42 protein-coding genes (1 of these 42 cut by a window edge) are annotated in these 49,712 nt (G+C 45.9%); 21 read left to right on the top strand and 21 right to left on the bottom strand.

Going from position 1 to position 49,712, the window contains the following annotated elements:
* Positions 1-753: 753 nt before the first annotated feature.
* Positions 754-1,197, bottom strand: coding sequence for a hypothetical protein (locus QUA88_RS05045; protein WP_333058561.1), 444 nt, complete (start codon positions 1,195-1,197; stop codon positions 754-756).
* Positions 1,198-1,263: 66 nt separating this feature from the next.
* Complete coding sequence (locus QUA88_RS05040; protein WP_190741019.1) at positions 1,264-1,668, bottom strand: NIL domain-containing protein; 405 nt, start codon at positions 1,666-1,668, stop codon at positions 1,264-1,266.
* 178 nt (positions 1,669-1,846) lie between these two features.
* Here QUA88_RS05040 and QUA88_RS05035 point away from each other — a divergent pair, with 178 nt between their 5' ends.
* The 5 genes from QUA88_RS05035 (at position 1,847) to QUA88_RS05015 (ending at position 11,037) form a co-directional block, all read left to right on the top strand.
* Entirely contained in the window at positions 1,847-2,449 is a 603-nt protein-coding gene (locus tag QUA88_RS05035) for a thioredoxin family protein (RefSeq protein WP_333058562.1), read from the top strand.
* 434 nt (positions 2,450-2,883) lie between these two features.
* Positions 2,884-6,108 carry an efflux RND transporter permease subunit gene (locus QUA88_RS05030; RefSeq protein ID WP_333208285.1) on the top strand — a complete coding sequence of 1,075 codons (3,225 nt, stop codon included), beginning with the start codon at positions 2,884-2,886 and terminating at the stop codon, positions 6,106-6,108.
* A 462-nt stretch (positions 6,109-6,570) separates the two neighbouring features.
* A complete protein-coding gene (locus QUA88_RS05025; RefSeq protein ID WP_333270558.1) occupies positions 6,571-7,701 on the top strand; it encodes a hypothetical protein in 1,131 nt (376 codons plus the stop codon).
* Positions 7,702-8,082: 381 nt separating this feature from the next.
* On the top strand, positions 8,083-9,204 hold the full coding sequence (locus tag QUA88_RS05020) for a hypothetical protein (protein ID WP_333270555.1): 1,122 nt from the start codon (positions 8,083-8,085) through the stop codon (positions 9,202-9,204).
* Positions 9,205-9,855: 651 nt separating this feature from the next.
* The gene (locus tag QUA88_RS05015; RefSeq protein ID WP_333262233.1) at positions 9,856-11,037 is read left to right on the top strand and encodes an RtcB family protein; all 1,182 of its coding nucleotides are present in this window, start codon (positions 9,856-9,858) and stop codon (positions 11,035-11,037) included.
* A gap of 227 nt (positions 11,038-11,264) precedes the next feature.
* Here QUA88_RS05015 and QUA88_RS05010 read toward each other — a convergent pair whose 3' ends face one another.
* From QUA88_RS05010 to purC, 10 genes are all read right to left on the bottom strand, one after another.
* Positions 11,265-11,636, bottom strand: coding sequence for a DUF4278 domain-containing protein (locus QUA88_RS05010; RefSeq protein ID WP_333208289.1), 372 nt, complete (start codon positions 11,634-11,636; stop codon positions 11,265-11,267).
* Between the two features lie 344 nt (positions 11,637-11,980).
* Positions 11,981-12,325 (bottom strand): BON domain-containing protein, encoded by a 345-nt coding sequence (locus tag QUA88_RS05005; RefSeq protein ID WP_333053154.1) that lies wholly within the window; start codon positions 12,323-12,325, stop codon positions 11,981-11,983.
* A 379-nt stretch (positions 12,326-12,704) separates the two neighbouring features.
* Positions 12,705-13,967, bottom strand: a complete 1,263-nt coding sequence (locus QUA88_RS05000; RefSeq protein ID WP_333053155.1) for a DNA cytosine methyltransferase — start codon at positions 13,965-13,967, stop codon at positions 12,705-12,707.
* Positions 13,968-14,103: 136 nt separating this feature from the next.
* On the bottom strand, positions 14,104-15,276 hold the full coding sequence (lpxB, locus tag QUA88_RS04995; protein WP_333270550.1) for a lipid-A-disaccharide synthase: 1,173 nt from the start codon (positions 15,274-15,276) through the stop codon (positions 14,104-14,106).
* A gap of 9 nt (positions 15,277-15,285) precedes the next feature.
* Positions 15,286-15,888 carry a Uma2 family endonuclease gene (locus QUA88_RS04990; RefSeq protein WP_333053159.1) on the bottom strand — a complete coding sequence of 201 codons (603 nt, stop codon included), beginning with the start codon at positions 15,886-15,888 and terminating at the stop codon, positions 15,286-15,288.
* A 41-nt stretch (positions 15,889-15,929) separates the two neighbouring features.
* Positions 15,930-16,724, bottom strand: coding sequence for an acyl-ACP--UDP-N-acetylglucosamine O-acyltransferase (gene lpxA, locus QUA88_RS04985; RefSeq protein WP_333053160.1), 795 nt, complete (start codon positions 16,722-16,724; stop codon positions 15,930-15,932).
* Positions 16,725-16,991: 267 nt separating this feature from the next.
* Complete coding sequence (gene fabZ, locus QUA88_RS04980; protein WP_333053161.1) at positions 16,992-17,513, bottom strand: 3-hydroxyacyl-ACP dehydratase FabZ; 522 nt, start codon at positions 17,511-17,513, stop codon at positions 16,992-16,994.
* A gap of 85 nt (positions 17,514-17,598) precedes the next feature.
* Positions 17,599-18,456 (bottom strand): UDP-3-O-acyl-N-acetylglucosamine deacetylase, encoded by an 858-nt coding sequence (gene lpxC / locus QUA88_RS04975; RefSeq protein WP_333053162.1) that lies wholly within the window; start codon positions 18,454-18,456, stop codon positions 17,599-17,601.
* 120 nt (positions 18,457-18,576) lie between these two features.
* Positions 18,577-20,958, bottom strand: a complete 2,382-nt coding sequence (locus QUA88_RS04970) for a BamA/TamA family outer membrane protein (RefSeq protein WP_333053164.1) — start codon at positions 20,956-20,958, stop codon at positions 18,577-18,579.
* Positions 20,959-21,140: 182 nt separating this feature from the next.
* Positions 21,141-21,869, bottom strand: coding sequence for a phosphoribosylaminoimidazolesuccinocarboxamide synthase (gene purC, locus QUA88_RS04965; RefSeq protein ID WP_333232148.1), 729 nt, complete (start codon positions 21,867-21,869; stop codon positions 21,141-21,143).
* A gap of 402 nt (positions 21,870-22,271) precedes the next feature.
* On the opposite strand from purC, the gene QUA88_RS04960 reads away from it, so the two are divergent.
* The 10 genes from QUA88_RS04960 to QUA88_RS04920 all read left to right on the top strand — a co-directional run bounded on the left by QUA88_RS04960 (position 22,272) and on the right by QUA88_RS04920 (position 31,164).
* The gene (locus QUA88_RS04960) at positions 22,272-22,703 is read left to right on the top strand and encodes a response regulator (RefSeq protein WP_333053165.1); all 432 of its coding nucleotides are present in this window, start codon (positions 22,272-22,274) and stop codon (positions 22,701-22,703) included.
* Between the two features lie 120 nt (positions 22,704-22,823).
* Positions 22,824-26,243, top strand: coding sequence for a response regulator (locus QUA88_RS04955; protein ID WP_333270543.1), 3,420 nt, complete (start codon positions 22,824-22,826; stop codon positions 26,241-26,243).
* Positions 26,244-26,428: 185 nt separating this feature from the next.
* A complete protein-coding gene (locus QUA88_RS04950) occupies positions 26,429-28,732 on the top strand; it encodes a DNA phosphorothioation-associated putative methyltransferase (protein WP_333053169.1) in 2,304 nt (767 codons plus the stop codon).
* A gap of 161 nt (positions 28,733-28,893) precedes the next feature.
* A complete protein-coding gene (locus QUA88_RS04945) occupies positions 28,894-29,121 on the top strand; it encodes a hypothetical protein (protein ID WP_333053171.1) in 228 nt (75 codons plus the stop codon).
* 7 nt (positions 29,122-29,128) lie between these two features.
* A complete protein-coding gene (locus tag QUA88_RS04940) occupies positions 29,129-29,518 on the top strand; it encodes a type II toxin-antitoxin system VapC family toxin (RefSeq protein ID WP_333053173.1) in 390 nt (129 codons plus the stop codon).
* A gap of 136 nt (positions 29,519-29,654) precedes the next feature.
* On the top strand, positions 29,655-29,882 hold the full coding sequence (locus tag QUA88_RS04935; RefSeq protein WP_333053175.1) for a hypothetical protein: 228 nt from the start codon (positions 29,655-29,657) through the stop codon (positions 29,880-29,882).
* A 170-nt stretch (positions 29,883-30,052) separates the two neighbouring features.
* Positions 30,053-30,418 carry a DUF433 domain-containing protein gene (locus QUA88_RS04930; protein WP_333053176.1) on the top strand — a complete coding sequence of 122 codons (366 nt, stop codon included), beginning with the start codon at positions 30,053-30,055 and terminating at the stop codon, positions 30,416-30,418.
* Positions 30,419-30,452: 34 nt separating this feature from the next.
* Positions 30,453-30,641 carry a DUF5615 family PIN-like protein gene (locus QUA88_RS04925; protein WP_333270538.1) on the top strand — a complete coding sequence of 63 codons (189 nt, stop codon included), beginning with the start codon at positions 30,453-30,455 and terminating at the stop codon, positions 30,639-30,641.
* Between the two features lie 114 nt (positions 30,642-30,755).
* A complete protein-coding gene (locus QUA88_RS29455; RefSeq protein WP_445243088.1) occupies positions 30,756-30,881 on the top strand; it encodes a BrnT family toxin in 126 nt (41 codons plus the stop codon).
* The gene (locus QUA88_RS04920; protein ID WP_333053179.1) at positions 30,871-31,164 is read left to right on the top strand and encodes a hypothetical protein; all 294 of its coding nucleotides are present in this window, start codon (positions 30,871-30,873) and stop codon (positions 31,162-31,164) included. The genes QUA88_RS29455 and QUA88_RS04920 overlap by 11 nt, the downstream gene beginning before the upstream one ends.
* A gap of 340 nt (positions 31,165-31,504) precedes the next feature.
* Here QUA88_RS04920 and QUA88_RS04915 read toward each other — a convergent pair whose 3' ends face one another.
* Both QUA88_RS04915 and QUA88_RS04910 read right to left on the bottom strand, forming a co-directional pair.
* A complete protein-coding gene (locus QUA88_RS04915; RefSeq protein WP_333262239.1) occupies positions 31,505-32,677 on the bottom strand; it encodes a TRC40/GET3/ArsA family transport-energizing ATPase in 1,173 nt (390 codons plus the stop codon).
* A 298-nt stretch (positions 32,678-32,975) separates the two neighbouring features.
* Positions 32,976-33,368 (bottom strand): DUF2358 domain-containing protein, encoded by a 393-nt coding sequence (locus QUA88_RS04910; protein ID WP_333270535.1) that lies wholly within the window; start codon positions 33,366-33,368, stop codon positions 32,976-32,978.
* A gap of 69 nt (positions 33,369-33,437) precedes the next feature.
* Here QUA88_RS04910 and QUA88_RS04905 point away from each other — a divergent pair, with 69 nt between their 5' ends.
* Positions 33,438-34,046 carry a glutathione S-transferase N-terminal domain-containing protein gene (locus QUA88_RS04905; RefSeq protein ID WP_333053183.1) on the top strand — a complete coding sequence of 203 codons (609 nt, stop codon included), beginning with the start codon at positions 33,438-33,440 and terminating at the stop codon, positions 34,044-34,046.
* Positions 34,047-34,367: 321 nt separating this feature from the next.
* Here QUA88_RS04905 and QUA88_RS04900 read toward each other — a convergent pair whose 3' ends face one another.
* From QUA88_RS04900 to ahcY, 3 genes are all read right to left on the bottom strand, one after another.
* Positions 34,368-35,792: an NADP-dependent isocitrate dehydrogenase gene (locus tag QUA88_RS04900; protein WP_333208295.1), complete on the bottom strand. Its 1,425-nt coding sequence runs from the start codon at positions 35,790-35,792 to the stop codon at positions 34,368-34,370.
* A gap of 449 nt (positions 35,793-36,241) precedes the next feature.
* The gene (locus QUA88_RS04895; RefSeq protein ID WP_333053186.1) at positions 36,242-36,856 is read right to left on the bottom strand and encodes a DedA family protein; all 615 of its coding nucleotides are present in this window, start codon (positions 36,854-36,856) and stop codon (positions 36,242-36,244) included.
* 161 nt (positions 36,857-37,017) lie between these two features.
* Positions 37,018-38,295, bottom strand: coding sequence for an adenosylhomocysteinase (ahcY, locus tag QUA88_RS04890; RefSeq protein WP_333232159.1), 1,278 nt, complete (start codon positions 38,293-38,295; stop codon positions 37,018-37,020).
* Between the two features lie 353 nt (positions 38,296-38,648).
* Here ahcY and QUA88_RS04885 point away from each other — a divergent pair, with 353 nt between their 5' ends.
* Positions 38,649-38,942, top strand: coding sequence for a mechanosensitive ion channel domain-containing protein (locus tag QUA88_RS04885; RefSeq protein ID WP_333053187.1), 294 nt, complete (start codon positions 38,649-38,651; stop codon positions 38,940-38,942).
* A gap of 663 nt (positions 38,943-39,605) precedes the next feature.
* Here QUA88_RS04885 and QUA88_RS04880 read toward each other — a convergent pair.
* Positions 39,606-40,298 (bottom strand): PEP-CTERM sorting domain-containing protein, encoded by a 693-nt coding sequence (locus tag QUA88_RS04880; RefSeq protein WP_333232161.1) that lies wholly within the window; start codon positions 40,296-40,298, stop codon positions 39,606-39,608.
* A gap of 627 nt (positions 40,299-40,925) precedes the next feature.
* Complete coding sequence (locus QUA88_RS04875; RefSeq protein WP_333053320.1) at positions 40,926-41,525, bottom strand: sulfite oxidase-like oxidoreductase; 600 nt, start codon at positions 41,523-41,525, stop codon at positions 40,926-40,928.
* Positions 41,526-41,835: 310 nt separating this feature from the next.
* On the opposite strand from QUA88_RS04875, the gene QUA88_RS04870 reads away from it, so the two are divergent.
* Positions 41,836-42,069 carry a hypothetical protein gene (locus QUA88_RS04870; protein ID WP_333053190.1) on the top strand — a complete coding sequence of 78 codons (234 nt, stop codon included), beginning with the start codon at positions 41,836-41,838 and terminating at the stop codon, positions 42,067-42,069.
* A gap of 340 nt (positions 42,070-42,409) precedes the next feature.
* On the opposite strand, the gene QUA88_RS04865 is transcribed toward QUA88_RS04870, so the two are convergent.
* Both QUA88_RS04865 and QUA88_RS04860 read right to left on the bottom strand, forming a co-directional pair.
* Positions 42,410-43,105 carry a TrkA family potassium uptake protein gene (locus QUA88_RS04865; protein WP_333053191.1) on the bottom strand — a complete coding sequence of 232 codons (696 nt, stop codon included), beginning with the start codon at positions 43,103-43,105 and terminating at the stop codon, positions 42,410-42,412.
* 139 nt (positions 43,106-43,244) lie between these two features.
* On the bottom strand, positions 43,245-44,579 hold the full coding sequence (locus QUA88_RS04860; protein WP_333053193.1) for a TrkH family potassium uptake protein: 1,335 nt from the start codon (positions 44,577-44,579) through the stop codon (positions 43,245-43,247).
* 219 nt (positions 44,580-44,798) lie between these two features.
* Here QUA88_RS04860 and QUA88_RS04855 point away from each other — a divergent pair, with 219 nt between their 5' ends.
* From QUA88_RS04855 to QUA88_RS04845, 3 genes are all read left to right on the top strand, one after another.
* On the top strand, positions 44,799-45,773 hold the full coding sequence (locus QUA88_RS04855) for a methyltransferase domain-containing protein (protein WP_333208298.1): 975 nt from the start codon (positions 44,799-44,801) through the stop codon (positions 45,771-45,773).
* Between the two features lie 36 nt (positions 45,774-45,809).
* Positions 45,810-46,868: a homogentisate phytyltransferase gene (locus QUA88_RS04850; protein ID WP_333208299.1), complete on the top strand. Its 1,059-nt coding sequence runs from the start codon at positions 45,810-45,812 to the stop codon at positions 46,866-46,868.
* A gap of 64 nt (positions 46,869-46,932) precedes the next feature.
* A protein-coding gene (locus QUA88_RS04845) for a tetratricopeptide repeat protein (RefSeq protein WP_333270527.1) crosses the window boundary here: on the top strand, positions 46,933-49,712 show its beginning. 7,282 nt of this gene lie beyond the right edge of the window; 2,780 of the gene's 10,062 nt are visible here — the first part of the coding sequence; the start codon lies at positions 46,933-46,935; its stop codon lies off the right edge, out of view.

The raw sequence follows: 49,712 nt of genomic DNA, 5'->3' as shown, positions 1-49,712 counted from the left end.
GCTCAAAGTAAAAGTGAAAGGGGAGGGACTTGAAGCCTCCCATGTCTATAAATGACTATACTTTTACCAGCTATGAGGATGTGGCGATGCGGAGATTTTATACAAGAACTAATGGCAGACTCATCTGATGCGTTAAAGTCGGCTATTGAGTTCTCCCTAAAAATAAAATGGCCCCACCGCTGAAGGGCTGTAGGGCGCAAGGACAGTTAAACGCTAACTTGATTGTCGGGAAATTTAGCATCAATGATACTCTGCTATGTGACGATTTTACGATCGTCCATTCACTAATCAACTCTCCCGTATCAAAAAATGTAACCCAGCACCGATCGAATTCAACCTGTCCTATTCTAAAAACAATACCTCATGCATTCTGACTAGCAGCTCCCTAAAGCTGCTTTTTTATTGCGATGAGTTTTTGGCTGCGGGACTTGCGGGTTCTTGGCAATAACATTTTGAGCAACAGTCGCTACACTTCAATACTGCCCTAGGGGTTTTCAGTTCCACTCCAGGTTTGTCGGTAATGGGTAATTAGTAATTGGGAATTAGTAACGCGCAACCGGGAATCGGCAATTGAGAAGCTTTACCTCACGAGGCTGGAAAACTGCTATGATTACGGCGCGGAACGGGGAATTAATCCGGGGGTGGGGGATTGAAAAAAAATAAGCTGTATTTATTGATGGGCGATCTGATAGTTTTCGGCTAAATATCCATTGCGAGTTATAGAATTTGGTTGGATGAATTTCCCGTTCCGAATTAAGAGAATACGAGCCTGCCTGTTTTTGCCCAAAACTCGATCGCTCCGCCCAACCCCACACCTGTTAAAGAAATGGTAGCTAATACCGCAAAAGCCCGCCAATTTTTCCAACCAGATATTTGAATATCGAGTCTTGCCAAAGCTCCGGCTGAAATCAAGAGTAAACAAGTAGCAAAAAGGTGCATCCAAGCAATAATTACTACTGCTACAAAAGCTCCTAAAATTATAGAAATAAAAGCACCCATATCACTCGAAAACCACCGCAAAATTAATGCTTTTATGTCTTTCAACGGGAACGAGAAGGCGGCAGTCAACACTAGAATTGAAGCTATGGCTAGAAACCAAGTCAGGTGCGGGGGAACATCAAACTCAGATAATTTCCAGCCAAAAGTGAAATAAGTAACAAAAAGTAGAGTTAGGGAAACCCAAGAGTTTTTTTTCATCCAATGGCACAATTAGGAGAACCAGGCAAAAAAAAAGATGATGCTCCCGATGAGTTTGTACAGGGCTTAGAGGTTAGTAGAAATAGCTTGCACCGGACAAGTAGGGATGCACTGCTCGCAAACGATACAGCGCGATCGAGCAAAACTTAGTTTAAAGCTTTCTGGGTCAAGGGTCAAGGCTTCTGTCGGGCAAACCCCCGTACATAAACCGCAGTCAACGCAGATATCTTCGTCTATAAGTATTTCCCGACTGGCTAGGGAAACGCCGATATTTTGCGATCGCATCCAGTCGATCGCGGCTTCTAGTTGGTCGATGTCCCCTGATAACTCTAGCACCAGTTTGCCCACCTGATTCGGAGCCACCTGAGCGCGGATAATGTTGGCTGCAACATTAAAATCCTTTGCCAGTCGATAGGTGACAGGCATTTGGATCGATCGTTGGGGAAACGTCAGTGTTACCCGTTTTTTCACCCTGCAAGTCCTCGGTAATTTACAAACAATCTTTGTTATCTTCTGTTTTAGCGCACTTAATCTAATTACTGCCTTTAGCACAAATTTTTATGAAATGGGTCTGATTATCTCAAAATGTGGTATAATCTGAATCTATTATTTAAAATAAAAACATAGAAATCAAAGCGCAATTTATTTTATGACCCAGAATTCGCCCAAGTCAACGGTCGCCCCCGTCGCCAAAAATCCCGAAACAAAAGTCGCCACGCGCCTCAGAAACTTATTGATCGTGTTAACAGCGATCGCCCTTTCAATATCCATCTTCTTCGGGCTGCAAACCCAAACGCCGTCAAGCAGTCTCACCGACATGGCAAAAGCTTCAACGCCATTAGAAACAGCTTTGGTAAATGGCAAACCGACACTGATGGAATTTTATGCTAATTGGTGCGGTAGCTGTCAGGCAATGGCTAAGGATCTGAGCGAAATCAAACAGAAATACGCCGAACCGATGAATTTTGTGATGCTGAATGTAGATAATGACAAATGGCTGCCCGAAATCACAAAATATCGAGTAGATGGCATTCCGCACTTTGTCTATTTGAACGATAAAGGCAGCGCCGTTGCTGAAACGATGGGCGAAATGCCGCGCAGTATTATGGAAGCTAACTTAGAAGCTTTAATTGCAGGAAAACCTCTGCCACACGCCCAAGCAGGCGGTCAAGTTTCTAATTTTACTCCCCCCACAGGGCCTGTGAAAACAAGTAGCTCCGACCCCCGCGCCCACGGCTCTCAAGTACAGTAAATGAAGGAAGTTCGGCAACGGATTCTGTAACGGATGTAACGGATGTCAGCAAGAGGGAAGAAGGAAGAAGGAATAAAGAAGAGGGAAAAGGGAAGAAGACTTTAGGAACAGGCAAGATTCCTGTTCCACAAGAAAGTTTATTTGTTGTGGAACAGGCATCTTGCCTGTTCCTGATGGCGATAACTTAGAGAGATTCAAAAGCCCCTTGCAATTTCTGCCAATCTGCGTTGTGGGCGATCGACTACCTCTAAAGAAATATTCACAAAAACTTTTGGGAATATTTATTAAGATTTATTATACTCCTCGTAAGGTGCGTCAGTAGATATTCTCTCACCGCCTAGAAAAATTCAAGACTGACGCACCCTACTAGAATTAGTCTGAATGACGGGGCCGACTCTTCAATCTAAAATCTAAAATCTAAAATCTAAAATCGAATGACTCCTGACAAAACCGGATTCAGTATTAGCGCGACCGCGATTCGTCGCCACATCGGCACCCTCATGCTGACACTTGCTATCATAATCGTGGGCCTTTTCTACATCACCCAACTGCCCGTTGACTTGCTACCCTCCATCACCTATCCCCGCATCGGCGTGCGCTTGAACGCCCCAGGCGTATCCCCAGAAGTAGCAATAGACGAAGTTACTCGCCCCCTCGAACAAGGGCTGTCCGCCACTGAAGGCGTCATGCAAGTTTTCTCCCGCACTCGCGAAGGACAAGTCAGCGTCGATTTATTCTTCAGACCGGGGGGAAACATCGACCAGGCCCTCAACGACGCCACCGCCGCTGTCAACCGCATCCGCAACCGACTTCCCGATACAGTTGAATCGCCCACTCTATTCAAAGTGGACCCTTCCCAGCAGCCGATTTACGAATTTGCCCTCACTTCCGACTCCCTGCAAGGAGTAGATTTGCGCGTATTTGCTGACGAAGAATTATCCAGAGAACTAAACGTAATTCCTGGAATCGCAGCAATTGACGTGGCCGGCGGCGTGCAAGAAGAAATTCAAGTAAATATTGACTTAAATCGCTTGCAATCTTTAGGTGTCAGTATTTCTGACGTTTTATCAGCGCTCGAATCCCGGAACCTGGACACTTCCGGCGGGCGGCTGCGGCAAGAAGCAGCAGAACCTTTAACCCGCACCGTCGGGCGATTTCAGAACGCGAAAGAAATTCAGGCAATTTCTTTTCAAGCATCGGGTTCCAATCCGCCAAAACGAGTTTTTCTGCGCGATTTTGCTCAGGTAATTGACGGTACAGAAGAAGAGCGAGTTAAAGTATTTCTCAATCAGAAATCAGCCGTAAAAATTAGCATTCAAAAGCAGCCAGACGCGAATACAATTTCAGTTGTAGATGGCATCAAAAAGCGGCTAGAAGAATTAAAAACATCCGGGGCAATTCCCGAAGGTACGACTATCGTTACTACTTTTGATGAGTCTAAATTTATCCGCGATTCTATTAGTAACGTCGTATTTTCTGGTTTAACCGGGGCTGTTTTAGCGGGGGCATCTGTATTGCTTTTCCTCGCTTCACTTCGCCAAACTTTGATTATTGTCCTGGCAATTCCCCTCGCAACTTTAATGGCGATTATCCTGATGGGAGTTTTTGGCCTATCTCTGAACGTTTTCAGTTTGGGTGGTTTGGCGCTGGGTGTGGGAATTGTGGTCGATAACTCGATCGTCATGCTGGAGAATATTGTCGAAGGAACCAGCAATGCAAACAGTGCCAACGGCAAGCAGCGTTTAAGTAACAAGCAGTTGATTCAGCAAGCAGAAAAAAGCAGCCAAGAATTAGAATCAGCTTTATTTGCTTCCACCATCACTAACTTAGTTGCCGTACTGCCATTTTTGCTCATCGGCGGCTTAGTTTCCTTACTTTTCAACGAATTAATTCTCACCATCACCTTTTCTGTCGCCGCCTCTCTGATTGTCGGATTGACAGTTGTACCGATGATGGCTTCTCGACTGCTAGCGCTGCGGGTATCCAGCGGTTTGAGCAACTTTTGGCCGCTGCGCGCATTCGATCGAGCTTTTACCAATGCTACCGCCGGCTACGGGAAATTTTTATCGGGAGTAGTGCGGTGGCGGTTGATTATCATTGCAGTAGCGATTATTGGATTGGGTGGCGGCAGTTGGCTGATGGCTGGTCAAATTCCCCAGGAAATATTGCCCAGAATTAATACCGGTCAAGCGAGATTGTTTGCTTTGTTTCCTGCAGGCACAAATTTGGCAACCAACCAAAAAATCATGGCAGAAGCTGATAAAATTATCCTCAGCCAACCAGAAACTCAATACACTTTGACGACGGTGGGCGGGCTGTTATTCGGCAACAATACGGTTGAGAATTTGCTGCGCGGCGGCTGCAACATTACGCTGAAACCGGGCACCAATACATTGGATTTTGTGCAGCGAGTTACGCAAGAATTGAATAAAATTGATTTGCCAAAAAACACTCGTTTGCGCCTGATTCCAGAAAATGTGCGGGGTTTGGTTTTAACTAATTCGCCAGTGCGGGGCGCTGAAGTAGATGTCCTGCTTCAGGGCGAAAATGAACAAATATTGCAGCAAACTGGCCGCGAGATATTGGCAACTTTGGATCAAAAGGTAAAATTAGCTCGTTTTCGCCCGGATGGAGACCCGCAGCAAACGGAAGTGCAGATTCGCCCCAACTGGGAACAAGCGGAAGTCTACGGGTTGAATGCGAGGCAAATTGGAGAGGCGATTCAGACAGCAATTCAAGGTTCTGTTCCCACGCAATTGCAGCGGGGAAACCGTTTGGTTGATGTGCGGGTACAGTTCGATCGCGATTCTGTCCAATCGGTTTCGGAACTAAAATTTATTCCTTTAACTGCTAGGGATAACAGCATTATCCGCTTGAGCGATGTGGCGAATATTGAACTGGGAAAAGCGCCGGGGGAAATTCAAAGGCTTAACCAGCGCCAAGTTTTCTTGATTGCGGGGAATATTAATAAGGGCGCGAGTTTGGGCGATGCTTTGAAACAAGTGGATGCAGTTTTGTCAGAAATAAAATTGCCGCAAGGAGTGCGAGTCATACCGAGTTCGGCGGCGGAAACCAACCGGGAATTGCAAAGTTCGCTGATTGTTTTGGGTTCTTTGGCGGCGTTTTTGGTATTTGTGGTAATGGCGGTGCAGTACAATTCGCTTGTCGATCCGCTGGTGATTATGTTAACGGTGCCCCTGGCTTTGGCTGGGGGGATTTTCGGGTTGTATGCGACTAAAACTCCGATCGGCGCAACGGTGATTGTGGGGGCGATTTTGCTGGTGGGAATTGTGGTAAATAATGCGATTATTATGGTGGAGTTGGCGAACCAAATTGGGGAAGATGAAAAGGTCGATCGCGCCACAGCAATTCTCAGGGCCGCACCTCAGCGCTTGCGTCCGATTTTGATGACAACTATTACTACAGTTTTGGGTTTATTCCCCCTAGCTTTGGGCATTGGCGACGGTTCGGAATTCTTGCAACCGCTGGGTGTGGTGGTGTTTTCCGGTTTGTCGCTGGCGACGCTGCTGACGCTGTTTATTATTCCGTGTTTTTACATTTTGCTGCACGATTTATTTGGTATGTTTGCAGGGAATAAGAAACCGCAGGCGGTTGCTATTCCTGTGCAGAAGGTGGGGAGAAAGACTCCGAATTTGTAATAATTTAGTGCCAGCAAATACGCGCTTTTCCCACAATCCGACAGGGAATGAATTCCCTGCCTCATAGCGAAAGTCGGTTAAAACCGACTGTAGATTTTGACGGGAAGTGCGATCGATTTTAGTCCTCTTTCAGAGGACTTTTGCTATGAGACAGGGAATTCATTCCCTGTCGGACTGTCGGTTAAAACCGACTGTAGATTTTGAGGAAAAATACGATCTATTTCAGTCCTCTTTCAGAGGACTTTCGCTATGAGACAGGGAATTCATTCCCTGTCGGACTGTCGGACTTACCAACAATACTGGTACGGCATTTGATGTTAAGTTGACGCGCCGATAATTAGTCGGTAAGGTGCGTCAGTAAACAGTCTCTGACTCCCCAAAGAAATTCCCGACTGACGCACCCTACGATAAATGCTGCAAGATTTCAGTTAAAATAGAGCTTATTTACGCTGAAATATCTTTATGCTGATTTTACCAAAACATGAAAAACAAATTGACTGGGGTATCTTAGCCATAAATCAACGCACTGATTCCGATTGGACTATTGCGACAAGTTGCGATCACAAAAAAGTCACTTTAGTCGATCGTAACTTGTCGCCAAAATACGAATACCACCTTCCCGACGAAATTAGCTGTTTAGCCATCAGCCCCAAAGGCGATTTGCTGGCAGCAATTATGGCAAATGGCAATCATTTAGCAATTGTGGCAGCAGAAAACCAGCTAGTTTTTGAAGAACAGCTACCTAACCCTCCTGTTAAGTTTTCACATTTGCATAACAAGAATGGATTTCAGGACTGCTGGTTTGATGCAGACGGCGTGCGTTTTTGGTGCATGAAATTAATTGAAATGAAGCAAGTCGAGATTCAAATTCGCGATACCAGTTCGTGGCAAATCCAGCGACAACTTTTGCTCAAAGACCCTCTTGGCGCCGGCAGTTCTTTCTCGTTTCACCCACACCCAGAAAATCACATTTTAGCTCTTTATGCTGCTGCCGGTCAGCACGGACAGCAAATCTACTGGCTTTATGATGATGGTACGAGAATTCATGCCGTGGAGGTTCCCTGTCTCTATGACACAGCGCCTCCAGAATTTCATCCTGCTGGTGGCGAATTTGTGGTTATAAATAATTACGATCGACAAATCAGCCGATTCAGTTTTCCTGACTGCAATCTACTTGGAATATGCGAATGCCCTTGTCCTGATTCGGATGACTGGTTTAGGTACTCTATGTGCTACCTATCAGACGATCGCCTTCTAATTGACACCGTTGAAGGGAGAATGTATTTAATCGATATTGACAAAATGGAAATGTTAGATGAACTGATTTTAAGCGGTCATGAACCGCGTCCTTCTCAAGAACTTTATCCTAATCTTAATGAGGAAGAAGGGCTTTGCAGCGACTTGGACTGCTTTTATAGATTTGATTCAGATAGGATTCTTTCGGTTCACTCACAACTGCCGAGTCAAAAGCCTGAGTCTAAACAGAAGACATTAGTTATCTTCGGCGGAAAAGAGCTGTTTGGTTCGCTGGCGGAGGTACAACAATCCGCACCATACAGTAAATTATTCATTCAATCTTTAGGCATTTCTTAATGATTTTCAATACAAAACGCTTCTTGTGCCGTGTTAGCTTTTCACTCGCTTTCCCACAATCCGACAGGGGTTGAAACCCCTGCCTCATAGCGAAAGTCGGTTAAAACCGACTGTAGATTTTGACGGGAAGTGCGAGGGATTTTAGTCCTCTTTCAGAGGACTTGAGCTATGAGACAGGGAATTCATTCCCTGTCGGAGTGTCGGATTTACCAACAATACCGCTACTGCATTTGATGTTAAGTTGACGCGCCGATAATTAGTCGGTAAGGTGCGTCAGTAAACAGTCTCTGACTCCCCAAAGAAATTCCAGACTGACGCACCCTACGATAAATGCTGCAAAATTTCAGTTAAAATAGAGCTTATTTACGCTGAAATATCTTTATGCTAATTTTACCAAAAAATGAAATACAAATTGACTGGTCGTTCTCACACATAAATCAACCCATTAATTCCGAGTGGGCGACCATTGTCAGTGGCGATCGCAAAAAAGTCACTTTAGTCGATCGCAACTTGTCGCCAAAATACGAATACCAGCTTCCCGACGAAATTAGCCATTCAGCCATTAGTCCCAAAGGCGATTTGCTGGCAGCAATTATGGCAAATGGCAATCATTTAGCAATTATGACAGCAGAAAACCAGCTAGTTTTTGAAGAACAGCTACCTAACCCTCCTGTTAAGTTTTCGTATAACAAAAATGGATTTCAGGACTGCTGGTTTGATGCAGACGGCGTGCGTTTTTGGTGCATGAAATTAATTGAAGGCGGGGAAGTCGAGATTCAAATTCGCGATACCAATTCGTGGCAAATTCAACGACAACTTTTGCTCGAAGACCCTTTTTGCTGGAGTTCCTTCTCGTTTCACCCGCACCCCGAAAATCAAATTTTAGCTCTTTGGGCTGCCGCAGGTCAGGACGGACAGCAAATCTACTGGCTTTATGACGATGGTACGGAAATTCACGCCGTGGAGGTTCCATGTCCCGATGACACAGGGCCTCCAGAATTTCATCCTGCTGGTGGCGAATTTGTGGTTGTACACGATTGCGATCGACAAATCAGCAGATTCAGTTTTCCTGAGTGCAATCTACTTGGAATATGCGAATGCCCTTGTCCTGATTCGGATGACAGGTTTAGCTACTCTACCTACCTATCAGACGATCGCCTTCTAATTAACACTGGTAATGGGAGAATGTATCTAATCGATATTGAAAAAATGGAAATGTTAGATGAACTGATTTTAAGCGGTCATGAACCGCGTCCTTCTCAAGAACTTTATCCTAATCTCAAGGATGTTGAAGAAGGACTTTGCAGCGACTTGGACCGCTTTTATCGATTTGATTCAGATAGTATTCTTTCCGTTCACTCACAACTGCCGAGTCAAGAAGCTGACTCTACACAGAAGACATTAGTTATCTTTGGGGGAAAAGAGCTGTTTGGTTCCCTGGCGAAGGTACAAAAATCCGCGCCTTACAGTAAATTATTCATTCAATCTTTGGGAATCTCTTAAGGATTTTCAATACAAAACGCTTCTTGTGCCGTGTTAGCTTTTCACTCGCTTTCCCACAATCCGACAGGGTTGAAACCCCTGCCTCATAGCGAAAGTCGGTTAAAACCGACTGTAGATTTTGACGGGAAGTGCGAGGGATTTTAGTCCTCTTGAGCGAGGACTTTAGCTATGAGACAGGGAATGAATTCCCTGTCGGACTGTCGCTTAAAACTGAGATATTGCACCATTCTCAATTAGACGTAGGGGCGGGTTCGCCAACAGCCTTAAAGCTTGCAAATAGGTTCTATAAACCCGCCCGACCCCACGAAAAATCCTCTTATTGATATTGCTGCAAGATGTCGGTTAAAACCGACTGTAGAGTTTGACGGAAAGTGCGATCGATTTCAGTCCTCTTTGAGAGGACTTTTGCTATGAGACAGGGAATTCATTCCCTGTCGGAATGTCGGATTTACCAACAATACCGCTACTGCATTTGATGTGAAGTTGACGCGGCAACAATTAGTGGGTAAGGTGCGTCAGTAAAAATTCTATGACTCCCAAAAGAAATTCCCGACTGACGCACCCTACGAGAATTAGTGTGTTTGACATCTGAAGTCTTTATGCTACAATGATACTACACAATCCAACCAGGCAAAACAAACTTAAACAAAAATGCCCTACGAAAAATTAGACATATCAGCCCCAAAACCAGTATTATCTTGGGCAAATCACGCCCTGGGCGAAAAAGAAACCAAGATGACCGCAAACGTAGCATCTTTGCCCTTTGTATTCAAACACGTCGCACTAATGCCCGACGTACATTTAGGAAAAGGTGCTTTAGTCGGTTCAGTAATTGCCACAAAAGAAGCGATTATTCCGGCGGCTGTGGGCGTCGATGTGGGTTGCGGTATGTCTGCGATAAAAATGCCATTCAAAGCCAACAAACTAGAAGGCAAACTCAAACAAATTCGCCTCGATATCGAAGCAGCAATTCCAGTCGGATTTTCGGAAAACAAAGAAGTAGAAACAACTGTCACCAACTGGCAAGGATGGGGCGAGTTTAAGGAACTTCATCAAGGTGTGCAGCACCAAAACAATAAAGCCTTAAAACAAATGGGTTCCCTCGGCGGCGGTAATCATTTTATTGAGGTTTGCGTTGATACTGAAAACTTTGTGTGGCTAATGCTGCACTCCGGTTCTCGCGGGATTGGAAATTTGCTCGCACAGCAGCACATCGAGACTGCTAAAGATTTAGCTAAACTGGCAGAAATTAATCTGGCTGACAAAGATTTGGCTTACTTTGTGGCGGGTACGCGCGAGTTTGCGGCTTACTGGCACGATTTGCAGTGGGCGCAAGATTATGCTCGTTTTAATCGCGATGTAATGATGAATCGGTTTAAGCGAATTGTGGAAAAGCACGTCGCGGGTGGCAAATCTGTTAAGCCGTTATTAGAGGTGAATTGCCACCACAATTATGCGGAAAAAGAAGTGCATTTTGGCGAAGATGTGTATGTTACTCGCAAGGGTGCCGTACGCGCGGATGTAGAGGATTACGGGATTATTCCGGGTTCGATGGGGGCGAAATCTTTTATTGTTAAAGGGAAGGGAAATGCTGAAAGTTACTGTAGTTGCAGTCACGGTGCGGGGCGGTTGATGTCTCGCACTCAAGCTAAAAATGTATTCACTCTCGATGATTTGGTGCGGCAGACTGAGGGGGTTGAGTGCCGGAAAGATGAGCAATTTTTAGATGAAATTCCGGGGGCTTATAAGCCGATTGATGAGGTGATGAGTCAGCAGTCGGATTTGGTGGAAGTTGTGGCGACTTTGAAGCAGGTGGTTTGTGTCAAGGGGTGACAGAAACTGGTTTATTTGTACTTCATATCGTTTCCGGTTGTATCGGAATGATTTAACCGCAGAGGGCGCAGAGAACGCAGAGGGAGAGAATACAGAGAGGAATAATTCCGATGCTACCGGATTTGATATCACTTACCTGGAAAGTGCTTTATGGGAAGAGGGGGGAAATCAAGCCGCTGCTGATTTCCCCCCTCTTTACAAACGCTTTGTTTTCTGAAGCTTTTTCTCTAACACACCATTTGTCTTGACTCAATTTCTAGCAAGCGCAGCAGTGTTTCATCGCCCTTGGCTTTGGCTGCTTGCTTTCTACGATCGAGAATATTGCAAAGATTCGCTTGGTGCACTTGCGCCACTTCCACAACTGTTGGGTAATAATCCACCCTCGCTGAGGCGCTAGCTGCTGCGACATCACGATCGCCAGCTTGAGCATCTCGCTTTTTGGTATGGTTTGGGCCGCCGTATTTTCTGGGGTTGGGAATGTGTCTCGGATACCGATAGTTCCAGTTTTGACCCCGGTATTTGCCCGCGACTTCCCCTTCGATCATATCGACTGTCGGAATGTCGTACTCGTAGTTTGAACCGCGATAAGTGAGTTTCATATTTTTTGATCCTTATATTTATCGAGATAAAAAGGGCAATCAGGTCAGCGTTGGTTTTCTTCGCTAAAACATTTTTAGTTTCTGTATTCAATTATACTGTTTTTTTAGATAAATCGCTTTTTTTTACAAAAATTAATATTTTGAGGGGGAGACGGCAAGAAAAAACCCGCCGCAGCGGGTTTAATCCAGTTTCATAAAGTAGCGCTAGATATTACCCCCCCAACCCCCCCTTATTAAGGGGGGGCTAAGACTTCATCCATAGCACATCTTTAGAAAAATGGTATTAATCCAGTTTTTGACTGCTTCGAGCAGCCCCGGAGCGAAACTACTTCGGTTCCGAATAACTAGCCGACTGTCACCTGATCGGTTTGCACGTTTGTGGCACCTTCTTCAGCAGAGGCGATCGCCACCAACTTGTCGAGAATTTCCTGACTGGGAACTTGACCTTTGAGAACAACCGTGCTGCTGAGCTGAGCAACCCAAACAGTCTCGATATCAGCAACTTCTGCATCGCTGTCAAAAGCTAAAGCAACCCGCTTCGCGAGGCCACTTTCGTCAAAATTTCCGTCTGGGCCGACTTTAGCAGGAGCGATGGATTGCGCTTGTGCTGCTTGCTGTACTACTTGTGCCATCGGTTCAGCCTGGGGTGCAGGCTTTTCGAGTCCGAACAGTCTTTTAAACCAACCCATAGTATTTGAGTCTCCTGAAAATACACTTTTTACACAATAGCTCTAGAAGTCCAAAAGACTCGTAATTGTTGCAAAACTCAGCGAAATTTATCAAAATGTTTTCCGGTAGACTTTCACAATCTCAAATCTCCCATGATATGCAGATGTTAATTTTGCTATTTTATGTCTAGGATGCTACGCCTTGGATTGCAGACCAGTAGTCGAAATAGTTCCCACTTTTACCTTGAACAAACTGCACAGCGCGCCGGAATACATTCCCGGTTTGTTTAACTACTGGGGACATCTTGTGCTGGTCATCGAACTGTGTCCACGGATACAAGGGACGCTAAACCCGCGCTTAATTGGGGGTAGCCCTGCATATACGCTGTCAATCTAATTCTTAACTTTTTAGATAATATTCTTCTGCTTCTGACCAATTGAGTTTAAGCAAGGAATCATCTCCCCATGTCAGCTTGAGACTCGGCTTAATGGCTTCCACGCCCAAAGCGCTAATAATTTGCGCTGCGACAGCTTTCGCCAATAGCGGCGGTACAGAATTTCCGACTTGGCGAAAACCGTGCCATTTTGTGACATGAAATCTAAACCAGTCAGGATAGGAATGCAGTCGCGCAGCTTCTCTGACTGTAATGCACCGAGGGGCGATCGGGTGAATCGGTCTCGGCGAAGTATAAGCCCCCCTAGCCCTGTCGGTTCCGGCCCTGAGAGTGTTGCAAACTCCGTCGGGGTGAAGCTTGTAAAAACGGCTGATCGGCTCTTTTTCGCCGCGTTTTGCCGCCTGAAACCTTTCTATACATTCCTGAGAATGTTTAGTTCGCAAACTACAAGAGAGGATTTGTCGATCGTACTCGCGATCGTAGGAATAATCATCATCCAAACCATCAATTCCGCGCATTATACTCGCATAAGTGCTGCACTTTCCGTACTCTGCCATTACCCAATCTCGGTGCAGCAACTCGCTGTAGTTTTCCACTTCCGGCAAATCTCCAATCGCATCCCAAACAGTCGGAACAGCAGGTAAATTAATTTTTTTATAGCGTTTAGGAATTTTAATTTTGGGCAATATAGTAGTTTGCTGAGGGTATTTGGGTAGCTCATAACCTGCTTTGCACCCAATCAAAAACAATCGTTTGCGAGCTTGCGGCACTCCATAGTTAACAGCGTTGAGAACTTGATAATTTTCTTCTACTTTATAGCCACGTTTCAGAAAAGAGCTAATTAAAACATTCAGGAGTTCTTTGTGTTCTCCTGATGCAATTCCCGGTACATTTTCCATTACAAAAAACTTGGGTTTTAGCTCCAAAACTAAGCGCTGAAAGTGAAAAATTAGAGAATTTCGTGGATCGTCCACATCGCGCTTGCCCATCATCGAGAATCCTTGACAGGGCGAACCGCTGATTACTACGTCTATCTCGCGCCCCCCGATCGCCGATTTTTTCCGAATTTCCGAGCCCGTAAGCTGTGTGACATCTTTACACAGAATAGAACACAGCGGGAAATTAAACTCGTGTGTGGCGCAGTGAATAGGGTCAATTTCGACTGAGGCAAGTACGTCAAAACCTGCTTGTTCAAAGCCCAGAGTCATGCCGCCCGCACCTGCAAATAAATCAACAGCGATCGGTCGCTTTTTCCGATTGCTTGGCATAACATTTCAATAAAAAAGTTGCTTTAATAGAAATTAAGGAAATCAACAGCGTTTCTGGTAATAAATCGTGAATTTGTCCACGAGCCAGCCACAAAGGAACCGGGTTTATACATAACTTTTAAATACAAAAAATGCTTTAAGAAGCTGTATTTAATTTGACATTTTTCATTATTTCCGCAGCCGCCCGATCGCACACGCCCACATCTCCGAGACTTTCCCGCATTTCCCGATAACCCGCCAAAGTTTGCTGGCGCCGATCGGCATTTTGCAGCAATTCCAATGCGTGATGCACTATATTTTCCGCAGTCGCCTCGTCTTGCAGCAACTCCGGGACGATCGGCTTCATTTGCACCAAATTGGGCGGAGACATAAAAGGAATCGAAAATTTCAGCACGTGGCGAAAAATCCAAGCCGTAATTGGACTGACGCGATAGAGGACAACTTGCGGAACATCCAGCAAAGCCAGCTCCAGATTAACAGTACCAGATTTAGTAATCGCCAGATCGGCAGCAGCCAAGATTTCCAGAGTTTGATTTTCTAACAGAGTAGCCCGCAAACCGTAATTCTCGATCGCCTGTTCAATTTTGTGGCGAAAAGCGTTATTAGCAAGCGGAATCCAAAAATGAACTTCCGGCAATTTAGCTTGAATAATTTGAGCTGCCTCAAATATAACCGGCATCAGGTACTTGAGTTCTTGGTGTCTAGAAGCGGGAATTAGGGCGATCGACACCTGTTCCGGTCCAATTCCCAAAGTTTTGCGGGCAACTTCCCGGCTGGGCGCAGATTGCATTCTATCCACCAAAGGATGACCAACCCAACTCACTTCGGCTCCTTTTTCTCGATAATAACAAGCTTCCTCTGGGAAAATTGCCAAAAGTTGGTCGCAAATATTGACAATCAGATCAGTATTGCGAGGAGAAATCGACCAAACCCATTCTTGAGGTGCGATGTACCAAACCACGGGCAAATCAGGCAAACAGCGGCGGATATAGCTGCCAATACCGAGATTTGGAGTCAAATAATCAATCAATACAACAGCATCGGGGCGGAAGTTTTTGAGATATTGTTTAGCTTTTTGCTGAACTTGGATCGTTGGCCAAATATACGGCACTGATTCTATAAGGCCCATAGAACCAATGCCCAAAGTATCGCCTAAAATAGTAGCCCCAGCTTCCGCCATACGAGGGCCGCCCAATCCTGTTATTTCTAACTCCAAACCAGCCGCGACAGCGTGACGTTTTAAGGCTGCAACTAACAAAGAGCCTTGCAAATCGCCCGAAACCTCACCAGTGCTGATAAAAATTTTCATATTCTGACTTTATACAGGTGAGATGTTGGCTAATAACTCGGTAACAGCATCATATTGATCGGGCATATTAGCACAGCGTAGCAGTAATTCTAAGTCCAGAGCGGGAAGGAATGTACTCCGGGAAATCTGCTCATAATTTTCACCTGTTAAGTAATAGAGAGATAACTGACTATTTTGCCAAAACCAGACTTCCCGAACTCCCAATCTTTTGTAGAATTCTAGAGTATTTATCCCGCCACTGGTAATTACCACTTCAATAGCAATATCTGGGACTATTTTTTGGGTTCCTATATCATAGGAATCATCCGGCTCTTTTCTACCGCCTAATTCTCTGTTACCCAGAGTCGGGCCGCCCTTGCCGTAAAATCTAATCCCATTTGCTCTCATATATGCCTCTAGCAGCATACAGAGAGTTTTCTTGATTATTTCGTGTTCGGGCGAGACAGTCATAATTTGCAGTATTTTATCGAGATAGAAAAATTTCACACCTCTGACATCTTTAAAAGCTGCTTCTATCGCTTCAAATTGCTCCCAACTAACATCTGAGAACCTGATGCAGCCATCTGGTTCTGTTTCAGGGGATGTAGATTTGACAGAAGTATATACATTCATAGGGCAACAGTCGCTTAGTTCATAGGTTTATTCTACCTCATTCACTTTTTGCCAGGAATCAAACCGCGTCGCCCTTTGGTTATAGACTGCTGCATAAATCTCCGCAGGTGCTGCAAGTGGGCGTTTTCTGGCAACAAATCCAACTGTTCCAAAGCTCGATCGAGAGTGTAGCCAGAATGGTATAGAATACGAAAAGTTTTCTTCAAAAGTAGCAAATCTTCTTGGGTAAAACCGGCGCGTTCGAGGCCTATTTTGTTGATTGCTCGCACTCTCGAAGGATTTCCCTCGACTAGCATATAAGGAGGCACATCTCGATCGATCCTGCTCAAGCCGCCCACCATAGACAAACGGCCGATTTGGACAAACTGATGAACCCCCAAAACACCGCTCAAGCGGGCTTGAGACTCGATTTTAACGTGTCCGGCTAAGGCTACAGCATTAGCGATAATTACTCGATCGGCGATCGCGCAATTGTGTCCCACATGAACATAAGCCATCAATAGATTATGATTGCCAATAGTCGTGCTTTCCCCCGCTCCAGTAGCGCGGTTAATTGTCACGTATTCCCGAATGAGATTGTTGTCGCCAATTTTCACCCTAGTTAGAGAACCCTCATATTTCAAATCTTGAGGTTCCAAACCAATCGCCGCACCGGGGAAAATTTGATTGCGAGCGCCTATTTCTGTTAGCCCGTCGATAATTGCATGAGCGCCAATCTTAGTCTCCGGCCCTATTTTCACTCTTTCCCCAATTACAGCATAAGCTCCCACTTCTACAGTCGGGTGAAGTTCAGCGCGGGGATGAATCACAGCAGTTGGGTGAATCAAAGTAAGCATTTTTTATTAGTCAGTTTTCAGTTTTCAGTTTTCAGTTTTCATACAAAATCAAGCTTAAATACCCCGTTTATTTCTTAGTCCGCGGCGGACTTCGTTTGTGTAGTAGCGATTGCAATCGCCGAATCATCAAGGAGTAACAAACCAGGATTTAGTATCAGTAGTCAATTGTCAATTGTCAATTGTCAGTGGTTATCAGGAATATAGAGAAATCCCCAAATAACACATAACCAATCACCAATCACCAATCACCAATCACCAATCACCAACTTAATCTACCATCGAAAACGTCAATTCTCCTTCACAAACTTTTTGTCCGTCTACTTCAGCCAGAGCCTGCATTTTTGCGAAGCGGCGGCGTTTTACCCACAGCAATTCTACAGTCATCAGCAACTGATCGCCCGGTACAACCTGACGACGGAACTTGACTCGATCAATTCCGGTAAACATCCACAATCCTTGCTTGATATCGGGCAACTGAGCCAGAACAATACCGCCAACTTGAGCCATCGCTTCGACAATTAATACTCCAGGCATAATCGGCCGTCCGGGGAAATGCCCTTGAAAATGCGGTTCGTTAAAAGTCACATTTTTAATTCCTACAGCCTTCTCGGACGGCACGTAATCAACAATCTTGTCAACCAGTGCAAAAGGATAGCGATGAGGCAATAATTTCTGAACTTCTTCGAGAGTAAAAGTAGATTTAACCGCTGGAGAATCTTCACCGTTTTTGGTGGGGACGGATTCAGAATTAGCAGTATTGAGGGTGTTAACTTCAGTCAGCGTAGACATTTCTTGAAGAATTTTGAGTGTGGTATGGCAGAAGGCAGAAGGCAGAAGGAAGATGTAATCTTAACAGAAGATCGCCTGTTTTTTCCTAACTTTTATCTAGCGTAGCTAGAGCTTGGGAGTTCAGGGCTTGGGCGAGTTGGACGTGCAGGTTGTGACTGGCTTTGTAAGCCAAGTAGTGAGCTTTTGGCCAAGTTCCGAGCAGACTGAGGTCGCCTACTAAGTCTAGGATTTTATGGCGCACTGGTTCGTTGGCAAATCTCAAAGGCGGGTTGAGCCAGCCGGATCGATCGCAAACTAGGGCGTTTTCTAGGGTACCACCTTTGATCAAACCAGCTTGTCGCAATTGGTCAACTTGGCGAGCAAGTCCAAAAGTGCGGGCTGGGGCGATCGCCGTCGCAAAACTTTCTGCCTCTGGCGACCAACTGTACCATTGATTGCCGATCGCCTGTTCCTCAAAATCAATTCCGTAACTAAATCGAGTTTCGGCTGAGGGTAAAGCTGCTGCAAAAGCATCCCCGTGACGCACCCAAATTGGCTCACTAACGACAAAGGAGGAAGTGGGGTATTGCTTAGATTCTTGAGGAACTAAGCCGGTATGGGCGATCGCCTCTACCCAAACCAGAGCCGAACCGTCCAGCAGCGGCACTTCCGGCCCATCAACCTCAATTCGAGCATTATCCGCTCCCATCCCCGCCAAAGCGGCTAATAGATGCTCTACAGTGCGAATTTGAGCATCGATACCTGCCAGTTCCGTTGAAAGTGCAGTCTGGCAAACCGCCTCAATTTTTGCAGGAATTCTCGGAGCACCAGGCAAGTCAATTCTGACAAAATAGCGACCTTCCCCAACCTCTGCAGGCAAAACTCGGACGCGAGTTTGTTCGCCGCTGTGCAAACCGATTCCCGACAGTTCAAATTCAGATTTTAAGGTACGTTCAATAGTCATTAGTTAGTAGTCAGTAGTCATTAGTTAGTAGTCAGTAGTTAGTAGTCAACTGTCAACAGTCAACTGCCAACTGTCAACAGTCAACTGCCAACTGCCAACTGCCAACTGCCAACTGTCAACTTAGAATCGCTCACCAATTCCAAAGTGAATTTGATTGTCGCCAGTGTCGTTGATACCGTAATCGATCCGGATCGGCCCTAAAGGAGATTGAACCCGCACGCCGATGCCGTAACCGTAACCGCTACCGGGCTTTTCGCGGATACCTGCCGGGTCGCCTGGGACATCTTTGCCCGTGCCCAAGTCAGTGCCAGCATCCAAAAATAGCGCTCCGCCGATAAACGAAATAATCGGGAAACGGTACTCAACGCTGGCCTCTAGGAAGCTGCGGCCGGCTCCCATGTCGCCTTCGTCGTATCCGCGCACCGAGTTGGCGCCGCCCAAGGCAAAGGCTTCGTAGGGAGGCAAATCTCCGAATACGGTGCCGCCCCTAAAACTGAATGCCAGGGTTTGAGGGCCGGCGGTAAAGTTAGTGTACTTGACTGGTAGGTACAAGCTGTAGCTGGCCCGCAGGCGGTTTAACAGGATGCTGCCGGAACCTACAGGAATCGATTGTTCCATCCCAAATCTGAGCAGGGAACCGCTAGTGGGGCGGAGGGGGTCGTTGCGCCGATCGCGTACAACACCTGCTTGCAAAGTTGTCAAGTCATCCGAACCCGAATCGCTAAAACTCAACAGGTTGCCGAGTTCGTCCTCGGATTCGCGCCGGCCTTTGCGATCGGTAATTGAGACTCGCTGGTACTGCAAGCCTACTGAAGCTGTCCACTCAGAATCGGCAAAAGGATTCCGATCCAGGGGACGGGTGAAATTGATACCGGCACCAGTACGATTGATGCGGGGTCGATCGTCGTTGGGCAATCTGACTTCCCGTTCGCCGCCGTCAAAAATCACGCTGATCGATCGTCTTCTAAACGCATTAATCGTATAAGAAGTCCGGTAAGGATCGCCCGCAATCCAGGGATCTGTAAAACTCAAGTCAAACAGATTTTGGCGTTCCCCGATTTGTACTTCAGCCCCCAATTTCTGGTTCCTACCTCTCAAGTTTTGCTGCTGGTAACTCAGCGTACCGAACAAACCCGTCGCGGAACTCAAACCTGCACCAGCCGCCAGAGAACCGGTATTTTTCTCAATGACGTTGACAATTACTCTTGCCTTGCGGGGGTCAGTCGTTCCCGGTTCCAAGGCAAGTCGCACGTCTTCAAAAATTCCCAAACCAAACACCCGTCTCAAATCTCTTTCCGCCTTGGTGCGGTTAAAGATGTCTCCGGGCTTGAGTTCTACTTCGCGGGTGATGACAAACTGACGGGTGTTGCCTCCGATCGGCTGACCCGTCGCATCTGTTGCCTCTCCCTCCTTGTTCAGGAAGCGGACATCAACGGATTCGATCTGGCCTTCTGCCACTACCAGGGTGACAGTGCCGTCGTCTGCTACTTGCGGGGCATCAGTGATTTGGCCCAAAACATAGCCGTTCTCTTGATACCACGCATTAATTTTTTTCACTCCCTCTTCAAAGCGGCGGAGGTTGAGAATTTTGCCGTATTGATCGCGGAAGCTTTCGTCAATTACGCTTTGGGGCAGCACTTGCTGACCGGTGATTGTCACTCCCTGCAGCACCGGATTTGGCTGCACAATAAAAGTCACCCGGACGCCCAACGGGGTGTCTTCCGGTACTGCCCGCACGTTTCTAAAAAAGCCCGTGGCAAAAATGGCGTTGATGTCTTGTTGCAGTTGGCTGCGGTTGGTTGTGCGTCCCGGTTGGGTGCTGATGACTCGGTAAATTTCGGTTTCCAAGTCTTCCGTCGCGCCGGTGACTGTAACTTCTGCTACTAGCACTTGCGGTTCTGCCGCCCCGGCGGGTGCAGGGGCTTGTCTCGGCTGCGGTGCCCGGCCAGGGGGCAATGGAGGAACGGTGTTAGTCGGCGGTCCCGTCGGGGCCGGTATTGTCGGAACTTGGGCGTTTTGAGCGATCGCCTCGGATTCATCTGGTTTCCCTAGCTCTGCTGCGATCCAGGCGGGCGTTACCGCCGCTTCCGATGGGGGGAGCGAGCTTTCCTGTTGCGCCTCTGGCAGGGCGTTTTGGCTGCTAGAGGCGGGGGAAGGGTTGGATGCTAGCTCGGGTTTGAGTTCAAGGATCGGAGGTGAAACCGGGGATGGCGGGTCTGTGACTTGGTTTGGGGGTTCGCGGTCGTTCCCTCCTCTGGCAGGGGCCTCCGCTATTTTTAGGGCTTCCCCTTTGCTGGTTTTAGCGGCTTTAGGGTTTTGAGGAGGGTTTGGGGTTAATTCTGGAAGGGGGCGATCGGGTAATTCGATCGACGGGGCGGGCCCGGCGGCAGTCAAAGCTTCCTCTGCTGATTCAGAGTAGGATGTTTGGCCGGAAGCAGAATTTGATAACCCGAATGTTGCTGAGGCAGTAAAAACTGCCACCAATACAGCAGATAAACGCATTTTTGTTCACTTTTTTGGAATCCACACACCACATTAGTCATTAGTCATTAGTCATTAGTCATTAGTTATTAAGTCGGTTGAATTTCGCGCTGATCGCTAATTGATGACTGTTGACCGCTGATTGCTGACATCGAAAGCAGAAGGGTAACAAACTGTGCAATTCTAGCGCATTACCAAGGCCTCTAGACTTTCTGAGCGAGAACGCGTTGGAGAACTTGCTGGTAAGCGGTTTCTACCGATCCTAAGTCGCGGCGGAATCGGTCTTTGTCCATAACACGGGCGTCGGGGTCGGCTTCTGCATTGTCCCAGAGGCGGCAGGTGTCGGGACTGATTTCGTCGGCGAGGATCAGATTTTGATGTTGGTCGATACCGAATTCTAGTTTGAAGTCTACCAGGGTGATGCCGCACTGGCTGAAAAATTCTTTGAGTATTTCGTTAATTTCGCGGGCGGCGATTTCTAGTTGGTCTACTTGTTCCGGGGTGGCTAGCTGCATTAGCAGCAGCCTGTCGCGGGTCAGCAGCGGGTCTCCCAAATCGTCGTTTTTGTAATAAAACTCGACCAGCGGCGGATTGACAATTGTGCCGAGGGCGAGTCCGGTTTGCTTGCAAAGACTGCCGGCGGCAATGTTTCTGACTACGACTTCCAAGGGCAAAATTTGGACGCGACAGACTCGCATTTCGTTGGGGGCCGGCGTGTCGATGAAGTGGGTGGGAATGCCTTTGGCTTCTAGCATCCGAAACAGGTGGGCGGATACGGCGCAGTTGATTTCGCCTTTGCCGGCGATGCTGCCGCGTTTCTGGGCGTTAAAGGCTGTGGCGTCGTCTTTGAAGTGGGTCAGCAAAATTTCGCTGTCTTCGGTGGAGTAGAGGATTTTGGCTTTGCCTTCGTAGAGTTTGCGATCGGCTGACATGGCGATTAATAATAATGTAGATGAGTTTTAGATTTTACCGTAGCTCGATCGGGTGTTATTGGCGAGTTTTTGGATCTCCGCTGCACCGCTCATCCTCTGACAAGCGAATTTCTTCATGTGGTACCCGCCACGTGATTTATCCGTGGAATCCATCCCAAATCTCAAATCTAAAATCCTCAAGCCCCCGCATTTATCCGTCGGGTCAATCCAAAATCTCAAATCTCAAATCCAAAATCGAATGACGGGCAAGTACGCCTGCAGGTAGATACTGTCATCGACCCCGGCATAAATGATTCTTGACAAAGGACAATAGATATTAAACCTGCTGGGTTCGCGATCCGTGCTGACAAAACCTCGCCAACGAGACGGGCGCTTAAAAAACATCTAGAAAATGGCTGATTTATGCAAGACAAAAAAATTCATATTCTTTTGGTAGAAGATGATGAGGTTGATGTGATGAACGTCCGGCGAGCTTTCAAAAAAAATAACATCGTCAACCCCCTCTACATTGCTGCCAATGGATTAGAAGCTCTAGCTATATTGCGTGGACAAGGAAAAATAGATCCTCCCATGCCTCAAGCGCGCCGGTTGATTTTGCTGGACTTGAATATGCCGAGAATGAGCGGGATCGAGTTTTTGCAAGAATTGCGACTGGATGAATGTTTGAGGTCGATTCCGGTAATCGTCCTCACAACTTCTAATGAAGATAGAGATAAAGTAAAAGCTTATAATTTGAATGTAGCGGGCTATATTCTTAAACCTGTTACTTTTTCTAACTTTGTGGAAGTGATGGCTACCCTAAACAAATACTGGATGCTGAGTGAAATTCCCTAAAATAGGGAAATTTGAATAGAAAAATTTTCAAGGGGGCTTTATGATTTTTCAGCGATGCAGTTGTTTTAAGTCCTTTTTCTTGACAGCAGCTTTTTCGGACTAATCCACAATTCGGTTTTTATGGACAAAATTCTCACAATTCTGATAGTTGATGACGATGCAGTCGATCGAATGGCAATCAAACGATCGCTCAAGTCTGCTGGTGTTTCTGCAGAAGTTACTGAAGCAGAAGACTGCGCGGATGCGCTGGCACAACTCTCGGTTAGCAAAAATTCTATGCAGGCTACCGCAAAACTCTCCCAACAAAATAAATCTCAACCTTTAAGCGAGGTTGAGGAGACAGAAAAGGGGCTGCTATTAAATCAAATATTTGAGTGCAAATTTGACTGCGTATTCCTCGACTACGGATTGCCGGACGGAGACGGACTGAGTTTGGTAAAACATCTACGAGAAGCTGGACTGAAAGTTCCCTTAATTGTACTCACAGGTCAAGGCGACGAACAAATTGCTGTGGAATTGATGAAGGCAGGAGCTTCTGATTATATTGCTAAAAATAAGCTTTCTCCCGATAGTTTGTCCCGCAGTTTGTCCAATGCGATGCGCGTTTACCGCGCCGAATTTCAGGCGTTTCATACCAGTCAAAAGCTTAAGGAAAGTGAGGAACGGTACAGGTTAGTTTTAGAGGGAGTGAACGACGGAATTTGGGATTGGGATTTAAGTAAAAATGAGGTTTATTGGAACGATCGCCTTTTGGAAATTATCGGTTTGTCGCGAAAGCAATTTGGCAGGACTATGGAAGCTCTATACAACCGCCTGCACCCCGATGACAAGGAGGGAATTGTCGCGGCGATCGCCGCTCACTTGGAACAAGAAATAGATTATAATGTAGAATTCCGGCTGCTACACTCGAACGGTGTTTACCGCTACTGCACTTCTCAGGGAAAAGCTCAGCGAAATTCCAAAGGAAAAGCGCTGCGAATGGCCGGCATGATTAGCGACATTACTGAGCGGAAACAGGCGGAATATGCTCTGGAAAGGGAACGGCAGCAACTGAAACAAATTATTACTTGCGTGCCGGTAGCAATGGCGATGTTCGATACGGAAATGCGCTATTTAGCTAACTCGCACAAATGGCTGACTCAATTTAATTTTGAGTGGCAGTCGCTGACTAATCTCAGTCATTACGAATTGTTTCCAGATACCCCGAATCGCTGGAAAGTAATGTATCAAGAAGTGCTCAGAGGTGAGGTCGTTTCTGTGAGCGAAGATGCTTGGGAACGAGCAGACGGCTCTGTTATCTACCTGCGCTGGGCCGCTCACCCTTGGTACAATCCAGACGGTAAAGTAGGGGGAATTGTGATGGTGGCCGACAAGATTAATGAGTTGGTGGAAGCGCGGGAAACTGCCTTAGAAGCTAGCCGGGTGAAGTCGCAATTCTTGGCGAACATGAGTCACGAAATTCGCACTCCGATGAATGGGGTTTTGGCAATGGCTCAATTGCTGCTGCGCGCTCCTCTGGAACAGAAACAGCGGGACTGTGCTCAGACGATTTACCGCAGTGCTGAACATTTGCTAAATGTTATTAATGATATTCTCGATTTTTCTAAGATTGAAGCGGGAGAAATGCGGCTGGAAAAGGCTAATTTTGATTTAGATAGTTGCGTTGAGTCGGTGATAGAAATTATAGCGCATTTGGCAGAAGAAAAAGGTATTGAATTGAATATTTTAGTTGACAGCTCAGTGCCGAGAAAGTTGGTGGGCGACTCGGGCAGATTGAAGCAAGTTTTGCTGAATTTGACGGGGAATGCCATAAAATTTACCGATCGCGGTCAAGTTCTAGTTCACGTAACTGTGAAACAGGGCAACAGACTGGCAGAGGGTAGACAAGAAGCAAGGTTGCTATTTTCGGTGCGGGATACTGGCATTGGAATTTCGGCCCAAGGACAAACAAAGCTGTTCCAATCTTTTTCTCAGGTAGATGATTCTCCTACTAGGCCTTACGGCGGGACGGGTTTAGGTTTGGCTATTTGTAAGCAGTTAGTGGAGATGATGGGAGGGGACATTGGAGTTCGCAGTTTGCTAGGCAGCGGTGCTACTTTTTGGTTTACTGTACCTTTGGAAAAACAGTTGCCAGTTGAGCCTCACGATCCCGAACTTGCGGGCAAGAAGTTGTTAGTAATCTCTGGAAGTGCTTTGAGGAGGGCAGCAGTGCGATCGCTCGCTCAAAGTTGGGGTGCGCGCTGCGACGAGGCAGAAAGTGCTGCTGAGGCTTGGAGTTGGTTGAAAAATACCCAGGGCGGGATTTCTCAGAATTCGGGAGAGGGGGGAAAAAGCTGGGATGTGGTGCTGGTGGACTTGCAAATGCCGGAGTTGGATGCGGAGGAATTTGCTAGGAAAGTGCGATCGACCTCGACAGTTTGCTCGTTAATCGCCATGACTGCTTTGCGAGAACAGCCGAAGGCTGAATCGCTTTGCAGTCGAGGTTTTAACGGATATTTGATCGAGCCGGTGCGGCCAAGCCACCTGCTTGAGGCAATGCTTGCGCCGGTGAAGGGAAGGGGAGATTTTGGGAGAGAGGAGGCTGTTAATACTGGCAAGTTGCCACCAGTTAATACTCATCAATATGTTACTCCCAATTCGCTGTCATCGCTGAGAATTTTGGTTGCGGAAGACCACCCGATCAATCAACAAGTTCTTGTCGAACAGTTGGCAGTTTTAGGCTATCAGGCTGACTGCGTGGTCAACGGTCAAGAAGCGCTGGATTTGCTGGCTAAAAAAAGCTATGATTTAGTGCTGATGGACTGTCAAATGCCGATACTGGATGGTTACAAAGCAGCGCAAAAGTTGAGGGAAATCGAAGGAAGCGATCGGCATACTTTTGTGATGGCTTTAACTGCTCATGCTATGCCGGGGGAACGAGAAAAGTGTCTAGCGGCGGGGATGGACGATTATCTCAGCAAACCTGTAGATTTAGATGCTTTGGCGGCGGCCCTGAAAAAGTATGAAGCCCTAAATGTTCAGGGTGACAATAAGTATGGAGTTAAAAGTATAAATTCGGAAAATAAATCTCAATTAGCAACAAATTATACAGAAGTTGTGGAAAAAGCGCAGGTTGTGGCCGGGCCGACACCAAGGGCGATCGCACTTCCAACTTGGGAACATAGAGACTACGACGGACTGTTCGACAAGAGCAGATTGGAGCAACTCGGACGAGTTAATATTAAATTGCCAGAGCGACTCTTGCAAGCTTTTGTGGCAGGAGCCCAAGCTGATGTAGCTGCTGCCAAAAGAGCCGTAGAAGCTAAAGATTGGCAAGCTGTGGAATATCAAGCCCACCGTCTCAAGGGAACTTCGGCTAATGTGGGAGTTGCTCAGATGTCGGATTTGGCCGCACAATTGGAGCATCAAGCGCGAAGCTTTCAATCTGAACCAAAAGGGGTGGAATTGTCAAATAGTGAGAGGATTGAGAACCTATTAGTAAGTTTGTCCAGTCATTTAGCCCGGGTGCAAGAATTTGTGGAAAATCGAATGTTTAGTTAGTCGGTTAGTCGCTATTAATCGATATTAGTCGGCGCTTGAAATCGCGCCTAAACAAACGAAGTCCGCCTACGCGGACTAAGAAATAAATTCTTTGTTTCTTTGTTTGTTTATTTCTTTGTTTCTTTCTTCACTCTGTGTTCTCTGCGTTCTCTGCGGTTAATTTAAAAAAAATAATTAATTTAGCTATGAATTACGATACCATTACAAACACTATTTCAAATAGCAATTCCTTAGAAAACGAGGAAAAACTGCTAACGCCTTTGATGGTTTTTGCTCGCGAAATTTTATTGTATGAAAAAGAGGGTATTTCTGAGCAATATTCTGTAAATGCTGTGCCTTACCCGCTCGATGAAATCAATAATTTTTCTGTGGACAATCTAGTAGCAAAAGTGGCTCGCTGCTGTCGGGAAAGCAAGGTGGGAAAAAAATTACCTACGGCTTTTTACGTTCACGTTTCAGCTTTGCAGAGACTCAACCCTGTCCTCGGAATCTACGAAAATTGTGCCAGACGCACTCTCGAAAATATTGATGAAGCAACTTTAGTTAAATTTTTGCTTCATCAACCTAAAATATCTTATCTTTTTTACCCTGATTTCGATACAAATGCTCATCCTGATTTGCAAACCAGCATCCAGATTAATCTAGCAACAGGGGAAGTTAAATATTTTGATTACAGTAACTGCGAAAATCCCCCGGTTTTGCACCGCAAGGAAACTTTTGTAGCTGCGGATTATCCCCATTACGAAAAGTTTGCGAGGCTGACTCGCTGCGAGGAAAAGTGGGGACTGCTTGACAATACTAGCGTTATCGGAACTCGCGAAGGTTGGCTCAAATATTTGGGATATTGCGGTGTAGAAATTCAAGATCATACTGTTGTCGAGCGTTTGAAAGAGGAGAATAGTGAGCTATCAATTCCTAAAATCGAGCGACATAAAGCTGCAATGGTACGCAATTCGCTTTCTAAACCCCTGCGTCTGGTTTTAGAAGCTGATTTAGTGAGGGACGGGGCGACTTTTTTTGATTACGGTTGCGGTTACGGCGGGGATGTTAAATATATTGCACAAGAGGGTTATGCTATTTCTGGTTGGGACCCATACTATCAGCCGGATACTCCGCGAATGTGTGCGGATATTGTGAATATTGGTTATGTGATTAATGTAATTGAATCTTTGGCGGAACGCCGAGAAGCTTTGCTAAGTGCTTGGGAATTAACTAAGAGTTTATTAGTTGTAGCGGCTCAAGTTTTGATTGATGATAGCGATCGAGGCCAAATTGCTTATGGGGATGGGGTGATTACTTCTCGGAATACTTTTCAGAAGTATTACGAACAGGAAGAGTTGAAGGTTTATATTGACCAAGTTTTGAATGTTGATGCAATTCCTGTGGCTTTGGGAATCTATTTTGTGTTTCGGGATGCAGCGGAGGGTGAAAGTTTTCGTGCTTCTCGGTTTCGATCGCACTTATCGACTCCCAGGGTGCGATCGCAAGTTAAGCGGTTTGAGGATTATGCGGAAATGTTGGCTCCTTTGATGGCTTTTGTGAGCGATCGGGGCCGGCTTCCTGTTAAAGGCGAACTAGCGGAAGAATCGGCGATTAAGGAGGAATTTCACAGTTTTAATCGCGCTTGGAGGGTGATTTTGCAAGCAACGGATGCGGATGATTGGGAGAAAATCGCCGACAAGCGCCGCCAAGATTTGCTGGTATATCTCGCTCTCAACGGTTTGGGCGATCGACCTTCGATGCGCCGACTCCCAGCTCAAATCCGCAACGACATCAAAGGTTTGTTTGACAATTATCAAAAAGCTTGCACTTTGGCAGATTTAATGCTATACAGTCTGAGCAAACCTGATATTGTGGCGGATTGCTGCGAAGATAGTGCGATCGGCTACAAACAGCATGGTTCCCTTTCTGTTCACGTCTCTGCATTAGAAGAACTAGATCCTTTGCTCAGGCTCTACGAAGGCTGCGCCAACCGCACAATTGGCAGACTTGACGGCGCGACAATTATCAAATTTTACGCTCGCAGACCTCAGATTTCCTATCTATTTTATCCCGATTTTGACACTAACCCGCATCCAGCCCTTCACACTTCTATGCACATAGATTTGCGCGACCTTTCTGTGAGCTATCAAGACTATTCTGATGTGTACAATCCGCCAATTTTAGTGAGAAAAGAAGCTTTTGTTACTGAGAGTTATCCGCATTATGACAAGTTTGCGAAACTCACCCGCCAAGAAGAAAAGTTAGGTATTCTCGATCGTGGCGTAGTTAAGAAACATCGGGAATGGATGAAGTGTTTGGAGGAAAATTGCGTGAAAATTAAGGATCATAAGTTGTTTTGGCGATCGAATGCTGACCCAGAAAAGTTGAAAATGCTGCAAAAAGCTGCGTCGGAACGTCAGGCGCGAAAGATTGAGGTTAATGCAGGAAAGAGTGAAGGAACCGCAGAGGGCACAGAGAGCACAGAGGAAGGGAAAGAAGAGGAATAGTCATGGAAACAGAGAAAGTTTCTGCCTAACTACCCAAAATTGGGATTTCACACAGAAAATTTCTGCTTTTGACCCCATGACGGGAAGGGAGTAGTTCCCAAAATCTCAAAATATTGATAGACTTAATCAAAGATATCTTGTTCTGTTTAAAAGGTATAGCCATGACAAATCAAGAGTTTTTAGGTGAATTTTTATCTCTGCCGGCTGAAGCACAGAGTCAAGTGGTAAGTTTGATCGCCTTTTTAAAACAAAAGTACATATATGATGAACATGTCTCTTCGTCAGTAAATGTTGATTTAATGAACGATCCATTTATTGGAATGTGGCGAGATCGTCAAGACTTAGGTAGCACTACCTGGGTACGTAATCTCCGAGAAAACGAGTGGTAAAAAGCACATGGCTAGTTCAACTATCATAGATACCGACATAATCATCGATGTTGGTCGTGGTATTCCTGATGCAGTTAATTGTTTGCAAGGACTAAAATCAAGTTCTCGATTAGCAATTAGCATAATCACACAAATGGAGCTAATTGTTGGTTGCGCTAACAAGGTAGAGTTACAGACTCTAGAAAAATTTCTCCAGCAGTTTGACGTGATTAGAATTGACCAGTCTATTTCAGATAAGGCGGTTGACTTGTTACGGTTGTATCGGCTAAGTCACGGCTTACTAATTGCCGATGGCTTGATCGCAGCTACAGCAATAGTATGGGAGTACCCTTTCATCACTAAGAACCAACGAGATTATCGATTCATTCAAAACTTAAATTTATTGCCCTATCCGTAGCAATCAGAAAGCCTAACAATGCGTTGGAGTCGAGTATCGGTATTGGTTTACTTGATGGACGAATTGTAGTTGTTGTCTACACGGAGCTTGATGAGGAAACAGTTCGTATTATCTCCAGGGCGAAAGTCACTGTCTTATGAACGCAGACGCTATGAACAATACCTCACAAACCGACTGGGCGAGAATCGACGCAATGAGCAATGAAGATATCGATACTTCCGATAGTCCACCACTATCGGAGGAGTTCTTTACTAGAGCGCAATTACGAATGCCTCAGTCGGCTATTACTATGCAAGTTCAAGTCGATCCTGAAACATTTGCTTGGTTTCAGGCACAAGGAGAAACTGCCAGCAAATGTCTGTAGCACTTAGGATTTATGCAGATGCACACAAAACCTATCCTGCATTCGTAGCAAAGCCAGCATAGCGACAGCTATAATTATGGTTGGCTTTCATTACCTTCCGACAAAGAATTAGGCTTCTTGCTACAATGTTTTGATACAGTTCAAGTCAGGTAGAATATGTCCCTAATGTAATGAGCGCCCCAGCAAAATTCCAAGCAACCTCTCCTCCTTTCCGTTGGGATGAAGCGGGAGGTATCCGTATAGGTTCGAGTCGAGTCACCCTAGATAGCATACTTGCTTCATACCACAATGGCTCCACTCCCGAAGAAATCGCTATTCAGTATTCAGTTGTTCGCTTAGAAGACATATACAGTACCATTGCTTACTATCTAAACCATCGTCAGGAAATTGACAGTTATTTGGAACAGCGCAGCCAACAATCTCAGCAACTGAGACAAGAACTTTCTCGACAACACAACTTAGTTGATCTGAGACAACGTTTGCTTACTCGTTATCAGTCAAAAGGGGAGTCGATACCAAGTGCGCCTTCTAACTGATGAAAATTTTAATGGAGCCATATTGCGTGGGCTGGTGAGACGTTTGCCTGAATTAGATATTGTTCGTGTCCAAGATGTAGGGCTGATTCACACTGACGATCCAGATATTTTAGAATGGGCGGCTAATGAAGGACGCATCTTACTTACCCATGATGTGGCCACTATTACGATGTATGCCTACGAGCGAGTCAATCAAGGACTACCTAGGGCTTGGAGTTATTGAGGTTATTGCAACAGCACCCATTGGTAAGATCATTGATGATTTAGAACTATTTATTTGTTGCAGTCAGCCTGATGAATATGAAGGTCGAATTCTTTTCATCCCTTTCCCTATACTGTGATTTGGCTAGATAGTCGGTGGAATCTACTGTATGTGGTTCACATTGAGCGTGAAGAAAATGTCATTCGGATTATTTCAGCACGTAAAGCAACTCGTCAGGAGAGGGCAGAGTATGAAAGTTGAAGCATTAAAACAGCGATTAAACCGCAACCGTCCAATGACTAGCGTGACGATTCGTATGCCCGAAGATGTTGTGGAATATCTAAAGAAAGTTGCACCCTTGTTGGGTTTTTCGGGTTATCAGCCATTAATTCGTGCTTATATCGGTCAAGGTTTGCGCGTTGATTTAGAACGATTTGAGAGCGAGACAGTAAGAGCCTTAGTAGCAAGTTTGAAGCGCCGAGGTGTCAGCGATGCAGTGATTGATGAGGCATTAAAGGAAGTCGTTCATGCTAAATCATGTTAATTGTATCTAGCCAGCAGCATCTCATATCCAACCCGTTGACATCGGAATTATTCATCTCTCTCTTCTGGAGACTCTGCGCCCTCTGCGCCCTCTGCGGTTAAATCATTCCCATACAATCGGAATTGATACCATTACAAAAGTCATTGTCTCATAAACGCAGACGCAACCATCCTACTTTTGACGAAGCAGTTCGCCTCAGACAAGAAGGGCGTAAGTCTGCTGAATAGCTCAATACCTGCACGCGGGCCAAAAACCCGGTTTCTGCGTGAATATCTCAAGGGATAATCCACGATTTTTCCTAGAAACCGGGTTTTTTAGGTAGAAGCGTGCGTAAGTCTTGTTAAGCAAACTTAATCTTCAAATAATCATCCTCCATCTTCGCCCCCGAAGGTTGCAGCGCCGCTAAAGCTTGCGGCAACACCAAATTACGGCGGTGATTCCCAATCCGAACATTCAACTCATCTCCCGTTTTGGTCAACTGGATCTGATCCTTAGCAATTCCGGGCAAATACAGTTCAAGACTATATTGATTGTTTTCCTGCACGATCTTAATCGTATTTTCTTTGTAATAAACTTGACTTGGGTCTTCGTCTTTGTAAAGCGTTTCTTTCAACCGTTCCAAAGCTGCCAAACCGCACATTTCTTCTGAATAAAGTGGCACTTCCTTAACTGGCAGCGGCATGAAATCTGAGTGAATTTCCTGACGGTACTGTTCCTGGCTTTCTTTCCACCGTTTAAAAAATGGGTCAGTTACTTCTGCGGGAATAATCCGGTTAGCTACTACTAAATCTGTGGCTACATTGTACAAACTCAAATAGGCATGAGCGCGCAGAGATTCTTTAATTACCATTTTTTCGGGATTGGTAACTAACCTTACCGAAGTCACAGTATTGTCAGTTAAAACCTTTTCCAAAGCTTCGATTTGTTCGTAAAATTCGTAAGGTGCATCCATCACCTCTTTGTCTGGTAAAGAAAAACCCGCAATTGGTCTAAAAATTGGTTCAACTAAAGGTCTAAGAGCGGCTGATATGCCTTGCAGCGGCTTGTAAAATTTTCTCATGTACCAGCCGCCAACTTCGGGCAAACTTAGCAGTCTCAATGCTGTGCCAGTTGGAGCCGAATCGATAATTAAAACATCAAATTCGCCTTCGTCGTAATGCCGCTTCATTCGCACCAAACCGAAGATTTCATCCATTCCTGGCAAGATGGCTAATTCTTCAGCTTGCACCCCTTCGAGCCCCTGCGCTCGCAAGACTTGAGTAATGTAGCGCTTAACGGCTCCCCAATTGCCTTCTAATTCCCTGAGAGCGTCTAATTCTGCTCCCCACAAATTCGGTTTCACCAGCCGCGAATCGTGTCCGAGTTCCATGTCGAAGCTGTCGGCTAAGGAGTGAGCGGGATCTGTACTCAGCACTAGGGTTTTGTATCCCAATTCGGCACACCGCAGCCCCGTCGCAGCGGCTACGGAGGTTTTGCCGACGCCGCCTTTTCCGGTCATTAATATTAAGCGCATTGATTGTTTAGCTCGCCTGAAAGTAGTTTACTCCTATATTGTAACGTTATGTAACGGGAATTAATTTTGTGGGTAATTAATTTGGGCGACAAGCAGCCGCCGGACACAGCACATTTTCGCTAACTCACGAAATTGCTGCCATGTCAAGATAAGTTAAAATTATTTATTTCAGATATCAATTGCGACCCATAAAAATCAATCAGCGTTCATCTGTGTTTATCTGCTAATATTTGCCTTAAAAAAGGGATCTCGCTCTTGAAACACTATTTTTTATTGCTAACAAACCTAAGAACAATTCTCAAACATTAGTTTTCACAGGAAATACAAGCTGTTTGAGCACATCCAACCGCGAACAGTCCCAGTAATCGATGTGAGAAACAATTAAACCGTCGCTGTTGACTTTCAGTTCGCTCCTACCGGCGATCGCCATTTTCGGTTTCCAAGGTAGCGGTGCGATCCAGCTCAGAGTCCAGCGAGTTTCTATAGTATCTCCCGATCGCGAAATCCCGTGCAAATCGAGATTTATATCCTGAAAAAAAGTCCCCATAAACCCGATCATTTTGCGGTAGCGATCGACTCCTGTAAATCGATTCACTGGGTCTTCAAAATAAACATCTTTTGCATAGATGCTGTAAGTCTGATTATCGGGAAATCTTTGATAATCGTCTTTGAGAATTTCAATAAGATCCATTATGATTAGCTATTTGCCTGAAATTATTATAATATAGTTTATACCTGCTTGAGAAAAGGCGGACAACTTATGATCGACCTATACACTTTTACCACACCGAACGGCCGCAAAGTTTCGATCATGCTCGAAGAAATAGGTTTACCCTACAACGTGCACGTCATCGACATCACAAAAAACGACCAATTTAGCCCAGAGTTCATCGCCATCAACCCCAACAGCAAAATTCCGGCGATAGTCGATCGAGATAACGGCATCACCGTCTTCGAGTCCGGCGCTATTCTGATCTATCTAGCCGAAAAAAGCGGCAGATTTCTGCCCACAGACAAACAAAAATACTTTCAAGTTATGGAATGGCTGATGTTTCAAATGGCCAGCGTCGGCCCGATGTTTGGTCAGCTAAACCACTTCAAACGCTTTGCACCCGAACAAATTCCCTATGCGATCGGGCGCTACGAAAAAGAAACCTTGCGCCTCTACGGAGTATTAGACACTCAACTAGCAAAATACGAATACATCTGCGGCGACTATTCGATCGCCGACATTGCTACCTATCCCTGGGTTGCTATTTACGAATTTCAAGGATTAACCCTCGACAACCACCCCCACCTCAAACGTTGGGTAGAAACCGTGCAAAAGCGTCCCGCCGTTGAGCGCGGCATGGCTGTCCCATCATTATAAACCCCGCCTCTAAATTGTATTTTCAGGAGGGCAGGACACCCCACAAACAAGTTGACTTTTGTGGAACTCAGAGGTTGCACCATTCTCAATAAGCTTTTTAGGAACAGGCTTTCCGGCCTGTTCCACAAGAAAATTCCCTCTTTGTGGAACAGGCATCTTGCCTGTTCTTGACAATGGTGCAAGATGTGAGGTGGAACGGGCACGCGAGCCCGTTCTTAATCAACAGCGGGCGGGCTCGCGTGCCCAACCCCTACTCCCCACAAAGCAAATTGACTGGTTGTGGAACGGGCACGCGAGCCCGTTCAAAAAAAGCCCTCAAACTCAATCCACGAAATGCTTAATAATCGCCTCAGCAAACTCTGAACACTTCAACTCAGGCACCGGCGGCTCCATCAACCTCGCCAAATCATAAGTAACTTCACCGTTAGAAATTGCCGCTCCCAAACCCTTCTTAATCAAGTCTGCCGCTTCCTGCCATCCCATGTATTCTAACATCATCACCCCGGACAAAATCAGGGAACCGGGATTGACTTTATCCAAACCAGCGTGTTTCGGTGCAGTGCCGTGAGTCGCCTCAAAAACTGCACATTCATCACCAATATTCGCACCGGGGCCCATGCCCAATCCACCGACAATGGCGGCGGCCGCATCGGACAAATAATCCCCGTTCAGATTCATTGTCGCCAAAATCGAATACTCGGCCGGTCGGGTTTGAATTTGTTGGAAAATACTGTCAGCAATTCGGTCGTTGACCATGATTTTTTCTTTCCACTGGCCGCTGCCGTGACTGTCCCAAATTGCAAACAGAACGTCGGCTACTTCTTGACGAATTTTGGCTTGTTTTTCTGGGGTCAAAGCATCGTATCCCGGATCTATTTGGCGAGCATTATCTTCTAAGCTAATGTCGGGATTTTTTTCTTTGTTGCTCAGAATCCAGGACTCTCTTTCCGTTACGCACTGTTGGCGAAACTCGGTGGTGGCTAATTCATAACCCCAATCTCGGAAAGCTCCTTCAGTATATTTCATGATGTTGCCTTTGTGCACCAAAGTCACTTGCTGCTTATCTTTCGGCAACCGTAAAGCGTGGGTAATGGCGCGCCGCACTAAACGCTGAGAACCTGTTTTGCTAATGGGTTTAATTCCGATGCCAGAATCGAGGCGAATTTGTTTTTTGCCATGTTCTGGTGTTGCCGGAATTAACTCATTATTGAGGAATTCAATCAATTTTTTGCCGATTTCGCTGCCTTTGGCCCATTCAATTCCGAGGTAAATATCTTCTGTATTTTCCCGGTAAATAATTACGTCTAGGAGTTCAGGAGTTTTGTGTAGCGATGGTGTTCCAGCATAATATTTGCAGGGCCGCACGCAGGCGTAAAGGTCAAAGATTTGCCGCAAAGCTACGTTTAGCGATCGAATTCCGCCACCTACGGGCGTTGTCAGCGGCCCTTTGATGGCGACTCCGTATTCTTTGATGGCGTCTAAGGAATCTTGGGGCAGATATTGGTAAGTACCGTAGACATCGCAAGCTTCGTCGCCTACATAGATTTTAAACCAGTTGATTTTTCGATCGCCACCGTAAGCCTTTTCTACCGCAGCATCCATGACTTTCTGGGATGCAGGCCACAAGTCAACGCCCGTACCGTCGCCGCGAATGAAGGGAATAATTGGGTCATTGGGGACGATCGGCAAACCGTCTTTGAAAGTAATTTTAGAACCTGTTGTCGGGGCTACAATCTTTTCGTACATATCTTAACAGCGCGGATAGGAATGTTCCCTATTTTGCCACGATTATCTGCCTAAACCTCCACCAATCCTAAATATTTGTATAAATTTAAGTTGGATTTTTGGGCGATCGGCTGCCCGTCACTGTGACTTTTGGGCGATCGCCCATTTAAAAGTTAATTTAAAAAAGTAGCCAAGATAGCAGAATTTTCTATCAAATTTCCCTCTCTATCTTTCAGCGCTACGGTTGAGAGGATGCTGGAAACAAGTCAGTGGATTTTAGATTTTACATTTTAGATTTTTAGATTTACTCCCCAGATTAATCGGGGAGGTTGAACCTTAGTCTAAAATTTTGGGTTGATAACGCACGACTCCTGTCGGAAAGTTGTATGCGTTTTGGGGTGGGGTCAAAATGGTGATTGTAGCCGCCGATGAACGCAAATAAAGGCAGATTATTTTCACAAATTTTGCATTTATTTGCGATATTTTTCCTTCTGCATATTCTTCTTCACAACCCACAAAATACACCAAATGACAATAATCACCACAACTATTTTGGAAACCGGGGCCAGATATTCCTCTACAAGTGTATAATTTTGCCCTAATTTATATCCGGTAAAAGTCAGGAAACTTACCCATAAAAGAGTACCTCCTGTTGAGTAGATTAAAAAAGGAATTAAAGGCATATTATTGATGCCAGCGGGCAGGGAAATCAGGGTGCGAACTCCGGGTACTAGGCGACACAAAAACACGGCTTTGTTGCCGTGTCTGTTAAACCATCTATTTGCTTTGTCAATATCGGCCCCCGATACAGTAATCCACTTGCCGTATTTGTCGGCTAAATTCCTCAAGCGTTCTTCGCTCAATAATTTACCAGCATAGTACCAGGGAAGCGCCCCCAAAACTGTACCGATTACCCCTGCGGCGATCGCCGGTGAAAACTCCATTCGGTTCTGGAATACCGTGAACCCTGCCAGCGGCATAATCAATTCTGAGGGTATGGGGGGGAAAAGATTTTCTAAAAACATCAACAGTCCTATTCCGAAATAGCCCATAGACTGCATTGTGTTAGTTATCCATTCAACCATTTTGATTCCCTAATTTGGTAAGAAGAAGTCATTAGTCATTGCTCGTTCCTAGGCTCTGCCTGGGAACACATATCGAGAGGCTCTGCCTCGACTCCCCATGAGGGAGGCAGAGCCTTGCTGCATTCATTCCCAGGCTGATCCTGGGAACGAGAATACTATGATTAAGTACCCGAAGTCCAAGAGTTTGTGTACTCAATTTGTTCGGCAGTCAAGGTATCAATGTGAATACCCATTGCTTCCAATTTGAGACGGGCAATTTCTTTGTCAACTTCCACGGGAATTGAGTGAATACCAGGCTCTAGTTTGCCTTTGTTCGTAACTAGATATTCGCAGGCTAAAGCTTGGTTAGCAAAGCTCATATCCATCACGGCGCTGGGGTGTCCTTCGGCTGCTGCCAAGTTGATCAAACGACCTTCGCCCAACACAATAATCGACTTGCCATTATTCAGGTGATATTCTTGAGTGAAAGACCGGACTGTTTTCACGTCGGTGCTTTTTGCGCCGAGGGATTTGAGGTCAATTTCAATGTCGAAGTGACCGGAATTGCAAACAATTGCGCCGTCTTTCATTGTCTCGAAATGTTCGGCACGAATGACGTGTTTGTTGCCGGTAACGGTAATGAATATATCTCCGACTGTTGCTGCTTCGTCCATCGGCATGACGCGGAAACCGTCCATCACTGCTTCGATCGCCCGAATCGGATCGATTTCTGTGACAATTACGTTAGCACCCATTCCGCGGGCGCGCAGTGCCGTGCCTTTGCCGCACCAACCGTAACCTGCAACCACAATATTTTTACCGGCTAACAAAATATTGGTAGCGCGGATAATCCCATCTAGGGTAGATTGACCGGTGCCGTAGCGGTTGTCAAAGAAGTGCTTGGTGTCGGCGTCGTTGACGTTCATTGCGGGGAAAGTCAGCACGCCGTCTTTCAACATGGCCCGCAGGCGCACGATGCCTGTGGTAGTTTCTTCGGTAGTTCCGATTAAGTCGGCAATTTGGTTCGGGCGGTGCTGGATTAGTGCCGCTACCACGTCGCTGCCGTCGTCGATGATAATATTGGGGCGGTGGTCTAGGGCTGTGTAGACGTGACGTTCGTAGGTAGCCGCGTCTTCTCCTTTGAGGGCGAAGACGGAAATGCCGTAGTCTTCAACTAAGCAAGCCGCTACGTCATCTTGAGTGCTCAGGGGGTTGCTGGCGATCAGTACGGCGTCGCCACCGCCGAGTTTGATGGCGATTGCCAAATGAGCGGTTTCTGTGGTTACGTGGCAGCAAGCAGCCAAGCGAATGCCAGCGAAAGGCTTTTCTTTAGCGAAGCGTTCTTGAATTTGCCGCAAAACGGGCATTTCCCGGCCGGCCCACTCGATACGTTGCTTTCCCAAGGGGGCGAGGGACAAGTCTTTGACTTCGTGTTTAATCTTGACGGATGTAGCAACCATGTATGTTATTTCTCAGAAATCATCAAACTTTGTTAGTTTTAACAGATTAACCCATCGGCGGGCAAGTGCTGTGATTTTACTCGATCGGGGTCGGCGCTGCTAATCTTAAATTTTGATTAGGTTTTAATGATTAGCGAACGAGTAGATGGAGTCACCCGCACCGTGAGAGTCAAACATTCTTGTCGGGCGATCGAGCTCAATCTTTTGTGTTAGCGTGGCCTTCTTTAATTTTTTGACAATCAAGCATCCAGGATACAAGCCCCCGAATTGATCCGTGGGGTCAAGGCTTCAATCGAAAATCGAAAATCTAAAATCTAAAATCGATTGACACTCTCACTTGGGCGGCTGGCAGTTTGAGCGCCTGCGTGGCGTTCCCAGCTTGGCACCCTGCAGATATCATCAGTTGGTTAGGACTTGGTTCCGTAGGGATTAGTTTCCCGTTCCCAGACATCTTCAAATACTTTTTATCGGAAATATTGTTGCTGTGGCACGAACCGTTTCAATTGGGCGATCGGATAATTGTCGAAGGCTTTGAAGGTACGGTTGAAAAGATTTTGCTGCGTTCAACTCAAGTTATTAGCGATCGGGGAGAGCGAGTTATCGTGCCGAAGGCGATCGTATTTGCCAATTCAGTGCGGGTAAGCTAATCCGCATTTAAATTGCATAGTCAAATAAATCTTTACTTGTGTGGGGAGTAGGGGTTGGGCAGGAGATCGCGCCCTCAATATACAATTTAAATGCACAACAGCTTAGGAATGAGAATTAAATAACTTCCACAAGTTTGTGGGACGGGCGGGACGCCCATCCCACAATAACAATTAAAATTATAAGTTATTTAATTCGCGCTCCTTATTTATTTTTCATTCCTAAAATTCCTCAACCGGTACTGGTGATTTTGTACTCGAACAATTTACCGTGAGTGAGTTTTTAATTTTGAGTTGGGAGAGGGAGAGAGTGGGAGGGTGGGAAAAATCCTCTTGCTTCACGCTTGACTTCTTCCCTCAACCCCCATCCGTTAAATCCGTTAAATCTCGTAGACTTCGCGTTCTTGAAATTCACCCTGACATCAAATCCGCGCTTGGAAAGTCGGGCGTAAAATCGAGTCAACATCCAACACTCAACCATCATTCAGTTTTGCGACCCCGAGTCAACAGTCAACAATTCCCGATGAGTGCAACCAGAATTGATATGACTTCTGCCTTCTGACTTTTCCAATCAAGCAAAAGGCGAGCCGATTTCTCATTAGCGCGCCTCCTAATTGAATTTTATTTTGTAACACGTAAAAGAGGAGATTGTTCCGGTTGACAAAATCATGAAGTCGTCTTGCTAGCGCGACGGCGGCGGGCTGCAACCAAACCACCCAAACCGAGAGCCAAACCAGTCATTGTCATGGGTTCGGGAACTGCTTCTGCGCTGACTGTGAAGTCTTGGAAGTCTGCGTCATTGCCGTTACCGCCATCGTCGAAGGAGATTAGTGTGCCTCCATTGAACAGAGAACCTATTCCGTTTGTGAATTTTCCGGCAGATCCGAAGCTGTTCGTTTCTTCTGTGTTGAGTGCGTCCCACAGTTGCGATTGCGCGCCAAACACTGCTTGCTGGTTGCGCGTATTCAAGGCTGAGGTCGAGTAGACAGTGCCAGCCCAGCCGCTGTTGAGTCCCAAAGTATAAATTTGATTGGCCAGGAATGTGAATACTGTCGAGCCAGAACCCAAGACTGTATTGCCCAGAGTTCCTTTCCATTCGTTACTCGAGCCGTTGTCTGAGGATTTAGTTTCCGAAAACAGGGTGCTAACTAGAGTGGCCGCCGAGTTGTTCACACTGTAGATGCCCAAAGAGGAAGTATACCCACCGTGAGATTCTTTGAAGTTAAACTTGACGCTGGTATCTTGGCTGAATGTGATGCCGTTGGTGCCAAAGGAGAAGGCTTGAGCTGGAGCTCCGGCGCCAAACAGAGCTGTGGCGGCGGCGGTAGCTGTTAGGGCGGATAAGAGTTTGGTATTCATAAACCTGTTCCTTTTGTGCGATCGTCTTAATAATTTCATTATGCGATACTTTGTTTGTATTTGGCGCACTTTAGGTAAAGTTTGACATATTCTTTATCAAGGCTTTACATATCCTTCATAAATTCTCTCTATCACATCTGCGGGCGGGGGATCGATCCCTAATAATACCCACTAAATAATTATAAATATTGTGGTCTGAAACCTTGCAGTCGCGGGCAGGGGAGCGCGGATGAACTTAAGTGATTTGGATCGGGCTTATGGCTACTTTTTTTTATAGTCTCAAGTCTAAATCCTCAATAGCAAACACTTAAGTATAAATACGGTAATATTCGTGGGTACTGACAGTTCCAGAAGTTTTCTATTAACCCTAAACTGGGAATATTTGTTTTTTGGGGCTTATGTATGGGAGTTAAAGTAGTTTATCTATCAGGTAAATTACGTACAAAATGCGATCGTGTGGTCTACGTATTTTGGTTGAATTAAATAGAACCCCTGGTGTGAGATATCCCCAAGATGGGATCGAGAAGATGCAATTTCCGCAGATTGAAGCGGTAAAAGACCGGATTGCCCCTCAACAAAGATTGTATAGAGAAGCTGTGGCCCCGTCTTTGCTCCCGATCGCCCGCATCAAAACAGACCGCTGTAGCGTTCCTCTGCCCAAGGTTCGCCCCGCCGATGGTAGCCGTTGCGTTCCCAAAAACCGAGTTCTTCGGTTTCTGTAAACTCCAGGCCGTTAATCCATTTGGCGCTTTTCCAAGCGTACAAGTGGGGAACTACGAGCCGCATTGGGCCGCCGTGGTCTGCGGATAGAGGTTCGCCGAAGACGGTGTGGGCGAAAAAGTTTTCTTCTCTCAGGAAGTCGGCGATCGCAATGTTAGTCGTGTAGCCGCCGTAGCAGTGTTCCAGGACGTGCATAGCTTTCGGATCGACTTCTATGCAGTTCATAAAATCGGTGACTTTGACTCCCGTCCACTGCACGTCGAGTTTTGACCACCGGGTGACGCAGTGAAAATCCGCAGTAAAGTTACTTTGGGGCATGGCCTGGAAGTCCGACCAACTGAAGGTTTGTGGTTTTGCCAATCCCCAGACTTTAAATTCCCAACTCTCAATGCTGACGGAGGGTGTATCGCCGTAGGTCAGCACAGGAAAGCCGTTGGCGAGGTATTGACCCGGGGGGACGCGATCGATGTTTTCTGATTCTGGCTTGCGAAAAAATTTGCCCAGCATGGATTCACGCTCTACAGTAACTGACTGCAATCCTGAGTATAACTTGCATAGAGGGGCGCATCGCAATTCTTCTCAAGGTAGAAAGCTTTCTGGACTTCTCTAGAAAGAAAAATCCCTAAATCCTGCCTGATGCCAACCTACTTCTGCCTTCTGAGAGAGACCAAGCTAAAAATTATAAAATTTATCACCCCAGCGGATGAATTTCCTAACCTTAAATTTTACCGTAATTAATGGCGCATTTCCGAATCTTTGATGTATTGTTACAATATGCTCAGATGCCATATGTAAAAAAATTGATGGGGTAAAAATCATGATCGCAAGTTGCTTAATTCCGTTGACGATCTGCTTGATTGCTTGGTGGGTGACAGCCGGGACTGACAACAGAACGCTAGACGGAATTCCGGCTCCCATAGCTGCAATTATTGGAATTTGTTCGTTAATTTGGTTGGTGGCGGCGTGTCCTTGGCCTGTTGAACTTGCTCTAGTATTGGCGGTACTGGTTTTGGGCAAAGCTTATTTGCAAAAAATCTTGAAAGTCGGCTGAAATTTTAGGGCTAGCGCTCCTAGGGTTTGCGGGAGCGCGACGATCGAGTGCTGCTACCTTGTTAAAATTTTTTGCAATGTGTCTGGCTAAGTTCTCAAAGGGGGTCGCAAAGGCGGAAAAAACCCTAGAATTGGTGAAATTCAATTTACATATTTTAGTTAAAAATTAGAACATAAAGATGGACAGGAAAACCCGGTTTATCTAAAATAAACCGGGTTTGTGAGGGTCTGAAATTGTCACACATCCAGCAATAATTGCTTAGGAGTGAGACACTCGGAACACAAGACACTGGGTTTCTGAGTCGAGGACTGTTGCTGTATGTGGGTAAAATGTCGATCTGTTAAATTGGCAAGCGATTAATATCTTTGTTAGAACCAATTACTACCATCACCTCGCCTTTTCTCAAGCGTTCGCTTGGCTGCGGATTGATCTCGAACTTGTCGCCACGACCGACTGCTAGCAAATTCAAACCATACCTGCGCCGGAGTTCCAATTCGGAGATGGTTTTGCCATCAAACTTTTCAGGAACTAGCAACTCAACGATGCTGTGAGCTGGGTCGAGGTCAAAGCGTTCTAAAATGCTGGGTTTTGTAAGGAGGCGGGCCAAAGAGCAGCCCATTTCTCGTTCGGGAAAAACTACATGATCTGCGCCGACTTTTTTCAACAGTTTTAAGTGAGTTTCCGAAGAAGCTTTGGCTATTACGTGAGCTACCCCGCCTTCCTTAAGATTTAAGGTTGTGGTAATGCTTTCTCCTAGATAATTGCCGATCGCAACAATTACTGTTTCAAATTCAAATATACCGGCTTCCGCAAGAGCGCTAGGCTCAGTAGAATCTAACTGCAAAACGTGAGCCGCAATGCGATCGTTCAAAGCTTGAGTTACTTTTTTTTCATCGGTGTCAATTCCCAGGACTTCGTAACCCAAACCGTGCAGAGTAGAACACACAGCTTTGCCGAAGCGTCCCAAACCAATAACGGCAAACTGCTTGTTGTCGGCGCGCAAAGTGCGAAAAAAATTTAAAGATGACAGGTTCACTGAATATCCAGCGCTGAGCGTCTTGCTGTTTAAATGTTAGCAGAGACAGCGCCGCCTCCTTTTGATTTTTGGGTAAGTAGTAAAAGTTGATTTGGGTTGTCACCCATTGTTTAGATTATCAGCAACGAGGCAGGATTTTTTATCCCACTAACAAACTTTCCTCAGCATACTTAAAAGACCTGGGTTTTGGATCGCCGAAGGCAGCACTCATCAGCAGCAACACGCCAACCCGACCTATGTACATTGTAGCAATCAAAACCAGCTTACCGATCGCTGAAATCTTGGCTGTAATCCCTGTGGAAAGACCGACCGTGGCAAAAGCTGAAACTGCTTCATACAGCGCTGCGATAAATTCTACTTCGGGATTGGTCAACTCAATTAAGATTGCAGATGTGAACGCGACCAACATGGAACCGAAGACTACACTAATAGTTTTTAGAATCATTGCTGGCGGGATTTGACGCTGATAGCACTCCACATCTTCCTGGCCTTCGAGAACTGCTGTGGTACAGCAAAACAATATTCTAAAAGTTGTGGTTTTGATTCCGCCGCCGGTGCTGCCAGGACTGGCGCCGATAAACATCAGCGCGATAGTCAGAAATAGCGAGGCTTCGCTCATTTTGCCAATGTCAATTGTATTGAATCCCGCCGTGCGGGGAGTAAGAGATTGAAACCAAGCTGCCATCACTTTTTGAGGAAAATTTAGAGAGCCGAAAGTGTCAGGGTTGTCGTATTCCAGCACCAAAAAGGCTAGCATTCCTAAAATCAAAAGGACAGCCGTTGTAGTGGTAACAACTTTGAAGTTCAGGGAAAAAACTGTGCAGATAGGGCTTTTCTTCAAGCGATCGCGCAGCCACAGGTACATTTCCATAATTACTTCATAGCCGATTCCGCCAAATATGATTAAACCACCGACAGTGAAGTTAACCATAGGCGAATTGATGTAGCCGATCAAATTATCTGAATAGATGCTAAAACCCGCGTTGTTAAACGAATTAACGCTGTGAAATATAGCAGACCACACACCCTCTTTAAATCCGTATTGGGGGACGAAAACCGTCATCAGCAAAAACACTCCTGTTAATTCAAACAAAAGTGTTGTTGCTAGAATTGACTGCACCAGTTGTACTACGCCGGCTAGCCCGGATTTGTCGAGAGATTGTTGCAGGGCAATTTTGTCTTTCAAGCCAAAGCGGCGGCCCAATAACAGCAGCAAGAAAGTCGTGGCTGTCATGTAGCCCAAGCCTCCTATCTGCACCAGTAAAACTAGGCACAGTTGCCCCCAAAAAGAGTAATATTTTCCGACATCCACAACCGACAAGCCCGTGACGCAGACAGCGGAAGTAGAGGTAAACAGTGCTGTTATTGGATCGCTCCAAGTTCCATCAATTGTGGAAAAGGGCATCATCAGCAATAGAGTACCTGCGAGGATGACAGCGAGAAAGCCCAAAGCAATGGTTCGCGAGACAGTCATTCGATTTTAGATTTTAGATTTTAGATTTTAGATTTGGGATTTGAGATTTGAGATTTTGGATTTGGGATTTGAGAGGGAACCCACAAATATATCGTCGGGCTTGAAATCAGGACATCTCTATCTGGCGAAGGCCGGAGACCGATCGAACTCAATCGCCAATTTCTATGACAACAGCGGGAAAATAACGGTAGAATTCCTTTAATAACTTGCGATCCGGCGATGACATCAACACTTTACCAGCAAATTCAGCAACTTTACGACGCTTCTAGCGGTTTGTGGGAGCAGGTGTGGGGCGAACATATGCACCACGGTTACTACGGCCCGGATGGCAATTTGAAAAAAGAGCGCCGACAGGCTCAGATAGATTTGATAGAAGAACTGCTGGCTTGGGCTGGAGTCCCGTCAGAGAAGGCACTGGGTGAATCTTACCGCATTCTCGATGTCGGTTGCGGGATCGGCGGCAGCACGCTGTATTTGACGGAAAAGTTTAGTTCGTTAGCGCAGCCCTCGAAGAGGATCGCTCAAAATAATTTAAAGTTGGATGGCGGGGTCGATCGAGATTTTAGCCGATCGCCCGAACTCAACAAAACGGGCGCTAGCGTTACAGCTACCGGGATTACTCTGAGTCCGGTACAGGCCAACAGAGCGACCGAACGCGCTAAAATTGCTGGGCTTGAAAGCAATGTGAATTTTTTGGTGGCCGATGCTTTGAATATGCCTTTTCCTGATGAGTCATTCGACTTGGTTTGGTCGCTCGAAAGTGGCGAACATATGCCAGACAAAATTAAGTTTTTGCAGGAATGCTGCCGCGTACTCAAGCCGGGAGGAACTTTGATATTGGCAACTTGGTGTCACCGCCCGCTGGGAGAAACGGCGGGTGAATTAACTGATGAAGAGAGAAAGCAATTGGCAGAAATTTACCGGGTTTATGCTTTGCCTTATGTGATTTCTTTGCCGGAATATGAGGAAATTGTCCGCAGTTTGCCTTTGACAAGTATTCGCACGGCTGATTGGTCAAAATCTGTTGCTCCTTTTTGGGATGTGGTGATCGATTCTGCTTTGACTCCGAGCGCGATTTGGGGTTTGCTAACTAGCGGTTGGACGACTATTCAAGCAGCACTTGCTCTCGGATTGATGAGCCGTGGATATCAGAGCGGGTTGATTCGTTTTGGCATGATTTGTGCTGTAAAATAACAGGCATATATCAGAGAATTTTTGAGTTTTGAGTTAATGAGTAAGGTGCGTATTACGCACCCTACAGAATATTATTTTTTTGGCGTGGGTGTGAGATTTATGGGCAATGATTCGATTGGCAAGTCTTGGATTGATAAGAATGGCTCGGCTCCGCAAAGCTGGGTGAGCGCATTTTGGGAGTTTTCTCGGCCGCACACAATTGTGGGTACTAGCTTGAGTGTATTGGCTTTGTACGCGATCGCCCAAAGTTCGCGGCTATTTGTTAATCCTGTACTTTTGCCCCTAGCTTTTGCCTGGTTGGCTTGCATTTGCGGCAATATTTATATTGTGGGATTGAACCAGTTAGAAGATGTTGAAATTGATAAAATTAATAAGCCGTATTTGCCGATCGCGTCGGGAGCGTTTTCTAGGAAAACCGGGGAATTAATTGTAATTGCAACGGGAATTATAGCAATTTTGACTGCTGTTTTACAAGGCCCGTTTTTGCTGGCTACTGTTGGTGTTAGTTTGGCGATCGGGACTGCTTATTCTCTGCCGCCAATTCGGCTGAAGCGGTTTCCTTTGTGGGCGGCGCTGTGCATTTTTACGGTGCGGGGCGCGATCGTAAATTTAGGGTTATTTTTGCACTTTAATTGGGTGTTGGGTTTGGGAGGGGCGAAAAGCGCTTTTTCTGGCTGGAGTTTGGAGAGTGTGTCTTTTGAGATTCCTGCGGAAGTTTGGGTGCTGACGGTTTTTGTTGTGGTGTTTACGTTTGCGATCGCCATTTTTAAAGATATCCCCGACATGGAAGGGGACAAGCAATATAATATTACTACGTTTACGATTGAGCTGGGCAAGCCGGCTGTCTTTAATTTATCTCGCTGGGTGTTGACGGTTTGTTATTTGGGCGCGACTTTTGCGGGAGCGATCGTATTGTCTAATGTTAATTTAGTGTTTCTGGCAGTTTCTCATTTGGCGGCTTTGGGTTTGATGTGGTTTTGGAGCGCGAAAGTTGATTTGGACGATAAAATAGAAATTGCGGCATTTTATCAGTTTATCTGGAAGTTGTTTTTCTTAGAATATCTGATTTTCCCCGCAGCTTGTTTGTTGGGGTAGAAGTTCGGCAACTGATTGTGTAACGGATGTAACGGATGTAACGGATGTAACGGATGTCACTCCGATGGAAGGGGGAAGAAGCAAGAAGGAAGTCGGAAGTTCGGCAACGGATTATGTAACGGATGTAAAGGATAGAAGGAAGAAGGAAGAAGGAAGAAGGAAGAAGGAAGAAGGAAGAAGGAAGAAGGAAGGAAGAGTTAACACATTAGAAGAAGTTGGCAATTACCAGTTAGCGAACTCCCAAACAACTAAGACAACTATGGCTTCTCAAAAAAAATTGCGGAAATCTGCCTGTACACTGGGTGCCGAAGACTCTTTGAAATTAGCTTGGGAACATCACCAAGCGGGACGTTTGTTAGAAGCTGAGAATTTGTATCGGCAAATAATAGAAGTGCAGCCGGAATCAGCAAACGTGCTGTGTTTGTTGGGAATAGCGGCGAGACAGCAGGGAAAGATTGCAGAGGCGATCGACTTTTACGAAAAGGCGATCGCCCAAAACCGCGATTTTGTAGAAGCACATTTAAATAAGGCTAATCTTTTGCTCGATGTAGGCGAGTATCAAAGGGCGATCGCCAGTTACGAACAAGTCATCAAAATCCAGCCCAACTCCGCACTCGCCTACAATAATTTGGGCTGGTCAAAACAGCAATTAGGCGAAATAGATGCAGCTATTTTATATTACCAAGCAGCGCTGCGAATTGACCCCAATCTGCACGAAACAGCGCACAATTTAGGACATATATTTAAACAGAAGAATTACTTAAATGAGGCAATTGCCTGTTACCAGCACGCTTTAAAAATCAATCCAAATTTGACATATTCCCTGATGGGTTTGGGAACAGTTTGGCAGCAGCAAGGTAAATTAGCAGAAGCTCTCAACTGCTACCAGCAAGCGGTAAAACTAGACCCCAACAATCCCGAAGCTCACAACAATGTAGGAGCATTTTTTCACGAACAAGGCAATGCAAAAGCAGCAATATCCCACTACCGACAAGCCCTAAATTTAAAGCCAGATTTCGTGGAGGCTATTAATAATCTCGGACACGCTTTGGTCGATTTAGGAGAATTTCAAGAAGCTTTTTCTTGTCACAGTCGAGCCTTGGAATTGCAGCCAGAAAACGCGATCGCCCACCTGGAATTCGCCTTAACTTTGCTATTGTTCGGAGATTTTCAGCGCGGTTTTGCTGAATATGAGTGGCGGTGGCGCACTCCGCAACTACAACCGAGGCAATTTAAACAGCCGGTTTGGGATGGTTCGGATTTGCAGGGAAAAACTATTTTACTCCACGTCGAGCAAGGCTTTGGCGATTCTATTCAGTTTATTCGCTACGCGCCGATTCTTCGCAGCCGAGGGGCTAAAGTTATGGTGGCTTGCTATCCAGAACTGATGCGGTTGTTTGCGACAGTTGCCGGCATTGAATATTTATCAGTTCGTTTGGAAGGTTTACCAGAATTTGATGTTCACGCGCCGCTGATGAGTTTGCCGCGAATTGTGGGGACAACTCTGGAAACAATACCAGCAAATGTTCCTTATTTATATCCGCCTGCTGAGTGCAAATTTGCGCTTTCTTCTGATGCCAAGTTGAAGGTAGGGATTGTTTGGGCGGGAAGTCCGAAGCGCCGGAAAGACAATCAGCGTTCTTGCAGCTTGAGCGATTTTATTCGATTTTTGGATGTTCCGGGAATTGCTTTTTATAGTTTACAAAAAAACTTGTCCGAGAGCGATCGCACTTTGTTACACCAACACTTAGTGCCGGATTTAACTCCGCATTTGAACGACTTTGCTGATACCGCTTCGGCTATATCTCAACTGGATTTAGTCATTAGTGTCGATACGGCTGTGGCGCACTTAGCTGGTGCTTTAGGAAAACCGGTTTGGGTGCTGCTTTCTTTTGCTCCTGACTGGCGTTGGCTGCTGGATCGCGAAGACAATCCTTGGTATCCAACTGCGAGGCTTTTTCGCCAAAGTCAGCCGGAAAGTTGGCAAGAATTGTTTGAGGAAGTACAGGCGGCTTTGAGTTTATTTGCGATCGCCAATACTGCTAGTTATTCCGAGGAGTCTGCCAAAGATTCGCTTGACTTCGTTTCACTCGCAATGACGGCTAATCATAAGCCTGACCTCGATTATGTAGCTGTCAAAATGACAGGTGCAAGCGTAGTTCAAGAGAGTAAACAAATATTTGCGATTGCGAGCGAAGGGTTAGCAGAAGGCTCTGCAGCTAAGCAATCGCAGGGGATTGAGACATCGATTGCGATCGGAAACAGCGGGGAGAATTTGGTTGTTTTAGAGGATTTATTGCGGCAAGCAGAGCATTTAATGGAAACAGGCGATCGGGAAGAGGCGATCGCCCTTTACGAACAGATTATATCTCTTGAGCCAAATTGCGTTCAAGCGCGGATTAATTTTGGTTTTCTCAAGCAAGAAAAGGGCGAATTAGAAGCCGCTATCCCGCACTACCGAGAAGCTTTAGCCATCGCTCCAAATATTCCTCAAACAGCTTACAACTTGGCCAAGATTTTTGAGGAACAAGGTCAAGCGGAAGAGGCGATCGCACATTACGAGCAAGCTCTTGTAGCTCAACCGGATTTCGTACCTGCACTGATTAATTTAGCCGTGGCGCTGCAAGAAAAAGGCGAACTTTTCAGGGCGATCGAGCTGTACCGGCGAGCGCTGGAAATTAATCCGCATAGCTGGGAAGCTTACAACAATCTGGCAACAGTGTTGCAAGAACAGGGCAATTTAGAAGATGCGCTGGAGTATTATCACAAAGCTCTAGAATTGCTGCCGGATTTTGTGGAAGCTATCAACAATTTAGGCAGGACATTTCTGGAAAAAGGCGCGGT

The organism is Microcoleus sp. D3_18_C2, from assembly GCF_036702395.1.
Classification (GTDB): domain Bacteria; phylum Cyanobacteriota; class Cyanobacteriia; order Cyanobacteriales; family Microcoleaceae; genus Microcoleus.
The sequence above is the reverse complement of the archived record's forward strand: the minus strand, read 5'-3'. Positions and strand labels throughout refer to the sequence as shown.

Bases quoted from the DNA above. Each gene is read 5' to 3' on its own strand.
- QUA88_RS05045 (WP_333058561.1), bottom strand. From the start codon at position 1,197: ATGAAAAAAAACTCTTGGGTTTCCCTAACTCTACTTTTTGTTACTTAT.
- QUA88_RS05035 (WP_333058562.1), top strand. From the start codon at position 1,847: ATGACCCAGAATTCGCCCAAGTCAACGGTCGCCCCCGTCGCCAAAAAT.
- QUA88_RS05030 (WP_333208285.1), top strand. From the start codon at position 2,884: ATGACTCCTGACAAAACCGGATTCAGTATTAGCGCGACCGCGATTCGT.
- QUA88_RS05025 (WP_333270558.1), top strand. From the start codon at position 6,571: ATGCTGATTTTACCAAAACATGAAAAACAAATTGACTGGGGTATCTTA.
- QUA88_RS05020 (WP_333270555.1), top strand. From the start codon at position 8,083: ATGCTAATTTTACCAAAAAATGAAATACAAATTGACTGGTCGTTCTCA.
- QUA88_RS05015 (WP_333262233.1), top strand. From the start codon at position 9,856: ATGCCCTACGAAAAATTAGACATATCAGCCCCAAAACCAGTATTATCT.
- QUA88_RS05010 (WP_333208289.1), bottom strand. From the start codon at position 11,636: ATGAAACTCACTTATCGCGGTTCAAACTACGAGTACGACATTCCGACA.
- QUA88_RS05005 (WP_333053154.1), bottom strand. From the start codon at position 12,325: ATGGGTTGGTTTAAAAGACTGTTCGGACTCGAAAAGCCTGCACCCCAG.
- QUA88_RS05000 (WP_333053155.1), bottom strand. From the start codon at position 13,967: ATGCCAAGCAATCGGAAAAAGCGACCGATCGCTGTTGATTTATTTGCA.
- lpxB (WP_333270550.1), bottom strand. From the start codon at position 15,276: ATGAAAATTTTTATCAGCACTGGTGAGGTTTCGGGCGATTTGCAAGGC.
- QUA88_RS04990 (WP_333053159.1), bottom strand. From the start codon at position 15,888: ATGAATGTATATACTTCTGTCAAATCTACATCCCCTGAAACAGAACCA.
- lpxA (WP_333053160.1), bottom strand. From the start codon at position 16,724: ATGCTTACTTTGATTCACCCAACTGCTGTGATTCATCCCCGCGCTGAA.
- fabZ (WP_333053161.1), bottom strand. From the start codon at position 17,513: ATGTCTACGCTGACTGAAGTTAACACCCTCAATACTGCTAATTCTGAA.
- lpxC (WP_333053162.1), bottom strand. From the start codon at position 18,456: ATGACTATTGAACGTACCTTAAAATCTGAATTTGAACTGTCGGGAATC.
- QUA88_RS04970 (WP_333053164.1), bottom strand. From the start codon at position 20,958: ATGCGTTTATCTGCTGTATTGGTGGCAGTTTTTACTGCCTCAGCAACA.
- purC (WP_333232148.1), bottom strand. From the start codon at position 21,869: ATGTCAGCCGATCGCAAACTCTACGAAGGCAAAGCCAAAATCCTCTAC.
- QUA88_RS04960 (WP_333053165.1), top strand. From the start codon at position 22,272: ATGCAAGACAAAAAAATTCATATTCTTTTGGTAGAAGATGATGAGGTT.
- QUA88_RS04955 (WP_333270543.1), top strand. From the start codon at position 22,824: ATGGACAAAATTCTCACAATTCTGATAGTTGATGACGATGCAGTCGAT.
- QUA88_RS04950 (WP_333053169.1), top strand. From the start codon at position 26,429: ATGAATTACGATACCATTACAAACACTATTTCAAATAGCAATTCCTTA.
- QUA88_RS04945 (WP_333053171.1), top strand. From the start codon at position 28,894: ATGACAAATCAAGAGTTTTTAGGTGAATTTTTATCTCTGCCGGCTGAA.
- QUA88_RS04940 (WP_333053173.1), top strand. From the start codon at position 29,129: ATGGCTAGTTCAACTATCATAGATACCGACATAATCATCGATGTTGGT.
- QUA88_RS04935 (WP_333053175.1), top strand. From the start codon at position 29,655: ATGAACGCAGACGCTATGAACAATACCTCACAAACCGACTGGGCGAGA.
- QUA88_RS04930 (WP_333053176.1), top strand. From the start codon at position 30,053: ATGAGCGCCCCAGCAAAATTCCAAGCAACCTCTCCTCCTTTCCGTTGG.
- QUA88_RS04920 (WP_333053179.1), top strand. From the start codon at position 30,871: ATGAAAGTTGAAGCATTAAAACAGCGATTAAACCGCAACCGTCCAATG.
- QUA88_RS04915 (WP_333262239.1), bottom strand. From the start codon at position 32,677: ATGCGCTTAATATTAATGACCGGAAAAGGCGGCGTCGGCAAAACCTCC.
- QUA88_RS04910 (WP_333270535.1), bottom strand. From the start codon at position 33,368: ATGGATCTTATTGAAATTCTCAAAGACGATTATCAAAGATTTCCCGAT.
- QUA88_RS04905 (WP_333053183.1), top strand. From the start codon at position 33,438: ATGATCGACCTATACACTTTTACCACACCGAACGGCCGCAAAGTTTCG.
- QUA88_RS04900 (WP_333208295.1), bottom strand. From the start codon at position 35,792: ATGTACGAAAAGATTGTAGCCCCGACAACAGGTTCTAAAATTACTTTC.
- QUA88_RS04895 (WP_333053186.1), bottom strand. From the start codon at position 36,856: ATGGTTGAATGGATAACTAACACAATGCAGTCTATGGGCTATTTCGGA.
- ahcY (WP_333232159.1), bottom strand. From the start codon at position 38,295: ATGGTTGCTACATCCGTCAAGATTAAACACGAAGTCAAAGACTTGTCC.
- QUA88_RS04880 (WP_333232161.1), bottom strand. From the start codon at position 40,298: ATGAATACCAAACTCTTATCCGCCCTAACAGCTACCGCCGCCGCCACA.
- QUA88_RS04875 (WP_333053320.1), bottom strand. From the start codon at position 41,525: ATGCTGGGCAAATTTTTTCGCAAGCCAGAATCAGAAAACATCGATCGC.
- QUA88_RS04870 (WP_333053190.1), top strand. From the start codon at position 41,836: ATGATCGCAAGTTGCTTAATTCCGTTGACGATCTGCTTGATTGCTTGG.
- QUA88_RS04860 (WP_333053193.1), bottom strand. From the start codon at position 44,579: ATGACTGTCTCGCGAACCATTGCTTTGGGCTTTCTCGCTGTCATCCTC.
- QUA88_RS04855 (WP_333208298.1), top strand. From the start codon at position 44,799: ATGACATCAACACTTTACCAGCAAATTCAGCAACTTTACGACGCTTCT.
- QUA88_RS04850 (WP_333208299.1), top strand. From the start codon at position 45,810: ATGAGTAAGGTGCGTATTACGCACCCTACAGAATATTATTTTTTTGGC.